The sequence below is a fragment of the Streptomyces sp. ADMS genome, from assembly GCF_033441795.1.
GTDB lineage: Bacteria > Actinomycetota > Actinomycetes > Streptomycetales > Streptomycetaceae > Streptomyces.
Genome location: NZ_JAVFVX010000020.1, coordinates 1 through 55,925 on the forward strand (window position 1 = coordinate 1; position 55,925 = coordinate 55,925).

At 70.1% G+C, this 55,925-nt stretch carries 43 protein-coding genes, 2 tRNA genes, 1 pseudogene and 1 riboswitch; of the genes and pseudogenes, 28 read left to right on the plus strand and 18 right to left on the minus strand.

Annotation, left to right across the window (positions count from 1 at the left end):
• Positions 1 to 117: 117 nt before the first annotated feature.
• Positions 118 to 738 carry a Uma2 family endonuclease gene (locus RB628_RS11680; protein WP_318320282.1) on the plus strand — a complete coding sequence of 207 codons (621 nt, stop codon included), beginning with the start codon at positions 118 to 120 and terminating at the stop codon, positions 736 to 738.
• A 39-nt stretch (positions 739 to 777) separates the two neighbouring features.
• Here the strand turns inward: RB628_RS11680 and RB628_RS11685 are convergent, their stop codons facing one another.
• Together RB628_RS11685 and RB628_RS11690 are read right to left on the minus strand one after the other, a co-directional pair.
• Positions 778 to 1,455, minus strand: coding sequence for a TetR/AcrR family transcriptional regulator (locus RB628_RS11685; RefSeq protein ID WP_318320283.1), 678 nt, complete (start codon positions 1,453 to 1,455; stop codon positions 778 to 780).
• A complete protein-coding gene (locus RB628_RS11690) occupies positions 1,452 to 2,465 on the minus strand; it encodes an acyl-CoA desaturase (protein ID WP_318320284.1) in 1,014 nt (337 codons plus the stop codon). The genes RB628_RS11685 and RB628_RS11690 overlap by 4 nt, the downstream gene beginning before the upstream one ends.
• Positions 2,466 to 2,786: 321 nt before the next feature.
• Here RB628_RS11690 and ppc point away from each other — a divergent pair, with 321 nt between their 5' ends.
• Positions 2,787 to 5,528 carry a phosphoenolpyruvate carboxylase gene (gene ppc / locus RB628_RS11695; RefSeq protein WP_318320285.1) on the plus strand — a complete coding sequence of 914 codons (2,742 nt, stop codon included), beginning with the start codon at positions 2,787 to 2,789 and terminating at the stop codon, positions 5,526 to 5,528.
• 85 nt (positions 5,529 to 5,613) lie between these two features.
• Here the strand turns inward: ppc and RB628_RS11700 are convergent, their stop codons facing one another.
• The 8 genes from RB628_RS11700 to RB628_RS11735 form a co-directional block, all read right to left on the minus strand.
• Positions 5,614 to 6,321: an LPXTG cell wall anchor domain-containing protein gene (locus tag RB628_RS11700; RefSeq protein WP_318320286.1), complete on the minus strand. Its 708-nt coding sequence runs from the start codon at positions 6,319 to 6,321 to the stop codon at positions 5,614 to 5,616.
• A 124-nt stretch (positions 6,322 to 6,445) separates the two neighbouring features.
• Positions 6,446 to 6,952 (minus strand): hypothetical protein, encoded by a 507-nt coding sequence (locus RB628_RS11705; protein ID WP_318320287.1) that lies wholly within the window; start codon positions 6,950 to 6,952, stop codon positions 6,446 to 6,448.
• Between the two features lie 125 nt (positions 6,953 to 7,077).
• Complete coding sequence (pth, locus tag RB628_RS11710) at positions 7,078 to 7,680, minus strand: aminoacyl-tRNA hydrolase (protein WP_318320288.1); 603 nt, start codon at positions 7,678 to 7,680, stop codon at positions 7,078 to 7,080.
• Between the two features lie 70 nt (positions 7,681 to 7,750).
• Positions 7,751 to 8,335 (minus strand): 50S ribosomal protein L25/general stress protein Ctc, encoded by a 585-nt coding sequence (locus tag RB628_RS11715; protein ID WP_318320289.1) that lies wholly within the window; start codon positions 8,333 to 8,335, stop codon positions 7,751 to 7,753.
• A gap of 241 nt (positions 8,336 to 8,576) precedes the next feature.
• Positions 8,577 to 9,560: a ribose-phosphate diphosphokinase gene (locus RB628_RS11720; RefSeq protein ID WP_318320290.1), complete on the minus strand. Its 984-nt coding sequence runs from the start codon at positions 9,558 to 9,560 to the stop codon at positions 8,577 to 8,579.
• A 116-nt stretch (positions 9,561 to 9,676) separates the two neighbouring features.
• Complete coding sequence (gene glmU, locus RB628_RS11725) at positions 9,677 to 11,125, minus strand: bifunctional UDP-N-acetylglucosamine diphosphorylase/glucosamine-1-phosphate N-acetyltransferase GlmU (RefSeq protein ID WP_318320291.1); 1,449 nt, start codon at positions 11,123 to 11,125, stop codon at positions 9,677 to 9,679.
• Positions 11,126 to 11,241: 116 nt separating this feature from the next.
• Positions 11,242 to 11,316, minus strand: a tRNA-Gln gene (locus tag RB628_RS11730).
• A 14-nt stretch (positions 11,317 to 11,330) separates the two neighbouring features.
• The gene (locus RB628_RS11735; protein ID WP_318320292.1) at positions 11,331 to 12,191 is read right to left on the minus strand and encodes a hypothetical protein; all 861 of its coding nucleotides are present in this window, start codon (positions 12,189 to 12,191) and stop codon (positions 11,331 to 11,333) included.
• Positions 12,192 to 12,369: 178 nt separating this feature from the next.
• Between RB628_RS11735 and RB628_RS11740 the strand changes: the two genes are divergently transcribed.
• Positions 12,370 to 13,683: a sensor histidine kinase gene (locus RB628_RS11740; RefSeq protein ID WP_318320293.1), complete on the plus strand. Its 1,314-nt coding sequence runs from the start codon at positions 12,370 to 12,372 to the stop codon at positions 13,681 to 13,683.
• 218 nt (positions 13,684 to 13,901) lie between these two features.
• Here the strand turns inward: RB628_RS11740 and RB628_RS11745 are convergent, their stop codons facing one another.
• Together RB628_RS11745 and RB628_RS11750 are read right to left on the minus strand one after the other, a co-directional pair.
• Positions 13,902 to 14,435, minus strand: a complete 534-nt coding sequence (locus RB628_RS11745) for an SUKH-3 domain-containing protein (protein WP_412180642.1) — start codon at positions 14,433 to 14,435, stop codon at positions 13,902 to 13,904.
• Positions 14,436 to 14,530: 95 nt separating this feature from the next.
• On the minus strand, positions 14,531 to 15,118 hold the full coding sequence (locus tag RB628_RS11750) for a YwqJ-related putative deaminase (RefSeq protein WP_412180637.1): 588 nt from the start codon (positions 15,116 to 15,118) through the stop codon (positions 14,531 to 14,533).
• 353 nt (positions 15,119 to 15,471) lie between these two features.
• On the opposite strand from RB628_RS11750, the gene RB628_RS11755 reads away from it, so the two are divergent.
• The 3 genes from RB628_RS11755 to RB628_RS11770 all read left to right on the plus strand — a co-directional run bounded on the left by RB628_RS11755 (position 15,472) and on the right by RB628_RS11770 (position 21,074).
• Positions 15,472 to 16,479 carry an SMI1/KNR4 family protein gene (locus RB628_RS11755; protein WP_318320296.1) on the plus strand — a complete coding sequence of 336 codons (1,008 nt, stop codon included), beginning with the start codon at positions 15,472 to 15,474 and terminating at the stop codon, positions 16,477 to 16,479.
• 7 nt (positions 16,480 to 16,486) lie between these two features.
• Entirely contained in the window at positions 16,487 to 20,017 is a 3,531-nt protein-coding gene (locus RB628_RS11765) for an SUKH-4 family immunity protein (protein ID WP_412180638.1), read from the plus strand.
• A gap of 160 nt (positions 20,018 to 20,177) precedes the next feature.
• Positions 20,178 to 21,074 carry a cellulose-binding protein gene (locus tag RB628_RS11770; protein WP_318320297.1) on the plus strand — a complete coding sequence of 299 codons (897 nt, stop codon included), beginning with the start codon at positions 20,178 to 20,180 and terminating at the stop codon, positions 21,072 to 21,074.
• A gap of 19 nt (positions 21,075 to 21,093) precedes the next feature.
• Here RB628_RS11770 and RB628_RS11775 read toward each other — a convergent pair whose 3' ends face one another.
• Entirely contained in the window at positions 21,094 to 22,629 is a 1,536-nt protein-coding gene (locus tag RB628_RS11775; protein ID WP_412180639.1) for an MFS transporter, read from the minus strand.
• Between the two features lie 426 nt (positions 22,630 to 23,055).
• Here RB628_RS11775 and RB628_RS11780 point away from each other — a divergent pair, with 426 nt between their 5' ends.
• The 3 genes from RB628_RS11780 (at position 23,056) to mfd (ending at position 30,365) form a co-directional block, all read left to right on the plus strand.
• On the plus strand, positions 23,056 to 23,844 hold the full coding sequence (locus RB628_RS11780) for an ABC transporter ATP-binding protein (RefSeq protein ID WP_318320299.1): 789 nt from the start codon (positions 23,056 to 23,058) through the stop codon (positions 23,842 to 23,844).
• Positions 23,841 to 26,411 carry an ABC transporter permease gene (locus RB628_RS11785; RefSeq protein WP_318320300.1) on the plus strand — a complete coding sequence of 857 codons (2,571 nt, stop codon included), beginning with the start codon at positions 23,841 to 23,843 and terminating at the stop codon, positions 26,409 to 26,411. Before RB628_RS11780 ends, RB628_RS11785 begins: the two co-directional genes overlap by 4 nt.
• 399 nt (positions 26,412 to 26,810) lie before the next feature.
• Positions 26,811 to 30,365: a transcription-repair coupling factor gene (mfd, locus tag RB628_RS11790; RefSeq protein ID WP_318320301.1), complete on the plus strand. Its 3,555-nt coding sequence runs from the start codon at positions 26,811 to 26,813 to the stop codon at positions 30,363 to 30,365.
• 100 nt (positions 30,366 to 30,465) lie between these two features.
• Here the strand turns inward: mfd and RB628_RS11795 are convergent, their stop codons facing one another.
• Positions 30,466 to 30,654: an antitoxin gene (locus RB628_RS11795; RefSeq protein WP_318320302.1), complete on the minus strand. Its 189-nt coding sequence runs from the start codon at positions 30,652 to 30,654 to the stop codon at positions 30,466 to 30,468.
• 178 nt (positions 30,655 to 30,832) lie between these two features.
• Between RB628_RS11795 and RB628_RS11800 the strand changes: the two genes are divergently transcribed.
• The 14 genes and pseudogenes from RB628_RS11800 to RB628_RS11860 all read left to right on the plus strand — a co-directional run bounded on the left by RB628_RS11800 (position 30,833) and on the right by RB628_RS11860 (position 46,025).
• On the plus strand, positions 30,833 to 31,573 hold the full coding sequence (locus RB628_RS11800; protein WP_318320303.1) for an HNH endonuclease family protein: 741 nt from the start codon (positions 30,833 to 30,835) through the stop codon (positions 31,571 to 31,573).
• 370 nt (positions 31,574 to 31,943) lie between these two features.
• Complete coding sequence (locus tag RB628_RS11805) at positions 31,944 to 32,573, plus strand: hypothetical protein (RefSeq protein WP_318320304.1); 630 nt, start codon at positions 31,944 to 31,946, stop codon at positions 32,571 to 32,573.
• Between the two features lie 38 nt (positions 32,574 to 32,611).
• Entirely contained in the window at positions 32,612 to 34,093 is a 1,482-nt protein-coding gene (locus tag RB628_RS11810) for a serine/threonine-protein kinase (RefSeq protein WP_318320362.1), read from the plus strand.
• Positions 34,094 to 34,165: 72 nt separating this feature from the next.
• Positions 34,166 to 34,278, plus strand: a pseudogene (locus tag RB628_RS42575) (peptidoglycan-binding protein); the annotation flags it as partial.
• Between the two features lie 192 nt (positions 34,279 to 34,470).
• Positions 34,471 to 35,133: a SurA N-terminal domain-containing protein gene (locus RB628_RS11815; protein ID WP_318320305.1), complete on the plus strand. Its 663-nt coding sequence runs from the start codon at positions 34,471 to 34,473 to the stop codon at positions 35,131 to 35,133.
• A gap of 111 nt (positions 35,134 to 35,244) precedes the next feature.
• A complete protein-coding gene (locus RB628_RS11820) occupies positions 35,245 to 36,261 on the plus strand; it encodes a nucleoside triphosphate pyrophosphohydrolase (RefSeq protein WP_318320306.1) in 1,017 nt (338 codons plus the stop codon).
• A gap of 652 nt (positions 36,262 to 36,913) precedes the next feature.
• Positions 36,914 to 38,194: a cytochrome P450 family protein gene (locus RB628_RS11825; protein ID WP_412180643.1), complete on the plus strand. Its 1,281-nt coding sequence runs from the start codon at positions 36,914 to 36,916 to the stop codon at positions 38,192 to 38,194.
• Between the two features lie 163 nt (positions 38,195 to 38,357).
• Positions 38,358 to 39,281, plus strand: coding sequence for a transglycosylase family protein (locus tag RB628_RS11830; RefSeq protein WP_412180640.1), 924 nt, complete (start codon positions 38,358 to 38,360; stop codon positions 39,279 to 39,281).
• 183 nt (positions 39,282 to 39,464) lie between these two features.
• Positions 39,465 to 39,637: riboswitch (cyclic di-AMP (ydaO/yuaA leader) on the plus strand.
• Positions 39,638 to 39,640: 3 nt separating this feature from the next.
• Positions 39,641 to 40,342, plus strand: coding sequence for a transglycosylase family protein (locus RB628_RS11835; RefSeq protein WP_318320309.1), 702 nt, complete (start codon positions 39,641 to 39,643; stop codon positions 40,340 to 40,342).
• A gap of 348 nt (positions 40,343 to 40,690) precedes the next feature.
• Positions 40,691 to 41,977 (plus strand): phosphopyruvate hydratase, encoded by a 1,287-nt coding sequence (gene eno, locus RB628_RS11840; protein ID WP_318320310.1) that lies wholly within the window; start codon positions 40,691 to 40,693, stop codon positions 41,975 to 41,977.
• A 177-nt stretch (positions 41,978 to 42,154) separates the two neighbouring features.
• On the plus strand, positions 42,155 to 42,628 hold the full coding sequence (locus RB628_RS11845; protein WP_318320311.1) for a septum formation initiator family protein: 474 nt from the start codon (positions 42,155 to 42,157) through the stop codon (positions 42,626 to 42,628).
• Between the two features lie 28 nt (positions 42,629 to 42,656).
• Positions 42,657 to 43,289, plus strand: a complete 633-nt coding sequence (locus RB628_RS11850; RefSeq protein WP_318320312.1) for a DUF501 domain-containing protein — start codon at positions 42,657 to 42,659, stop codon at positions 43,287 to 43,289.
• Complete coding sequence (locus tag RB628_RS11855) at positions 43,286 to 44,251, plus strand: Ppx/GppA phosphatase family protein (RefSeq protein WP_318320313.1); 966 nt, start codon at positions 43,286 to 43,288, stop codon at positions 44,249 to 44,251. The genes RB628_RS11850 and RB628_RS11855 overlap by 4 nt, the downstream gene beginning before the upstream one ends.
• A 385-nt stretch (positions 44,252 to 44,636) precedes the next feature.
• Positions 44,637 to 46,025, plus strand: coding sequence for an NAD(P)/FAD-dependent oxidoreductase (locus RB628_RS11860; protein WP_318320314.1), 1,389 nt, complete (start codon positions 44,637 to 44,639; stop codon positions 46,023 to 46,025).
• 365 nt (positions 46,026 to 46,390) lie between these two features.
• On the opposite strand, the gene RB628_RS11865 is transcribed toward RB628_RS11860, so the two are convergent.
• Entirely contained in the window at positions 46,391 to 46,657 is a 267-nt protein-coding gene (locus tag RB628_RS11865; RefSeq protein ID WP_318320315.1) for a hypothetical protein, read from the minus strand.
• Between the two features lie 591 nt (positions 46,658 to 47,248).
• Here RB628_RS11865 and RB628_RS11870 point away from each other — a divergent pair.
• Positions 47,249 to 48,547 carry a class I SAM-dependent methyltransferase gene (locus RB628_RS11870; RefSeq protein ID WP_318320316.1) on the plus strand — a complete coding sequence of 433 codons (1,299 nt, stop codon included), beginning with the start codon at positions 47,249 to 47,251 and terminating at the stop codon, positions 48,545 to 48,547.
• 58 nt (positions 48,548 to 48,605) lie between these two features.
• Here RB628_RS11870 and RB628_RS11875 read toward each other — a convergent pair whose 3' ends face one another.
• Together RB628_RS11875 and RB628_RS11880 are read right to left on the minus strand one after the other, a co-directional pair.
• Complete coding sequence (locus tag RB628_RS11875) at positions 48,606 to 51,143, minus strand: ABC transporter permease (RefSeq protein ID WP_318320317.1); 2,538 nt, start codon at positions 51,141 to 51,143, stop codon at positions 48,606 to 48,608.
• 113 nt (positions 51,144 to 51,256) lie between these two features.
• The gene (locus RB628_RS11880; protein WP_318320318.1) at positions 51,257 to 52,033 is read right to left on the minus strand and encodes an ABC transporter ATP-binding protein; all 777 of its coding nucleotides are present in this window, start codon (positions 52,031 to 52,033) and stop codon (positions 51,257 to 51,259) included.
• A 457-nt stretch (positions 52,034 to 52,490) separates the two neighbouring features.
• On the opposite strand from RB628_RS11880, the gene RB628_RS11885 reads away from it, so the two are divergent.
• From RB628_RS11885 to RB628_RS11895, 3 genes are all read left to right on the plus strand, one after another.
• Positions 52,491 to 52,574: transfer RNA gene (locus tag RB628_RS11885), tRNA-Leu, on the plus strand.
• 200 nt (positions 52,575 to 52,774) lie between these two features.
• A complete protein-coding gene (locus tag RB628_RS11890; RefSeq protein WP_318320319.1) occupies positions 52,775 to 53,950 on the plus strand; it encodes a 4-hydroxybenzoate 3-monooxygenase in 1,176 nt (391 codons plus the stop codon).
• A 237-nt stretch (positions 53,951 to 54,187) separates the two neighbouring features.
• On the plus strand, positions 54,188 to 55,096 hold the full coding sequence (locus tag RB628_RS11895) for a Bax inhibitor-1/YccA family protein (protein ID WP_318320320.1): 909 nt from the start codon (positions 54,188 to 54,190) through the stop codon (positions 55,094 to 55,096).
• A 111-nt stretch (positions 55,097 to 55,207) separates the two neighbouring features.
• On the opposite strand, the gene RB628_RS11900 is transcribed toward RB628_RS11895, so the two are convergent.
• Positions 55,208 to 55,438: a DUF4287 domain-containing protein gene (locus RB628_RS11900; protein ID WP_318320321.1), complete on the minus strand. Its 231-nt coding sequence runs from the start codon at positions 55,436 to 55,438 to the stop codon at positions 55,208 to 55,210.
• 104 nt (positions 55,439 to 55,542) lie between these two features.
• Here RB628_RS11900 and RB628_RS11905 point away from each other — a divergent pair, with 104 nt between their 5' ends.
• Positions 55,543 to 55,854, plus strand: a complete 312-nt coding sequence (locus RB628_RS11905) for a hypothetical protein (RefSeq protein WP_318320322.1) — start codon at positions 55,543 to 55,545, stop codon at positions 55,852 to 55,854.
• Positions 55,855 to 55,925: the final 71 nt, after the last annotated feature.

Below are 55,925 nucleotides of genomic sequence, written 5' to 3' on the forward strand. Positions count from 1 at the left end.
CAGCACCGCCTCCGACGTCAACCCCCGAAGGACTTACGGCGCGAACCACTTAGCGTTCGGGTGTCGCTTGTGCCGAAGTGGCGCCCGCGCCCACACTGAACGAGGAGGTGCTTCTTGATGACTGCTCTCGCGCATGAGGTGATCCCGGTGGTGACGAACGAGTCGGTCTCAGTCGACGAGATCCTCTGGGAGACCTGGAAGGCCATGGAGCTCCCCGAGGGCTACCGCGCCGAGATCATCGAGGGTGCCATCGAGGTGTCGCCAACAGGCCGCCGTCGCCATGCCGTAGTCATCAGCCGCACGCGGCGTGCTCTGGAAGCTCACCTGTCCGGCGGAGAGTACGTCGCGCACCAGGACGCCAATGTGATCCATCGGCGCAAGTCCTGGATCCCCGACCTCTTCCTCGGCCCCGAGGATCTTGACGAGATCCCTGACGAGGAGGGTCTCGGCGTCGACGCGGCAGGTGTTCCCATGGTCATCGACGTTGTCTCACCCGGCGCCCGGAGCGTCGAGCGCGACCGCGTGCGCAAGCGCCGTGAGTACGCGCGCGCCGGGATCGCCACCTACGTGATCATCGACGACTTCGACGGCGAGGGCGCCGTACTCGTCCTCACAGCGCCGAACCGGAAGAAGGCCACGTACGAGGACGAGCACCGAGTCCCCTACGGCACCGAAGCCGTCATCCCCAGCGGCCCCGCCAAGGGCTTCGTCATCGGCGAGGCGATCACCCGGGCCTGAAGCCCGAAGGGCGCCCGCCCCCTTGAACCCGTAGGGGACTCAAGCCTTCCGCCGCCCTATCAGGTGAGGCTTCGCCTCCAGCCCGTCCAGCCCGTGCCATGCCAGGTTCACCAGGTGTGCCGCCACCTCCGCCTTCTTCGGGCGGCGTACGTCCAGCCACCACTGGCCGGTCAGGGCGACCATGCCGACCAGGGCCTGGGCGTACAGCGGGGCCAGTTTCGGGTCGAAGCCGCGGCTCTTGAACTCGCGCCCCAGGATGTCCTCCACCTGGGTGGCGATGTCCGAGATCAGCGACGCGAAGGAACCCGTCGACTGGGGGATGGGGGAGTCCCGGACCAGGATGCGGAAACCGTCCGTGTGCTCCTCGATGTAGTCGAGAAGGGCGAAGGCGGCCTGTTCGCACAACTCACGCGGATGCCCTGCCGTCAGGGAGCTCGTCACCATGTCCAGCAGACGCCGCATCTCGCGGTCCACCACCACCGCGTAGAGGCCCTCCTTGCCGCCGAAGTGCTCGTACACCACCGGCTTGGAGACCCCGGCCTTGGCCGCGATCTCCTCCACCGACGTGGCCTCGAATCCCTTCGTGGCGAACAGCGTGCGGCCGACCTCCAGCAACTGGGCCCGGCGCTCGGCACCCGTCATCCGGGTGCGGCGGGGGCGCCGCGGTTTCTCATTGCTCGGAGTGCTGCTGGGGTCGGTCGCCACGCCGTCAATCATGCCGCCTCCACGGGCTCCTTCCGGCGTCGAGAGCCGTCCTGATCCGTGTTTCGACGGGAATCGATACGCGAGCGTGACGGCCAGCGCACGTCATAGGCCCATCCGAGCTTCTCGAACCAACGGATCAGCCGCGCCGAGGAGTCGAGCTGCCCGCGCATCACACCGTGCCGCGCCGACGTCGGGTCGGCGTGGTGCAGGTTGTGCCAGGACTCGCCGCACGACAGCACGGCCAGCCACCACACGTTCCCCGAACGGTCCCGCGACTTGAACGGGCGCTTGCCCACCGCGTGGCAGATGGAGTTGATCGACCAGGTGACGTGATGGAGCAGGCAGACGCGGACCAGGGAGCCCCAGAAGAAGCCCGTGAACGCGCCCCACCAGGACATCGTCACCAGCCCGCCGATCAGCGCGGGCAGCGTCAGCGACAGCATCGCCCACCAGATGAACTGACGGGAGACCGCCCGGATGTCCGGATCCTTGATCAGGTCGGGCGCGTACTTGTCCTGCGGAGTCTGCTCCTCATCGAACATCCACTCGATGTGCGCCCACCACAGGCCCCGCAGCAGCGCCGGAACCGTCTCCCCGAAACGCCACGGCGAATGCGGGTCGCCCTCCGCGTCCGAGAACTTGTGGTGCTTGCGATGGTCGGCCACCCAGCGCACCAGCGGCCCCTCCACCGCCATCGAACCGGCGATCGCCAGCGCGATCCGCAGCGGCCGCTTCGCCTTGAAGGCACCGTGGGTGAAGTAGCGGTGGAAGCCGATCGTGATGCCGTGGCAGCCCAGGTAGTAGAAGAAGACGAGCAGGCCGAGGTCCAGCCAGCTCACCCCCCAGCCCCAAGCCAGCGGCACCGCCGCCAGCACCGCCAGGAACGGGACGGTGATGAAGAGGAGAAGCGTGATCTGCTCGATCGAACGCTTCTGTTCGCCACCCAGTGTGGCCAAGGGCAGGGAGGAGTCGTCGGGCTTCTTCCCGGCGTCTTCGGTCGCATCGGAAGGTGAGGTGGTCATACGCATCCCCTGGGGGGTGATGGGTCTAGGTAGATGCCGGGACACGGAAACCAGGGGCGCCATCGGATCAGGCTCCCTACGGTTGCGTAACCTACGGCGTCGTAAGTATGTCAGCGCGTTGCCCGGCGGCAAGAGCCCGAAATCCTGCGCGTTCCTCTCGACACCTATCCTTGAGTCGGTCGGACAGCGCGGTCCGCTCTCTTTTCTTCCCGGATGCCCGGCCCCCATGCCGCCCGGCACCCGGTTCCGGGGCGGTTCGGCCGCCCGGACACCGGCCGGGTACCCTCCCGCCGAGCCTCCACACTGCAAGGAGCCGCACCTGTGAGCAGTGCCGACGACCATGGCCAGGTCACCACAACGACCAGCAGCGAGCTGCGCGCCGACATCCGGCGCCTGGGTGACCTGCTCGGAGAGACCCTCGTCCGCCAGGAGGGCCCCGAACTGCTGGAACTCGTGGAGAAGGTCCGCCATCTGACCCGCGAGGACGGCGAGGCAGCCGCCGAGCTGCTGCGCGGCACCGAGCTGGAGACCGCCGCCAAGCTCGTCCGCGCCTTCTCCACCTACTTCCACCTCGCCAACGTCACCGAGCAGGTGCACCGCGGCCGTGAACTGCGCGCCAGGCGCGCCGCCGAGGGCGGCCTCCTCGCCCGCACCGCCGACCGCCTCAAGGACGCCGATCCCGACCACCTGCGCGCCACGGTCAGGAACCTCAACGTCCGCCCGGTCTTCACGGCCCACCCCACCGAAGCGGCCAGACGCTCCGTCCTCAACAAGCTGCGCCGCATCGCCGCCCTGCTGGAGACCCCCGTCATCGAGGCGGACCGACGCCGCTACGACACCCGTCTGGCCGAGAACATCGACCTCGTCTGGCAGACGGACGAACTGCGCGTCGTACGCCCCGAGCCCGCGGACGAGGCACGCAACGCCATCTACTACCTCGACGAACTGCACGCCGGCGCCGTCGGCGACGTACTCGAGGACCTCACCGCCGAACTGGAGCGCGTCGGCGTCAGGCTCCCCGACGACACCCGCCCCCTCACCTTCGGCACCTGGATCGGCGGCGACCGCGACGGCAACCCCAACGTGACCCCGCAGGTCACCTGGGACGTCCTGATCCTCCAGCACGAGCACGGCATCAACGACGCCCTGGAACTGATCGACGAGCTGCGCGGCTTCCTCTCCAACTCGATCCGCTACACGGGCGCCACCGAGGAACTCCTGGAGTCCCTCCGGGCCGACATCGAACTGCTGCCCGAGATCAGCCCCCGCTACAAGCGCCTCAACGCCGAGGAGCCCTACCGGCTCAAGGCCACCTGCATCCGCCAGAAGCTCGAGAACACCAAGCAGCGCCTGGCCAAGGGCACCCCGCACCAGCCCGGCCGCGACTACCTCGGCACCGGCCAGCTCCTCGCGGACCTCACCCTCATCCAGACCTCCCTGCGCGAACACCGCGGCAGCCTCTTCGCCGACGGCCGCCTGGACCGCACGATCCGCACCCTCGCCGCCTTCGGCCTCCAGCTCGCCACCATGGACGTACGCGAACACGCCGACGCCCACCACCACACCCTCGGCCAGCTCTTCGACCGCCTCGGCGAGGAGTCCTGGCGGTACGAGGACATGCCCCGCGAGTACCGCAACAAGCTCCTCGCCAAGGAACTGCGCTCCCGCAGGCCGCTCGCCCCCACCCCGGCGCCCCTTGACGCGGCCGGCACCAGGACGCTCGGCGTGTTCGAGACCGTCAAGAAGGCCCTCGCCGTCTTCGGACCCGAGGTCATCGAGTCGTACATCATCTCGATGTGCCAGGGCTCAGACGACGTCTTCGCCGCCGCCGTGCTGGCCCGCGAGGCCGGGCTCATCGACCTGCACGCCGGCTGGGCCAAGATCGGCATCGTGCCCCTCCTGGAGACCACCGACGAGCTCAAGGCCGCCGACACGATCCTGGAGGACATGCTCTCCGACCCGTCCTACCGGCGCCTCGTGGCACTCAGGGGCGACGTCCAGGAGGTCATGCTCGGCTACTCGGACTCCTCCAAGTTCGGCGGCATCACCACCTCGCAGTGGGAGATCCACCGCGCCCAGCGCCGCCTGCGCGACGTGGCCCACCGCTACGGCGTCCGGCTCCGGCTCTTCCACGGCCGCGGCGGCACCGTCGGCCGCGGCGGCGGCCCCTCGCACGACGCGATCCTCGCCCAGCCCTGGGGCACCCTGGAAGGCGAGATCAAGGTGACCGAACAGGGCGAGGTGATCTCCGACAAGTACCTGGTCCCCTCGCTCGCCCGCGAGAACCTCGAACTGACGGTCGCCGCGACCCTCCAGGCCTCCGCGCTGCACACCTCCCCCCGCCAGTCCGACGAGTCCCTCGCCCGCTGGGACGCGGCCATGGACCTCGTCTCCGACGCGGCCCACTCGGCCTACCGCCGCCTCGTCGAGGACCCCGACCTCCCGTCGTACTTCTTCGCCGCCACACCCGTCGACCAGCTCGCCGACCTGCACCTCGGCTCGCGCCCGTCCCGCCGCCCCGACTCCGGCGCCGGCCTCGACGGCCTCCGCGCCATCCCGTGGGTCTTCGGCTGGACCCAGTCACGGCAGATCGTGCCCGGCTGGTTCGGCGTCGGCTCCGGCCTCAAGGCCCTGCGCGAAGCCGGCCTCGACACCGTGCTCGACGAGATGCACGAACAGTGGCACTTCTTCCGCAACTTCGTCTCCAACGTCGAGATGACCCTCGCGAAGACCGACCTGCGCATCGCCCAGCACTACGTCGACACCCTCGTCCCCGACGACCTCAAGCACGTCTTCGACACCATCCGCGCCGAACACGAACTGACGGTCCGTGAAGTCCTCCGCATCACCGGCGAGGACAAGCTCCTGGAAGCCAACCCCGTCCTCCAGCAGACCTTCACCATCCGCGACGCCTACCTGGACCCCATCTCCTACCTCCAGGTGACCCTCCTCAAGCGCCAGCGCGACGCCGCGGCAGCGGGCGCCGACCCTGACCCGCTCCTCGCCCGCGCCCTGCTCCTCACGGTCAACGGGGTCGCCGCGGGCCTGCGCAACACCGGCTGACCGTTCCGTTCCCTTCGGTCCGGAACGTGACGATGCCCCCCGTGCGCCTGAGCGGCACGGGGGGCATCGTCATGCCGTACGCGGGTCAGTTGCCGGCTGCGCTCCGGCGGCGCAGCACCAGGTAGCCACCGGTGCCGACGAGCGCGAGCGCGGCGGCGGCCAGCAGACCCGTCGGGGCGCTGCTGCCGGTCTCCGCGAGATCACCCGCGCCGCCCTGAGCGGAAGGGGACGCGGACGGGTCCGCCGTCGTGCCGGAACCGGCCTCGGACGCGCTCGGGGAGGCCGCCGCCCCGTCCGGATCCGCCGACGAGGGCGACGAAGAAGGGGACGACGTAGGCGACGACGAGGAGGACGGTGTCGCGCCGCCCCCCTCAGTACCCCCGGGGGCCGCGCAGTCCGTCCAGAACATCTTGTGCTTGGCGGCGCCGTTCTCGCCCTCGAAGTTCCAGAACAGCTTGTAGTGCCCGTCGGGCAGCGACAGGTCCTCCGTACGGCCGTGGCCCTCGGCGTCCAGGGTGATCTCGCCGGACTTCACCGTCTCGCCCTTGGTCGCGGCGGTCGGGGCCCACGCCTCGATGTGCCAGTCGACCTCCTGGACGGCGTCGAAGCCGAAAGCGTCGAGGTAGAAGGTGCAGACGTGGGGCTCGTTGTGGTGGAGCGCCTCGTCGGTGGTGGCGTCGTGGATCTTGACGGTGCCGTTGTCACCGGAAGCGGTGGCGTGGGCGGCCGGGGCCAGGAACAGGGTGGCCGAGACGCCGGCGGTCAGCGCGCCGGCGCGGATGAGGGTGCGCATGGGGCAGTCCATCTTCGAGAATCGAGCGGGGAAGATGTGGAGGGGGCGGCTCAGCATGGTGCCCTGCCTGACCTGCGGTCAATCACGAACAGAGAACGAACGGATTCTCCACAGCCGAATCCGCTCAGAGCGCCACAAAAGCCGCCGTCAGCAGTGCGATCCCCGAACCGGCCATCACCCATCCCGCCCGCGTCAGCCCCAGCCCGCCCGCCACCACGACCGACGCGAGCAGCAGCCCGCCGCCCAGCGGGGACCACGCGTACAACATGCCCGCCGGCCCGGAACGTACGACATCACTGCTGCCCGGCTTCACCACGACCGAGTACGTCCGGCCCTCCCGCACCCCGACCGACGCATCCAGGACGACCCGCTCCCGGGCCCTCGACCCCACCGAGACGGGCTGGTAAGAACCCGTGCACGCCTCGTCGCCGCACGCCGACACCGTTATGGTCCCCTGCTCGCGCCCCTTGCTGAGCATCACGTGCTGAGCCGTCCCCCAGGACGCCCACACACCCGCGATCAGGATCAGCGCAGCGACCGTACCCATCGCCGCGAACCGCCCGAGCCGCCCAAGACGCCCGAGCCGCAGGGTGGCGGAGGCGGGCTTGGCGCGGTGGGCGGAGGCTGGCATGGCCGGGATCATTGGCCATGGTCGGGCGATCGGTCAACTCCTGCCCGGCAAAGTCACGAGTTGTACCCACGTATCTCCCGCGCCGGCCCGGGTCCGCTCCAGGCCTCTTCCGCGCTTCTTCCGCCTCAGGAGTTGTACGTGCTCTGCGTCCGCTCCAGCCCCTCCGTCACCAGACACTCCACCGAGTCCGTCGCCCGGTCCACCAGGTAGTCCAGCTCCTTGCGCTCCGCCGACGAGAAGTCCTTCAGCACGAAGTCGGCCACCTGCATACGGCCCGGAGGACGCCCGATCCCGAACCGCACCCGGTGGTAGTCCGCACCCATCGCCTTCGTCATCGACTTCAGACCGTTGTGCCCGTTGTCCCCGCCGCCCAGCTTCAGCCGCAGGATCCCGTAGTCGATGTCCAGCTCGTCATGGACAGCCACGACCTGGCCGAGCGGCACCTTGTAGAACTCGCGCAGCGCGTTCACAGGCCCCCCCGACAGGTTCATGTACGACATCGGCTTCGCCAGGATCACCCGACGGCTCGCCGGACCGGGCGGCCCGATGCGCCCCTCGACGACCTGTGCCTGCGCCTTCCCGGCCCGCTTGAACTTCCCGCCGATCCGCTCCGCCAGCAGGTCGGCCACCATGAACCCCACGTTGTGCCGGTTCATCGCGTACTCCGGCCCGGGATTGCCGAGCCCCGCGATCAGCCAGGGGGCGCCCACGTCGGTCGTCACGTCCATCTCTCCTTGATACGCGTCGGCCGCCGCCCCTGGTGGGAGCGGCGGCCGACGGACGAAGACTCCGGGGGAATCAGGCCTCGGTGGTCTCGGCCTCGCCGTCGGCGGAGGCTTCCTCCGCCTGTGCGGCCAGGACCTGGAGGACGACCGCGTCCTCGTCGATCGCCAGCGTGGTGCCCTCGGGCAGCGGGATGTCCTTGGCGAGGAGGGAGGCGCCGGCCGCCAGGCCCGCGATGGACACGGTGACGGACTCGGGGATGTGCGTGGCCTCGGCCTCGACGGTCAGCGTGCTCAGCACGTGCTCGAGCAGGTAGGCGCCGGGGGCCAGGTCGCCCTCGGTGTGGACGTAGACCTCGACGGTGACCTTCTCGCCGCTCTTCACGGTGAGCAGGTCGACGTGCTCGAGGAAGCCCTTCAGCGGGTCGCGCTGCACGGCCTTCGGGATCGCCAGCGCGGTGCGGCCCTCGATGTCCAGGGTGAGCAGGACGTTCGGGGTACGCAGGGCGAGCTGGAGCTCGTGGCCCGGCAGTGCGATGTGGACGGGGTCCGCGCCGTGGCCGTAGACGACCGCGGGAACCTTGGCCTCGCGGCGGATGCGGCGGGCGGCGCCCTTGCCGAACTCGGTGCGGGGCTCGGCGGTGAGCTTTACCTCGGACATGCTTTTCACTCCTCGTACGGGTGAGAGACGGACAGGTCACCCGGCCACGAACGGCCTGCTACGAAGAGCGCGTCGATAACGGATCACCGGCCCGTGGGCAACACGGGCACGGCCTCCCTCGCCGAGCAACCTCAACAGAGTACTCGGCGGGGGAGGCCGCAGAAAAGTTGATCATGCAGAACCGATTTGGCAGTTCCTGCGGGAACGAAAACCGCAGGTACGAGACCCGAACCCGCCGGTCCTACTGCTCGTCGAACAGGCTCGTCACCGAACCGTCCTCGAACACCTCACGCACCGCACTCGCGATCGTCGGCGCGATCGACAACACCGTGATCTTGTCCAGATCACCGCTCAGCTCACCCGGCGTCGGCAGCGTGTTCGTGAACACGAACTCACTCACCCGCGAGTTCTTCAGACGATCGGCGGCAGGCCCGGACAGCACACCGTGCGTGGCGGTGACGATGACATCCTCCGCACCGTGCGCGAACAGCGCGTCCGCCGCCGCACAGATCGTCCCACCGGTGTCGATCATGTCGTCGACCAGCACGCACACACGCCCCTTGACCTCGCCCACGACCTCGTGGACGGTCACCTGGTTCGCCACGTCCTTGTCACGACGCTTGTGCACGATCGCCAGCGGCGCACCGAGACGGTCGCACCAGCGGTCGGCCACCCGCACCCGGCCCGCGTCCGGCGAGACGACCGTCAGCTTGCCCTTGTCCACCTTGTCGCCCACATAGTCCGCGAGCAGCGGAAGCGCGAAGAGATGATCGACCGGACCGTCGAAGAAGCCCTGGATCTGATCCGTGTGCAGATCCACGGTCAGGATGCGGTCCGCACCCGCCGTCGCCATCAGGTCCGCGACCAGACGCGCCGAGATCGGTTCACGCCCACGGTGCTTCTTGTCCTGTCGCGCGTAACCGTAGAACGGCACGATCACGGTGATGGAACGAGCCGACGCACGCTTCAGTGCGTCGATCATGATCAACTGCTCCATGATCCACTGATTGATCGGAGCCGTGTGGCTCTGGATCACAAAGCAGTCCGCGCCACGCGCCGACTCCTCGTAACGGACGTAGATCTCACCGTTCGCGAAGTCGAAGGCCTTCGTCGGGACAACCCCGACCCCCAACTGCTGGGCGACCTCCTGGGCAAGCTCGGGGTGGGCGCGGCCGGAGAAGAACATCATCTTCTTCTTCCCGCCGGTCGTCTTGGTCCCGGTCACAGCACTGTCTCCTCAGAGGTGTCTCAGCCGTGATCAGCCCTGGGAGGCCTGTTCAGCTGGGGGTGTGCGGGTGTGCACCTATCACGGTAGCCCGAGTCGGACCCACGCGTTTCCGGTCACCTTTCGACGCCCCGCTCCCGGGAAGCGGCCTCGGCCGCCCTCGCCGACGCGCTCCCCGGACGCTTGCGAGCCACCCAGCCCTCGATATTCCGCTGCTGGCCACGGGCCACGGCCAGCGAACCGGGCGGCACATCCTTCGTGATCACCGACCCGGCCGCGGTGTACGCACCATCTCCGACCGTGACAGGCGCCACAAACATGTTGTCCGAACCCGTCCTGCAGTGCGACCCGACGACGGTGTGATGCTTGTCCTGGCCGTCGTAGTTCACGAACACACTCGCGGCGCCGATGTTCGTGAACTCACCGATCGTCGCGTCCCCGACATACGACAGATGCGGCACCTTCGTCCCGTCACCGATCGACGTGTTCTTCGTCTCGACGTACGTACCGATCTTGGACTTCACACCGAGGCGGGTTCCGGGACGGAGATAGGCATACGGCCCCACGGTGGCCTGCGCCCCCACCACGGCACCATCGGCAACGGTGTTGTCCACCCGCGCCCCCGCCCCCACCCGGGTGTCCCTCAACCGAGAGTTGGGCCCGACCTCCGCACCCTCCGCGAGGTGGGTCGACCCCTGGAGCAGCGTGTTCGGATGGACGATCGAGTCCTGCTCGAAGGTCACCGTCACATCGACCCACGTACTGGCCGGATCGATCACACTCACCCCGGCGAGCATCGCCTCCGTCAACAGCCGGTCGTTCAGAATCCGGCGCGCCTCCGCCAGCTGCACCCGGTTGTTGATCCCGGCGATCTCACGATGATCGGCGGCCACACAGGCCCCGACCCGATGCCCGGCCTCACGCAGAATCCCCAGCACATCGGTGAGGTACTCCTCACCCTGACTGTTGTCCGTCCGCACCTTCCCCAGCGCCTCCGCGAGCAACCGCCCGTCAAAGGCGAAGACACCGGAGTTGATCTCACTGATCGCCCGCTGCGAGTCGGTCGCGTCCTTGTGCTCCACGATCGCCGTCACGGCCCCCGACGCCCCGTCCCGCACGATCCGCCCGTACCCGGTCGCGTCCGGCACCTCGGCCGTCAGCACGGTCACGGCGTTGCCGTCACCGGAATGGGTCGCGGCGAGCGCGCGCAGGGTGGCCCCGGTGAGCAACGGGGTGTCGCCACAGACGACGACAACAGTCCCGTCGACGGTCCCGCCAAGCTCTTCGAGCCCCATGCGTACGGCGTGACCGGTGCCGTTCTGCTGCGCTTGGTGGGCGGTGCGGATGCCGGTGTCGGCCTCGGCCAGACGGGCGGTGACCTGCTCACGGGCGTGCCCCACGACGACGACCAGGTTCTCGGGGTCCAACTCGCGGGCGGCGGCGAGCACATGGCCCACCAGGGAACGGCCACAGAGCTCGTGCAGGACCTTGGGTGTGGCCGACTTCATACGGGTGCCCTCACCCGCTGCGAGTACGACTACGGCGGCGGGGCGATTGGCGCTCACGGGGTGTGCCCTTCGGCTGCGGAGGGGGGCGGGGCGGACATCCGCAGGATACCGGGGGGTTTCGTGGAGGACATGAGTAAGGGCCCTGACTGAGCAGTCAGGACCCGAACTGAGTATGGCTCCCCCGCCAGGACTCGAACCTGAAATACACCGTCCAAAGCGGAGTGTGTTGCCGATTACACCACGGGGGATTACCGGGGGAAGCCTACGCGGTTCGCCGCTCGGCCTCCACCACCATGCCAGACCACCATCCCTCGATACGGCGGTACAAGTCGGCCCCCTTTAGGACCCTGACGGCCAAGCACCCCCGGTAGGAGTCGCCGACGTTCTTCCGGATCGTCTTGGGGTTGTGCTTCTTGAGGGTCGTCTTGTAGAACGCGGATCGGTCGGCACCCACGAGATCGGCCCAGTACTGCTCGGCTGCGGCTACGTCCGCGGTCTCGTGGATCATGACGCTGTAGCGCAGGCGCTCGCGCTCAACCCCGAGAAGGTCCAGCCAGGCCCCGAAAACCTTGATCATGCCGGGATCACTGTTGACGAAGATGACGTTCTCTCGACGGGCGTAGGGCTTGTCCTTGCCGCCTTCGGCCCAGTAGAGCGCGATGCCTGTCATGAACAAGTCGCGATCGGACATCTCGCCGATTTCCTGAGATGCCGCCGCCTTGGTCCGCTGCCGTTCCTCGCCCCGTACCGCCAGTTCGTGCTCCCACCGTTTCCGGCCCGCCAGCTTCGCCTGCTCCGTGGGATCCCGCCGCTCCGGCTTCGGCAGGTCCCGTACCCACAACGAGATCGAGCTCTTCGAACACCCCAGCTCCACCTGGATCCGGTCGTACGTCCAGCCCTGGAGCCGGAGTTCCCTCGCCCGGTGCCTCAGGTCGTCCTTCGCGTTCGGGCGCTTCGTCCAGTCCGGGGGCGGCTCGCCCTCCAGGAGGCGGTTGAGGATGTCGTTGTTGTGGACGCGAAGCTGGTCGCGGATCTGGCGGCGGCTGAGGCCCTCCCGCCGCAACTCCACCGCCCGCTCCCGCAACCCCTCGAAATCCGCGTACTTGCCACATGCATGTTCCATGGGCAAACCCTCGGGGCGGAATCATCGCTTCCGGGGTCGAACGGTGCGCGATTCAGCAGTTCGAGGGATTCTGGTGGGTTTCGCTTCTGTTCGATTGTGGTCGTGAGGGGTGGTGTGGTGTAGGCCAGTCGTCGAAACTCGCCGGAAAAGCGGGGGGTGGCGAACGTAGGCTGGTCGCATGACCACGACGGGGGAAGACCACACCGCGGCCTTGACCGGGCCTTGGTGGTGGACCAGGTGGCGCAGTGCGGTGCTTGACGCGGGCCTCGCGTTGCTGTCCGCCGGGGAGTGCGCGGCGGAGGGGATCCCCTTCGCCAGGGACGCGGGGATTCCGGTGTCCGCCGGGATGGTGTTCGGGCTTGTTGCCGGGTCGGTGTTGTTGCTGCGGCGGCGGTGGCCGATCGCGGTCGTGCTGGTGGCCATCGCCATTACGCCGGCCCAGATGGGCTTTCTGATGGGCGTCGTCGGGCTGTACACGCTCGCCGCTTCCGAGCTGCCCCGGCGGATCATCGGGGCGTTGGCGGGGATGGCGATGGTGGGGACGCTCATCGTGACGTTCGTGCGGTCGCATCAGGGCATGGCGGACGGGAGTCTGAAGATCGGGGACTGGTTCGTTCCCGTGGTCGCCATCACGACGTCCCTGGGTGTCACCGCGCCGCCGTTGCTTCTGGGGCTGTATGTGGGGGCTCGTCGGCGGCTGATGGAGAGTCTCCGGGAGCGGGCGGACAGTCTGGAGCGGGAGCTTCAGTTGTTGGCGGAGCGGGCCGAGGAGCGGGCGGAGTGGGCGCGTAACGAGGAGCGGACGCGTATCGCCCGTGAGATGCATGACGTGGTCGCGCACCGGGTGAGTCTGATGGTGGTGCATGCCGCGGCTCTGCAGGCTGTTGCCCGGAAGGACCCTGAGAAGGCTGTGCGGAACGCGGCTCTGGTGGGGGACATGGGGCGGCAGGCGTTGACCGAGTTGCGGGAGATGCTCGGGGTGTTGCGTTCGGGGGAGGGGCTGGAGCGGCGGGTGCAGGGTGTGCCGTTGGCGGCGGTGGGGGTGGCCGCTGCTGTGGCTGCGTCTCGTGTCGCGGAGGGTGATGACGGTGCGGGGGACGGGCCTTGTCTGTCGGAGTTGGAGGAGTTGGTCGGGCAGTCGGCGGCTGCGGGGATGGTTGTGGATCTGTCGGTGGAGGGGGATGCGCGGTTGTACGGCGCGGAGGTGGAGCAGACGGCGTATCGGGTGGTGCAGGAGGCGTTGACGAACGTCCACAAGCATGCGGCGGGTGCGAAGACGTACGTACGGCTGGCTCATCGGGGTGGTGAGGTGGCGATGCAGGTGGAGAACGAGCCGCCGCCGGAGCCGGTGTCGGGGGCGTCGGTGCGGTTTCCGTCGGGTGGCAACGGGCTGCTCGGGATGAGGGAGCGGGTTGCCGCTCTGGGCGGTGTTTTCGTGTCGGGGCCGACGGAGGCCGGGGGGTTTCGGGTGTCGGCGGTCATTCCGGTCTAGGCCCGGTCCAGGGCCGGTCCAGGCCCGGGGCCTGTTCGGCGGATCGGGTCGGAGGACGGCTGCAGCGCCGAATGGGCACAGGTGCGGGGCGGGTGAGGGCCCCGCGCGCAGTTCTTCGAGTGTGGGGGAGTCGGCAACCGGCGACAACGCCGCTGGGGTTTCCGCTCTCGGGGGGCGTGCTGAGTCCCGCGTCTTCGGCGTGGTCCGTCGGACGGGCCTCAGGGGGCTGTCAGGCGTACCGGTTGCAGGCCGGCGACCAGGGTGACCAGGGCCTGGTCGAGGTCGGGGCCGAGGTACCAGTCGCCGGTGTGGTCGAGGGAGTAGACGCGGCCTTCTGTGTCGATGGCGAGGAGGGACTGGGTCTCGGGTTCCTCGCCGAGGGGACAGACCTCGGTGTCGAGGGCGCGGCCGAGGTCGGCGAGGGTGCGGGCCAGGTGGAGGCCGTGCAGGGGGTCGAGGTGCAGGGCGGTGGGAGCGATCTGGCGGCCGGGGCCGGGGGGTGTGATGTGGAGGCCGCCGAACTCCGCCCAGGCTTCCACGGCGGCGGGGAAGACCGCGTGGCGGTGTCCGGCGGGGGAGGTGTGGCCGCGCAGGGCGTCGGCCCAGATCTCGGCCTGCTTTATGTCCCAGCGGCCGGGCTGCCATCCGGCGGCGCGCAGTGCGGCGTCGACGGCTACGGGGAAGCGGGATGGGGGTCCCCCGGGCCCGAGCGGAGTCGGGGGATTGGGGAAGGAGGTGCGGTCGGTGTGCATCTGCCCTTCGATCGTTGAGGTCATGGGCCGGCGTGTGTGGTGCGGCGCCGTCGTGCGGTGGTGCGCGGGGGTGGGGGCCCCGGGTGGGGTGGGTGTCAGCGGGTGGGTGCCGACGGGTCGACTATGCGGACGCCGAAGTGGGCGCTGAGTGCTGTGCAGGAGCGGCAGGGCGCGGCGAAGCTGCCGTGGAGGGGGTCGCCGTCCTCGCGGATGCGGCGGGCGGTGAGTTTGGCTTGTTTGAGTGCTCTGCGGGCTTCGCCGTTGGTCATGGGTTTGCGGGCGGCGCGTCGGCTGCGGGCCTCGTCGGCGACGGTGATGTGCCGGGATATGAGGAGTGCCTCGGCGCAGCGGCCGGTGGAGCGGTCGCGCTGGGTGCTGGCGAGGGTGTCCAGGAAGTCCTGGACGAGGGGGTGCAGGGCGGGTGGCTGGTCGCCGCGGGCGGCGGTGCCGGTGAGGGTGGCGCCGCGTACGGAGAGGGCGGCGGCGACAGTGGGGAGTATGCCGTCGCGGCGGTGGCGGAGGGTGGGGACGCGGGGCGTCTCGTTGGTGCTCCAGCCGACGCGTGGGTCGCCGCCGAATCTGCCGGTCGTACCGGGCATTCCGGGCGTGGGTGTTCCTGTGGTGCCTGTGGTCGGCTGTGCCGCCGGCCTTCCCGCCGGCCTTCCTGTCTGTGTCGCGTTCATGATCTTCATCCCCTCGGTGCCTTCCCCCGTGCATCCCCTCGGCGGACACAGAGTGCCAAATGGCGTGGCTGGTGCGGTAGCTGGGGCGGTGTGACACGCCCGGGCTTCGTCGCACCGTCACGACAGGGTGACGGCAGGTCACGGAACCGGGGGGCCGGTGACTGGTGCCGGTGACCGGTGTCGGCGTACCGCATAGGCTGTCGGGCAGCCGCGATTCGCAGCGCCGTCCGGGCCGCTGTCCGTACTGATGTGCTGACAGGTGGTACGGGGGTGATGCGACGTGACGTGATGTGACACACGTACTGGTCGTACTGATGTACAGGCCTGACAGAACGCCGCAGGGGGCAACCGCCATGACGACAGGTCGGCTCGGGCATCGAGCCGTGCCGCCGAACGCGGCCTATGCCGGGCAGGTCGTGCACTTCCCGGATCCGGTACGGGCCACCCGGCACCCGAGAGGGGTGCGGGTCGACGAGGGCGGTTATCCCGACTTCTCGCTCTACGCGCGTGCGGTGGCGGAGATCGCCGAGCCGCCCGAGGGCTTCGGTGTCGACGAACTGCGGCTGACGGACTACGTGTCGGCGAACGCGGCGCTGGCCGCGTCCGGGCACGAGCTGTGGGACACGGTTCCGGCGGTGGCGACCCCGCACGGCTGGACCTGGCACCACGTACCGGGCGGGCGGCGGCTGGAACTCGTGCCGGTCGAGGTGAAGGCGCTGCTGCGGCATCACGGCGGGATCGCGACGTCGGCCGTCGACCAGCACAAGCGGGGTACGCGGCCCCTGCAGGAGACGCGGCCCGCGCATTTCGCGCTGCCGAAGTCGGCGGTGGCGGTGACCGAGCACCAGGTGCAGGGTGTCGAGGAGGACCTCGGCTACCGCCTGCCGGGTGCGTACCGGTCGTTCCTGAAGGCGGCGGGCGGGTGTGCGCCGGTGGGCGCGGCGCTCGACGCCGAGCTGGGGCTGCTGCTGGACCAGCCGTTCTTCACGGTGCGGGACGAGGCGGCGGTGAACGACCTCGTGTACGTCAACAAGTGCCTGCGTGATCATTTGACGAAGGACTATCTGTGCGTCGGCTTCGTGCAGGGCGGTCTGCTGGCCGTGAAGGTGAGGGGTGAGCGGCTCGGTTCGGTGTGGTTCTGCGCGTACGACGACGCGCGGGACGTCGATCCGACGTGGCCGCCGGCCGACCGGGTGCAGCGGCTGCTGCTGCCGTGCGGCGACGACTTCGACCAGTTCCTGTCGCGGCTCGCGGGCAACCCGCCGGAGCTGGAGACGGTGGCGAACCTGATGGTGGACGGCGGCTTCGCGCGTGCGGTGCCAGTGCCTACGGCGTCTTCGGTGTCTTCGGTGGGGGAGTGACTGACCGATGGTGACCTTCGCGCAGGCGCAGGAGCGCGCCGAGGAATGGGTCAACGGGGACGTGCCGTCGTATCAGCACCGGGAGGTGCGGGTACGGGAGTTCGAGCTCGGGTTCGTGGTCTGGGCGGAGGACCGCGTGGAGGGTCCGCGTTCGGACGGGGGCGCGCAGCGGCTGGTCCTCGCCCGGGACAGCGGCGAGGCCACGCTGTGGCCGGCCCTGCCGGTGGGTGAGGTGATCCGCCGGTACGAGGAGGAGTACGGCCGCGCGGCCTCCGTCGAGGACGCGGTACCCGCGCCTCCGGCGCGGGTCGACCTGAACCAGACGTCGTTCCTGCTGACTCCGCCGGAGTGGTTGCAGGAGGCGGCGGACAGGCTGGGGATTCCGGATCGGCGGGCGGACGCGGGTGCGGGTGCGGGTGCCTCCGGCGGTGGTGCGGAGGGGGCTGCCTCGGCTGCGTCCCCGTCTCCCCCGGTTTCCGTGGCCTCGTCGGCCCGAGAGCCGATGGACGCGGTGCCGCCGGCGGGGGCCACGCCCTGGACCGGGACCGACACCACCAGCGTGGACGCGGGCGAGGACCGCTCCGTACCGCTGCCGGCGACCGTGTTCTCGCCGCCACTGGGCGACGAGGAGCGCGATGACGTTCCGCGTCCGCGGGATTCCTTCAACGGGGCCCCGGGGGCAGGTAGTTCGGCGCAGGGTCAGCAGAGTCAGCCGGGTGGGCCTGGTGTGTCGGGTGGGTTGAGTGGGCCGGGTTGGTCAGGTGGGCTGGATGGGCCGGGTTCGCAGGGCGGGCTGGGCGTGTCGGGTGCGCCGGGTCGACCGGCGGCGCCGGGACCGCAGGGTCAGCCGGGTGGGCCTGGTGTGTCGGGTGGGTTGAGTGGGCCGGGTTCGCAGGGCGGGCCTGGTGTGTCGGGTGCGCCGGGTCAGCCGGGTGAGCCGGGTTCGTCGGGTTCGCTGGGACCGCAGGGGCAGCCCGGTGCGGTGGGTGCTTCGGGGTACGGGTATCCGCTGGGGGCGAGTGGGCCCTCGTACGGATATCCGCCCGGTGCGCCGAATCCGCCTGGGCGGCCGCTTGCGCCCAACGCCGGTGACATCGCCGACGCGGCGACCAGCAAGGCGCCGCCGCCGCGTGGTGCCCGGGGCGGCGGTGCGAGCGCCCCGCCTCCGCCGGGTGCGCCGGGAACTCCGGGCGGGCGTCCGGGGATTGTGCCTCCGCCGCCGGGGGCTGCCGGTTCTGCGGGTGGGTACGTGCCTACGCAGCTTGTGTCGGCGCTCGGGGCTGAGGCGGGCGCGGGGGCCGCGGGGGCTGGTGGATCGGGCTCTGGCGCTGCTGGCGGCGCGTCTGGTGATCCGCATCAGTCCGGTGGTCCGCAGTCGCCTGGCGGTCAGAATGCTCCGGGTGCTCCGAATCCGTCCGGTGCTCCCGACTCGGTCGGCGGTGCGCCTCCTGGGGGCGTTCACCAGGCCGCGACGATGTTCTCCGGACCCGGGCGGGCCGGTGGGCCCGGTGCGCCTCAGCCTCCGGGTGCGCCTGGTGCGTCGGGTGCGTCTGGTCGGCTTGGTGTGTCCGGTGTGCCGCAGTCCTCGGGTCCGCCGAACCCGCCCGGCGCTCCGTTGCCTCCGGGTGCACCTGGCGTCCCGAACCGGCCCGGCGTTCCCAACTCGCCCGGGGGTACCCCTCCGGAGGGTGTCCACCACGCCGCGACGATGTTCGCCGACCCGAGTCAGGGCGGCGCCCCCAACGCGCCCCGCCCGCCGGGCGCCCCTGGCGCTCCCCAGCCTCCGGGTGCCCCTGGCGCTCCCCAGCCTCCGGGCGCCCCTGGCGCTCCCCAGCCTCCGGGTGCCCCCGGTGCGTCAGGCGTACCGTCTCCTCCCGGTGCCCCCGGTGCCCCCGGTGCCCCCGGTGCCCCCGGTGCCCCCGGTGCCGTGCACCGCGCCGAGACCATGCTGGCCGGTCCTCCGGTCGGCGCCCCCGGTGCACCTCCGCCGCCCAGGGCCCCTGGTGCCCCCGGCATCCCCAACGCGCCGCGCTTCCCCGCAGGTCCGGGCACTGCCGGCGCCCCCGGTGCGCAAGGTGCCCCCGGCGCTCCGGGTACGCCCGGTTTCCCCGGCGTTTCCGGTGCTCAGGGCGGCGGCGCCAACACGCCCCGCCCGCCGGGCGCCCCAGGTGCTCCCCAGTCTCCCGGTGCGCCTGGCGTTCCCGGCGTTCCTGGTGGCCCGGGCACCCAGGGCGTCCCCGGTACCCCCGGCACGCCCCCGAACGCCCTCCAGCCCCCCATGCCCCCCGGCGGGACGCCCCCGCCCCCCGGCGGTCGGCCGGCGCCCGGTATGCCCGCCCCCGGCGGTCAGCCTGCCCCGGGTATGCCCACCCCCGGCGGTCAGCCCACTCCAGGGATGGCCGGCCCGGGTATGCCCGCCCCCGGCCCGGTTGCCCCCGGTTTCGCGCCTCCTTCTCCGTCGGTGCCCACCCCGGGCTTTCCGTCGCCGGGCGCCCCCGGCCTCTCCGCGTCTCCGCCCGCTCCTGGCCCCCAGGCCCCCTCCTACGGCTACCCTCCGCCCGGGCAGCCCACGGTCGGGCCCGGCTACCAGGCCGTTCTTCGCTACCGGGCCCCCGACGGGGCCGAGCAGCAGGTGATCCGGCGTTCCGCGCCGGGGACGCCGCATCCGGAGTGGCAGATCTTCCACGAGCTGCGGGCGATGAACATTCCGCCGGACCAAGTCCTCGAACTGCACACCGAGTTGGAGAGCTGCGAGCTGCCGGGTGCCTACTGCGCGCGCATGATCCGCGAGCAGTGGCCGAACGCCCGGATCACGAGCATCGCCCCCTACGGCACCGATCACGCGAGCCGTCAGCAGGGCATGGCCCAACTCCTCGCGCACCAGGGCGAGTTGCACCAGGTGGCGGACGGTCCGGCGCGCCCGGGGCCGGTACGTACGCCGCTTCCGCCCGTGCAGCCCGCGCCGCCGGTCCCGCCGGAGGCGGTCGCGCAGGAGCTGGCCGGGGCGTTCGGGCCCGGGGTGTTCCGGTTCGACCAGGCGGCGGTATCGCGGCAAGGGGTGCCGCCGATCGTGGCGCACACGCTGGTCGTCGCCGGGCTGCCCGCCGACATGGGGCCGTTCTTCTGGGCGCAGGCCCAGCCGGGGCGGCCGGTGCCGACGCTTGCCGAGCTGGCGCAGGAGCGCGGGGTGCGGCCGGCGTCGGACGCGGGGTCGTACCTCGTCATGGGCAGCGACTTCGGCAAGGCGATCTGCGTGCAGTACGGGACGGCGAACATCGTCGCGGTGCCCGTGGAGGCGGGGCCCGGCGGGGCGCCCGTACCGCCGCAGTTCGTGAACACGGGGCTGCCCGAGTTCGCGCGGTGTCTCGCGCTGCTCGGCCGTATGTGGCGGCTGCGGTACGGCCTGAACCAGGAGCAGGCGGGCCGCTGGACCGTCGACTTCCAGGCCCAGCTCGCCTCCCTGGACCCGGCGGCGCTCGGCTCCCCGGAGAGCTGGTGGTCGGTGCTGCTGGAGGAGATGTGGGACGGGTTGCTGTAACCCGCTGAGTGCGGAGGGAGGGGGTGGCGGCCGGACGGCCGCCACCCCCTCCGTCATGTCGGCCGTGACCCGACCCGGAGTGTCGCGTTAGGCACATTTCACCCCAATCCATCAAGATGTGCGCGAAATCATTACTTCGTACGCGGAGAGGGGTTGCAGGATGAGCATCGCAGCGATGTCGAACGGTTTCGTGGCCGGCTTCGGGGCCGGACGGGGGCGCGGTTACCGGCCCGAACAGGTCGACGCGTACGCCGCCGCGCTCTCCGCGGAGCGGGACGTGGCCTGGGAGCGGGCCGCTCGGCTGACCGTGCTCGCCAGGGAGATGGCGGCGGAGTCGGGGCGGCTGCGGGAGGCCGTCGCGCGGCTCGCCCCGCAGACGTACGACAGTCTTGGTGAACGCGCCCGGCGGCTTTGGGAGTTGGGCGCAGAAGAGGCCGACGCCGTGCGGGAGCGGGGGCGGAGCGAGGCGCGGCAACTGGTCGCGGCGGCAGAGGCCCGCGCCGACGCCCTGCGGGAGGCCGCGGACGCCGCCGCCGGGACCGTACGGACCGAGGCCGAGGAACGTGCCCGGCACCGGCTGCTCGCCGCCCGCGCCGAGGCGGACGAGATCCGGATCGGCGCCCGGCGGGACGTCAAGGAGGGGCGGGGCGAGGCGCTGGCCGCGCTGCGCGAGATGCGGCTGCGGACCTCCGGGCTGCTCGCCGAGCAGGAGAAGGAGTACGCCGAGCGGTGGGCCGCGGAGGAACGGCTCGCCGCCGAGCGCGAAGTCGCCCTGGACACACGGCACATGGGGCGGGTGGCAGCCGCCGAGGCCGCGCTGTCCGAGGCGAGGCGGGCCTTCGCGGAGGCTGAGGAATCGGTCGGGCGCACCGAGGAGGACGCACGCGTCCGCGCCGCGGAGATCCTTGCCGAGGCCCGCGCCCAGGAGGACCGCCTCGCCCGCGAGACGGAGCGGGTGCTGCGGGAGCACGGGGAGGAGTGGGACGACGTGCAGGCCCACATGGACCACGTGCGCAGCAGCCTGACCGCGCTCACGGGGCGGGCGGCGGCTGAATGAGCACTGCGAAGGCCGGCCGTCAGGGGCTGTCCTCCAGTACCGGGAACCGGCGTGGCGCCAGTACCAGCAGGGCCACGAAGGCCAGCGCCGCCGCCCCGGCCGCCCCGAAGTACACCGCGTGCACCGCGTCGGCGATCGCCCGCCGGGTCGCCTCAGGTGCGGTACCCGCCCCCAGCGCCCGCGTCACGGAGTCCAGATCGCCCGACCCGCCCAGCCGGGACGCCAGTACGCCGTTGGCCACCGCGCCGAACAGGGCCGCGCCGATCGTCTGGCCGGTCTGGCGGCAGAAGAGCACCGACGCCGTCGCCGTGCCGCGTTCCGACCAGCCGACCGTCGACTGGACGCCGACTATCAGCGGGAGTTGGAAGAGACCCAGGGCGCCACCGAGCAGCAGCATCAGGAGTGTGGGCTGCCAGGCGGAGCCGGGGTAGGGGAGGAAGGGGAACGCCAGCAGGATCAGGGCCGCCGCGCCGATGCCCAGCATCGCCGTGTCGCGGAAGCCGATCCTGCGGTACACGTGCTGGCTCAGCGCCGCCGACACTGGCCAGCTCAACGTCCATACGGTCAGCACGAATCCGGCGGCTGCCGGGGCGAGGCCCAGTACCGACTGGGCGTACGTCGGCAGGAACACCGTCGGGGCCACCATCAGCAGGCCCAGCGCGCCCAGCGCGAGGTTGACCGCCGCGATCGTGGGGCGCCGCCACACCCACCCGGGGATGATCGGCTCCGCCGCCCGGCGTTCGATCACGACCACGAGCAACGCCAGCGCAAGTCCCGTACCGAAGAGGGCGGTCGACGGCGCCGACAGCCAGGGCCAGCCGATCCCGCCCTGGACGAGGGCCGTCAGCAGCACGCCGCCGCATACGAACACCGCCAGGGCGCCCGCCCAGTCGATGCGCGGGCGGGGGCCGGAGGTGTCGCGCTGCGGTTCGTGGAGGTGGCGGGCCAGGAGCCACATCGCCACCGCGCCGACGGGCAGGTTGACGAGGAAGATCCAGCGCCAGCCGGCGTAGGCCGCCAGAATCCCGCCCACCGCGGGGCCCGCCACCGCCGAGGTCGCCCATACGGTCGACAACTTGGCCTGGATCTTCGGGCGTTGCTCCAGTGGGTAGAGGTCTGCGGCGAGGGTCTGGACGGTGCCCTGGAGGGCGCCGCCGCCCAGGCCCTGGATGATCCGGAACGCGATCAGCGCGCCCATGTTCCAGGCCAGCGCGCACAGCAGCGAGCCGAGGAGGAACAGGGCGCTGCCCGCTATCAGGACCGGTTTGCGGCCGAAGGTGTCGGAGAGTTTGCCGTACACCGGGAGGGTGACCGTGACGGCCAGCAGATAGCCCGAGAACAGCCAGGAGAAGACGGAGAAGCCGCCGAGGTCGCCGACGATCTGCGGTACGGCGGTCGACACGATGGTGGAGTCGAGTGCGGCCAGTGCCATCGAGAGCATGAGCGCGGCGACGACGGCTCCCCGTTTCTCGGTTCCGGTTCGCCGCCGTGCGGTGTCGCCTGTCGCGGGTCCTGTACGGCGGCTGCTGCCCACCGGATTCCTTTCCCCCTGCATCTATCTGCCGCCGACCACTCTGCCACTTGCCCCTCCCGCGGCGGGAGGGTGGAGTCTGGCTGGGCCGAGGGGTGGAGGCGACCCCGAGATCCGCTCCACCTAGGGGCGGACTGCCCCTAGGGGTACCTCCGTACTTCGGCTCGGGGAGGGTTCGTACCGGCGGAGGACGAGACGGGGCCACTCCCGTCCTTAACCTGGCTTTATGCCGTCGGGGCGGCGTTCCTGACCTTCGGGGGTGGGGTTTACCCCCGAAGGAGACTGGGCCGGGCACCAGAGACCCGGACCCCCTCCCACCAGCAGACTCATTCGTACAGCGCAGGGAAGTCCGCAGAGCGATCCGCAGGGCAGCCCGCAGGGTGATCCGCAGAGCGACGTATCACCCGGCATCAGTGCGTGCTTACCACTGACCGACTTAGGGGACACACCATGACATCGGCTGCAGCAATCACCAGGCACGGGGGCACTGGAGGGCGTACGGCCGTTGCCGCACGGGCGCGACAGGTCGTGAAGGCGTACGGGTCCGGTGAGACCCGCGTCGTCGCCCTGGATGCCGTGGATGTGGACATCGCGCGGGGGCAGTTCACCGCGATCATGGGACCCTCGGGGTCCGGCAAGTCCACCCTCATGCACTGCCTCGCCGGGCTCGACACCGTGACGTCCGGGCAGATCCACCTCGACGACACCGAGATCACCGGGCTCAAGGACAAGAAGCTGACGCAACTGCGCCGGGACCGGATCGGGTTCATCTTCCAGGCGTTCAACCTGTTGCCGACGCTCAGCGCGCTGGAGAACATCACGCTCCCCATGGACATCGCGGGCCGCAAGCCGGACAAGGGCTGGCTGGCGCAGGTCGTCGAGACCGTCGGGCTGGCGGACCGGCTCAAGCACCGGCCCAACCAGCTCTCCGGCGGTCAGCAGCAACGCGTCGCCGTGGCAAGGGCGTTGGCCGCGCGGCCCGAGATCATCTTCGGCGATGAGCCGACCGGAAACCTCGACTCCCGTGCGGGTGCCGAGGTGTTGGGCTTCCTGCGCCGCTCGGTGGACGAGCTCGGCCAGACCATCGTGATGGTCACGCACGACCCGGTCGCCGCCTCGTACGCCGACCGCGTGCTGTACCTGGCCGACGGGCGGATCGTCGACGAGATGTTCCGGCCGACCGCCGACAGCGTCCTCGACCGTATGAAGGACTTCGACGCGCGGGGGCGTACGTCATGACTGTGCTGAAGACCTCGATGCGCAACTTTTTCGCGCACAAGGGCCGGATGGTCCTCTCGGCGGTGGCCGTGCTGCTGTCGGTGGCGTTCGTGTGCGGGACCCTCGTCTTCACCGACACCATGAACACGACGTTCGACAAGCTCTTCTCGGTCACCTCCCCCGACGTCACGGTGTCGCCGAAGGCGGCCAAGAACGACGAAACCCCGCAGAACGGGGTGCCCGAGTCGCTGCCGGCCTCCGTGCTGGCGAAGGCTCAGCAGGCCCAGGGCGTCAAGTCGGCCGAGGGCGCGGTCGTTTCGATGAACGTGACTGTCGTCAACAGCGAGAACGAGAACATGGGGTCCAGTACCGGGGCGCCGACCTTCGCGGGCAACTGGACGCGCAACGACCTGCGTTCGATGGAGATCACCAGCGGTCACGCTCCCCGCGGGCCCACCGAGGTGATGGTCGACGCGGACACAGCCGACAAGCACCACCTGAAGATGGGCGACGAGCTTCGTACCATCGCGCAGTCCGGTGACGTCACCGCGCGGATCGTCGGCATCGCCACCTTCAAGGTGACCAACCCCGGTGCCGCCGTCGTCTACTTCGACACCGCCACCGCACAGCGTGAACTCCTCGGCGCCACCGGCCGGTTCAGCCAGCTCAACGTCACGGCGGCCGACGGGGTCACCGACACGCAGCTCAAGCAGAACGTCACCCAAACCCTCGCGGCCAGTGGCGCGTTCAAGGTGCAGACGCAGAAGGAGTTCTCCGACGAGAGCCGTGAGGGCGTCGGCGAGTTCATGAACGTCATCAAGTACGCCATGCTCGGCTTCGCCGGGATCGCGTTCCTGGTCGGTATCTTCCTGATCATCAACACCTTCTCGATGCTGGTCGCCCAGCGGACCCGTGAGATCGGCCTGATGCGGGCGATCGGTTCCTCCCGCAAGCAGGTCAACCGGTCCGTGCTCGTGGAGGCGCTGCTGCTCGGCTTCGTCGGATCGGTCCTCGGTGTCGGCGCGGGGGTCGGCATCGCGATCGGCCTGATGAAGCTGATGTCGATGGCCGGGATGAACCTGTCCACCGACGACCTCACCGTCAAGGCGGCCACCCCGGTGATCGGCCTCGTCCTCGGTGTCGTCGTCACCGTCCTCGCCGCCTACCTCCCCGCCCGCCGCGCGGGCAAGGTCTCCCCGATGGCCGCGCTCCGCGACGCCGGCACCCCGGCCGACGGCAAGGCGGGCGTCGTACGGGGTCTCATCGGCCTCGTCCTGACGGGAGCGGGTGCCTACGCCCTCTACCTGGCCGCCACCGCCGACAAGGCGAGCGACGGCTCGATGGTCCTCGGCGCGGGCGTCGTGCTCACGCTCCTCGGGTTCGTGATCATCGGCCCGCTCCTCGCGGGCGGTGTCGTACGGGCGCTCAGCGCCGTGCTGCTGCGGGGCTTCGGCCCCGTGGGCCGGCTCGCCGAACGCAACGCACTGCGCAACCCGCGCCGCACGGGCGCCACGGGGGCGGCCCTGATGATCGGCCTCGCGCTGGTCGCCTGCCTGTCGGTGGTCGGCTCGTCGATGGTCGCCTCGGCGACGAGCGAGCTGGACGCGTCGGTCGGCGCGGACTTCATCGTCCAGGGCAACCAGCGGATCGTGCCGCAGGCGGAACAGGCGATGCAGAGCTCGCCCGGCCTGACCCACGTCACCCGCTACAAGGAGGTCGAGGTCACCCTGACCCCGCCCGACGGCAGGGCCGAGAAGACCCAGCTGACGGCCGCCGACCCGACGTACGCCTCCGACCTGCGCCGGACCACGATCTCGGGCACGCTGAGCGCCGCGTACGGCAAGGACGCCATGTCGGTGGGCTCCGGGTACGCCAAGGACCACGGTGTGAAGGTCGGCGACACGATGACCGTCGCCTTCAAGGGCGGCTCGACGGCGAAGCTCAGGGTCGCCGCGGTCACGGACGACGACGTGGCGATCGACAAGGGCTCGCAGTACCTGTCCATCGCGACGATGGAGAAGTACCTGCCGGCCGACAAGATCCCGCCGAACAGCCTGATGTTCGCCTCGGCGAAGAAGGGTGAGGAGAAGGCGGCCTACGCGGCGCTGAAGAAGGCCCTCGACCCCTACCCGCAGTACCAGGTCCGCGACCAGACCGACTACAAGCAGGAACTGAAGGAGCAGATCGGCCAGCTCCTGAACATGGTGTACGGGCTGCTCGCCCTGGCGATCGTGGTAGCGGTGCTCGGTGTCGTGAACACCCTCGCCCTGTCGGTGGTGGAGCGGACGCGGGAGATCGGTCTGATGCGGGCGATCGGTCTGTCGCGGCGCCAGCTGCGCCGGATGATCCGGATGGAGTCGGTGGTGATCGCACTCTTCGGCGCGCTGCTGGGGCTCGGCCTGGGGATGGGCTGGGGGGCGACGGCTCAGCGGCTGCTGGCACTGGAGGGGCTGAAGGTCCTGGAGATTCCCTGGCTGACGATCATCGGTGTGTTCGTCGGGTCGGCCTTCGTAGGGCTGTTCGCGGCGCTGGTGCCGGCGTTCAGGGCGGGGCGGATGAACGTGCTGAACGCTATCGCTACGGACTGACTGACCAGGGGGAACGGGGAACGGGGGAGGGCCCGGTGCCGGGGAGTCTGTGTACTCCCCGGCACCGGGCTTCGTACGTGTCCTCGCCCCCGCCGCCCCTGCCCGTCCCATCACTGGGGGCTGCCGCCCCCAGACCCCCCGCCACGGCCCTGGAGGGGCCTCGTCCGCAAACGCCGGACGGGCTGGTCTCTCAGCCCGTCCGGCGTTTGCGGAGCGGGGTCTGGGGCGGAGCCCCAGAAGGATGGGACGGGCAGGGGCCCCGGGGGCGAAGAAACCCCCCGGGGTGCACGTTGTCCACAGGCGCCGCGCTCGCCGACGCGGCGTCGTACGCTGGACACCCCCCGGCCCGTCACACGTGTCGGGCCCTTCGCGTTGCCCACCCCTGACGAAAGCCCCCTCATGAGCCTGTACGGTCTGCTCGACGTCGTCGTCAAGGACGCTGCCCTCGCCGAAGCGATCAAGGCCGCCGGCGACGGCAACCGTATGCACGTCGACCTGGTCGGACCCCCCGCCGCACGCCCCTTCGCCGTGGCCGCGCTGGCCCGCGAGGCCGGGCGCCCGGTGCTGGCCGTGACCGCGACCGGGCGTGAGGCCGAGGATCTCGCCGCCGCCCTGAGATCGCTGCTGCCGCCGGACACGGTCGCCGAGTACCCGGCCTGGGAGACCCTCCCGCACGAACGCCTCTCGCCCCGCAGCGACACCGTCGGCCGCCGCCTCGCCGTACTGCGCCGCCTGACCCACCCCAGCACCGACGATCCGGAGACCGGCCCGGTCTCGGTCGTCGTGGCCCCCGTACGTTCCGTACTGCAGCCGCAGGTCAAGGGGCTCGGCGAGCTGGAGCCGGTCGCGCTGCGCACCGGTCGGACCGCCGATCTCAACTCGGTCGTCGAGGCGCTGGCCGCCGCCGCGTACTCCCGCGTCGAGCTGGTCGAGAAGCGCGGCGAGTTCGCCGTACGCGGCGGCATCCTCGACGTGTTCCCGCCCACCGAGGAGCACCCCCTGCGGGTGGAGTTCTGGGGCGACGACATCGAGGAGATCCGCTACTTCAAGGTCGCCGACCAGCGCTCCCTGGAAGTCGCCGAGCACGGGCTGTGGGCGCCGCCCTGCCGCGAGCTGCTGCTCACGGACCAGGTGCGGGAGCGGGCCGCGGCTCTCGCCGAGGCACATCCTGAGCTGGGGGAGCTGCTCGGCAAGATCGCGGAGGGGATCGCGGTGGAGGGCATGGAGTCCCTCGCCCCCGTTCTCGTCGACGACATGGAGCTGCTGCTCGACGTCCTGCCCAAGGGCTCCATGGCCGTCGTGTGCGACCCGGAGCGGGTGCGGACGCGGGCCGCCGACCTGGTGGCGACCAGCCAGGAGTTCCTGCAGGCGTCCTGGGCGGCCACCGCGGGCGGCGGCGAGGCGCCCATCGATGTCGGCGCGGCCTCCCTGTGGTCCATCGCCGATGTCCGGGAGCGGGCGCGTGAGCTGGACATGATGTGGTGGTCGGTGTCGCCGTTCGCCGCCGACGAGGAGCTGACGGACTCATTCGCCGCCGACGCGGCGGGGGACACGCTCAAGCTGGGCATGCACGCGCCCGAGACCTACCGCGGGGACACCGCGAAGGCGCTCGCCGACACCAAGGGCTGGCTCGCGGACGGCTGGCGCACGGTGTTCGTCACCGAGGCGCACGGCCCGGCGGCCCGTACGGTCGAGGTGCTCGGCGGGGAGGGCATCGCGGCCCGCCTCGACGCCGACCTGACCGCGCTGAGCCCCTCCGTCGTGCATGTGGCGTGCGGCTCGATCGACTTCGGGTTCGTCGACACGAAGCTGAAGCTCGCCGTGCTGACCGAGACCGACCTCACCGGGCAGAAGGCCGCCGGCAAGGACGGCGCCCGTATGCCCGCCCGGCGCCGCAAGACCATCGACCCGCTGACCCTCGAAACCGGCGACTACATCGTGCACGAGCAGCACGGTGTCGGCCGGTACGTCGAGATGGTCCAGCGGACCGTTCAGGGCGCCACCCGCGAGTACCTGGTCGTGGAGTACGCGCCCGCCAAGCGCGGCCAGCCCGGTGACCGCCTCTACATCCCCACCGACCAGCTGGAACAGATCACCAAGTACGTCGGCGGCGAGGCTCCCACCCTGCACCGCCTCGGCGGCGCCGACTGGACGAAGACGAAGGCGCGCGCCAAGAAGGCCGTCAAGGAGATCGCCGCCGACCTCATCAAGCTGTACAGCGCCCGCATGGCGGCCCCCGGCCACGCCTTCGGGCCCGACACGCCCTGGCAGCGCGAGCTGGAGGACGCCTTCCCGTACACGGAGACGCCCGACCAGCTGACCACGATCGCCGAAGTCAAGGACGACATGGAGAAGACGGTCCCGATGGACCGCCTGATCTGCGGCGACGTCGGCTACGGCAAGACGGAGATCGCCGTCCGCGCCGCTTTCAAGGCCGTCCAGGACGGCAAGCAGGTCGCCGTCCTCGTCCCCACAACTCTCCTCGTGCAGCAGCACTTTGGCACCTTCGGTGAGCGCTACTCCCAATTCCCGGTCAACGTACGGGCGTTGAGCCGCTTCCAGACGGAAACCGAGGCGAAGGCCACCCTGGAGGGCCTGCGCGAGGGCTCGGTGGACGTCGTCATCGGCACCCACCGCCTTTTCTCCGCCGAGACGAAGTTCAAGGACCTCGGGCTCGTCATCGTCGACGAGGAACAGCGGTTCGGCGTCGAGCACAAGGAGCAGCTGAAGAAGCTGCGCGCCAACGTCGACGTGCTGACCATGTCCGCGACGCCCATCCCCCGTACGCTCGAGATGGCGGTCACCGGCATCCGCGAGATGTCGACGATCACCACCCCGCCGGAGGAACGCCACCCGGTGCTGACCTTCGTCGGCCCGTACGAGGAGAAGCAGATCGGCGCCGCGATCCGCCGTGAACTCCTGCGCGAGGGGCAGGTGTTCTACATTCACAACCGCGTCGAGTCCATCGACCGGGCGACGGCACGGCTCCGGGAGATCGTCCCCGAGGCTCGGATCGCGACCGCCCACGGCCAGATGTCCGAGCAGGCGCTGGAGCAGGTCGTCGTCGACTTCTGGGAGAAGCGCTACGACGTCCTCGTATCGACGACGATCGTCGAGTCCGGCATCGACATCTCCAACGCCAACACGCTCATCGTGGAACGCGGCGACAACTTCGGCCTGTCCCAACTCCACCAGCTGCGCGGGCGGGTGGGGCGAGGCAGGGAGCGCGGGTACGCGTACTTCCTGTACCCCCCGGAGAAGCCCCTGACCGAGACCGCCCACGAACGGCTCGCGACCATCGCCCAGCACACCGAGATGGGCGCGGGCATGTACGTCGCCATGAAGGACCTGGAGATCCGCGGCGCCGGAAACCTCCTCGGTGGCGAACAGTCCGGTCACATCGCGGGCGTCGGCTTCGACCTGTACGTACGGATGGTCGGCGAGGCGGTCGCCGACTACCGGGCCTCACTGGAGGGCGGGGTGGAGGAGGAGCAGCCGCTGGAGGTCAAGGTCGAGCTCCCCGTCGACGCCCACGTCCCGCACGACTACGCCCCCGGCGAGCGCCTGCGCCTCGCGGCCTACCGTGCCATCGCCTCCGCGAACACGGAGGCCGACATCAAGGCCGTACGGGAGGAACTCGTCGACCGCTACGGCAAGTTGCCCGAGCCGGTCGAGAACCTGCTGCTCGTGGCGGGGCTGCGGATGCTCGCGCGGGCCTGCGGGGTCGGCGACATCGTCCTTCAGGGCACCAACATCCGTTTCGCCCCGGTGGAGTTGCGGGAGTCGCAGGAGCTGCGGCTCAAGCGCCTGTACCCGGGGACGGTCATCAAGCCGGCCGCGCACCAGATCCTCGTACCGCGCCCCAAGACGGCGAAGGTGGGCGGAAAGCCTGTGGTCGGGCGGGAGTTGCTGGGCTGGACCGGGGAGTTCCTGGCCTCGATCCTGGGGTCGTGAGCGGCCCCGGAGGTAGCACGTAGTCAAGAGGAAGCCGTCCACGGCAGGTTGGCATCCGTGGACGGCTTCCGTTCTCGCTGGGTCTTCGGGGCCTCCGGGGCTATGGCTGTTCGGGCCGGTCGCGATCACGATCCATGCCCATCGCGCCCTCGGCTCTCCGCTGCGCGTCGTCGACCTGGCTCGTGTACTTGTCGCCCGTCTTCTGGTTGGTCTTCTTTTCCGCGCTGTCGGAGGCGTTCCGTCCCGCCTTGCCGCGCATCTGCTCCCTGATCCTGTCGAAGATGCTCACCCCGGGCTCCTTCCGGAGGTGAGTCAGCACCGGCCATACGCCCGGTATGCGAAATACACCCCTTGAGTGCCGGTGGGCGCCCCTGTGGCCGGGAAGGCCCGGCCGCTAGCCTGGCGACCAGGGAGAACAGGTCGAACAGCGGAATTCCGTCCGCAGGGAAGCAGGGGAGGGGCGCAACGTGGTGCGTGTGAGGGGTGGGGGCGTTGGCGCCGCCGTACTCGTGGTGGTGTTCGGTGTCGGCGGGTGCAGTGGCGAGACCCTGGGGTCCGCCGGGCCCGAGGAGTCCGCGAGCGGTACGGCCGGCGGGGGAGGCGGGGGCGCGGCGCTCGCCGCTGTCGACTCGCTGACCGTGAAGGGGCGGGCACCCAAGACGGGGTACGACCGGGACCGGTTCGGCAGTGCGTGGGCGGACACCGACTCGAACAAGTGTGGGACGCGCGACGACATCCTCAAACGCGACCTGGTCGACGTGAAGTTCAGCAGCGGGAAGTGCAAGGTGACCTCGGGGGAACTCGATCCGGACCCCTACAGCGGCAAGGACGTGACGTTCACACGGGGCCGCAGCGAGGTGGACATAGACCACATCGTCGCGCTCTCGGACGCCTGGCAGAAGGGTGCCAAGTACTGGGACGCCAGCAAGCGCATAGCGTTCGCCAACGACCCGCTCAACCTCCGCGCCGTGGACGCGAGCACCAACCGCAGCAAGGGCGACGGCGACACGGCTACCTGGCTGCCGCCGAACAAGGGTTACCGCTGCGCGTATGTCGCCAACCAGGTCGCCGTGAAGAAGAAGTACGAACTGTGGGTCACGGAGGCGGAGAAGGCCGCGATGAAGAAGGTGCTGTCGGGGTGCGGCGGGCAGGAACTGCCGACGGGTGGCAGTCCGACGGAGGCGCCCGCGCGGTTCCACGCGAGCTGATTTCGGGGGCCAGGGGGTGGTGAACCGGCGTTGCCGCGGGCGTCTGCCGGGGGCTGCCGCCCCCGGCCTTCGGCTCCCCCCGGCCCCGGCTGGTACCGGTGCGGTGCGACCTGGAGCACGGGTACGGGGTCTACGTGGAGCCCAACGTGCGGATGCGGCACGCCCTTTGACGTGTGGGGGCCGCTGTCCGCCCAGCGCGTCCAGGTCGAGGACCTCGCCGGTGGGCCTCCGGGCCGCGACAATCAGCACGACAACGGTTCGGTACAACCCGGGACCCGTTGTCCGTGTCGGCCTATACGCTCGAACCCCGACATCGAACCTGTCACTCGTACGTCCGTCCCCGTCGGCATCATCCGGTCCAGGAGCAGTCATGTACGGCCCCGGCGCGCCGCCGCCCACCCGCAGCGCGGGCACCGTCATCACCCTGCGCGTGCTGATCGCCGCCGCCGGGTTCCTCTCGTGCGGCCTCTTCGCGTGCCTGCCGCTGTTCCGCGTCGCCTTCCTGCGCGGCCGGTGGTTCAACTGGACGGCGGCCTGGGTGAGCATGCCGCTGTCCATCGCGTGTTTCGCGGTGGTCGGCACGGTGGCGGAGAACAACGTCAAAGGCGACATCGCCCTCGCCGTCGTGATGCTGCTGGGCGCCCTGGCCAGCACGTACTTCCTGGTCGTGGACATACGGCCAACCAACCGACAGGGCCAGTACGCCGGTTACGCGCCGGCCCAGGCCACGACCGTTCCCCTCGGGTACGGCTACCCGCCTCCGTCCCCGTACGCGAACACGCAGGCCGGGCCGCGGCCCCCCATGCCCCACACGCCGACACCCCAGCCACCCGTCTCCCACAGCCCCGTACCGCCTCCGCCGCAGCGCCCCGCGCCCGCCCGTATCGACCAGGTGCGCGCCGAACTCGACGAGCTCAGCGACTACCTGCGCAAGCACGACAGCAACGGCAACGGCAACGGCGACGGCAACCACAACGGCAACAACGGGGGCGGACGGTGAGCGTGGGCACGGGACGCGTCATCGCCGAACGGTACGAACTGTCCACGCTCATCGGGCAGGGCGGCATGGGCCAGGTGTGGACGGCGTACGACCAGCGGCTCGACCGGCGCGTCGCGGTCAAACTGCTGCGCCCGGACAAGGTCGCCGGTCAGGAGGCCGACGAGCTGCGCCGCCGCTTCGTACGCGAGTGCCGGGTGACCGCGCAGGTCGACCACCCCGGCCTGGTCACGGTCCACGACGCGGGCAGCGATGACGAGGAACTGTTCCTCGTCATGCAGTACGTCGACGGCGCCGACCTCTCCGACCACCTCGCCGAACACGACCCCTACCCCTGGCAGTGGGCGGTCGCGGTGGCCGCGCAACTGTGCGCCGTGCTGAGCGCCGTGCACGCCGTGCCGATCGTCCATCGCGACCTCAAGCCGCGCAACGTGATGGTGAAGCAGGACGGCACGGTCACCGTCCTCGACCTGGGCGTCGCCTCGGTCATGGACACGGACACGACCCGCCTCACCCACACCGGTTCGCCCATCGGCTCGCCCGCCTACATGGCCCCCGAGCAGGCGATGGGCGGCGCGGTCGGCCCGTACACGGACCTGTACGCACTCGGCGTACTGCTCCACGAACTCCTCAGCGGCGACGTGCCGTTCTCCGGCTCGACGGCCCTCGGGGTGCTGCACCGGCACCTGTACGAGCCGCCGCTGCCCGTGCGCCGGCTGAGACCCGAGGTGCCCGAGTCGCTGGAAGCGCTCGTCCTTCGGCTGCTCGCCAAGGACCCGCAGCACCGGCCCGCCTCCGCGCAGGAGGTGTACGAGCACCTGGCACTCCTCCTCCCGGAGCGCGGTATGCCCACCGGAGCGCCCCTCGACCCAACCCGCCCCTTCCTGCGCCCGCACGCCCCCTGGCCGGACCGCGCCCGCACCCCCGCGCCCCAGCCGACAGCCGCCCCGGCGGCCGAGCGACCCGACGTCGCCGGAGCCGTCGACGAGGTCAAACGCCTCCTCGGTGAAGGCCGGATCACCCAGGCAGTCGACATCCTCGGCGCGATTGTGCCTGTCGCCGCCGAACAGCACGGCGAGCACTCCCCGGTCGTCCGCACCCTGCGCAAGCAGTACGCGGCCACCCTCATGGACGACGGCCAGTACCGCCGCGCCCTGCCCGAACTGCGCCGCCTCGCCGACGAACGCGCCGCCGAGGCAGGCCAGACCGACCCTCAGTCGCTGCGCTTCCGCTACGAGGCCGCCCAGTGCCTCGAACAGCTCGGCGAAGCGGCGGCGGCCCTCGCCGAGTACCGTGCCCTGTTGCCGTACTACGAGAACCAGTACGTCGCCGGTGACCCCGAACTCTCCCTCGACGTCCGCCGCCGCATCGGCCACCTCCTCCTCGCCCTCGGCGACCGCACCGCCGCCGGCGACACCCTCGTCCGCCTCCTCCACGACGTGGACCGCCTGCGCGGCCCCGGGCATCCCCTGGCGGCGGAGGTCCGGCGGACACTGGAGTGGCTGGGACAGGTGCGCGGCTAGGTTTCACGGTGACGTGAAACGTACGCGCCTTCGACAGGGCGGCGCCGCACGCCAAGGCGTACCGCACCGGCCTCTGCGGCCCACCAGTACACGGCCAACAGCAAGGAGAAGCGCAGAAGCGCGGCGGTTGCACGATCACCGTGGACCGTGACGCGTGGGACGCGCCGGTGGTGATCACGGGCTGAGGCGGCCAGGACGGGCGGCGGTGCCCGAAGTCCAGGTGAATCGTTGGTCGAATGGCTTGGCCAGAGCCCGGCCACTGCCTAACATCGATCACCGCAAGACCTTGTGCGCCCACCCGTCGCCCGACCACCACCCCTCAACGAGGCGCTGCGCGCCGCACCTGCTGGTCTGCACAAACTCCTCAGGAGGACTCCTTGCACCGCCGTCGTCGTACCGCGCTCTTCCTCTCCGCCGCGATCGTCGCCGCGGCCCCCCTCCTCACCGCCTGCGGAAACGACGCGCATCCCGGCGCGGCGGCCGTCGTCGGCGGGCAGCGGATCACGGTCTCGCAGCTGGAGAGCAGGGTGAACGAGGTACGCGCGGCGCAGCGGGCGGCCACCCCGGACCAGGCCCAGTACGCGCAGGTCGTCGCCAGAACCGGCAGCCTCACCCGGGACACTCTGCACACCATGGTCCTCGACCGTGTCCTGAACCAGGCCGCGGAGAACGCGGGTGTGACCGTGACCCGCAAGGACGTCCAGGATCTGCGCACCGCCCTGGAAGAGCAGGCGGGCAGCGCGAAGGCGCTGGAGGACGCCTGGCTCCAGCAGTACGGCGTCGCTCCGGCCCGCCTCGGCGACAGCCTGCACACCGAGATCGTGGCCCAGAAACTGGCCGCCGCCCTGGGCGCCGACATGAACACGCCGGACGGCCAGACCACCTTCTGGAAAGCGATGTCCGAGGCCTCCAAGACCCTCGACGTCGACCTCAACCCGCGCTACGGCAGCTGGGACGTCCAGAAGAGCAGCCGCGTCGACGCGAAGACGCCCTGGGTACGGGAGATCACGCAGGCGGAGACCCCTCAGGAGCCGGCGTAACGGTTGTCCGTACGGGTGTACGGGTGCGGGTGTACGGGCGCCGTGCGTCTGCGTGCGCCTGACCTGTGGACAACCGAGGGGGTCGTCGGTGGCGTGGGTTACGTTCGGAGGGTGAACGCAACCAGCGGCTTCGAGACCGCCCCGGAGACGGATGAGACCGACCCCGGTCGTGTCGTCCTGCTCACCACCAGCCACCGTGTCGCGCCCGGCCTGCTGTCCTGGCCCGCCTGGCAGGTGCTGCACGCGGCCGACCGGGTGCTGTGCGCGGACGGTGCGCATCCGCAGCTGCCGTATATGCGCGAGGCCGGCATATCGGTCGAGGAGACCGCGCCGACCGCCGGGGAACTGGTCGACGCCTGTGCCGGCGGCCGGACGGTCGTCGTCGCGACGACGGGCGAGGGCGACCCGGCCCTGACGGACGGCCTGGCACGCCTCGCGGGCTCGGGCCGTGTACGGATGCCGGAACTGGAACTGCTCCCCGCCTCCTACGACCTCCCCGGCGCCCGCCTCCTGGACCTCGTCCAGGTCATGGACCGCATCCGCCTGGAGTGCCCCTGGTCGTCCAGACAGACCCACAAGGGCCTGGCGAAGTACGGCATCGAGGAGGCGTACGAACTCGTCGAGGCGATCGAGGAGGGCGACCGGGACGAACTTCGCGAGGAACTGGGGGACGTCCTGCTCCAGGTCGTCTTCCACGCGCGCATCGCCGAGGAGGGCAGCGAGGAGGAGGGTACGGCGCCGTTCTCGATCGACGACGTGGCGGCGGGCATCGTCACCAAGCTGATCCACCGCCACCCGCACGTCTTCGGCGACGAGACGGCGTCCACACCGGAGGACGTCAAGGAGCACTGGCTGCGCACCAAGGCCCAGGAGAAGCGCAGGACCTCGGTGACGGAGGGCATCCCCCTCGGTCAGCCCGCCCTGGCCCTCGCGGCGAAACTGGCGTCCCGGGTACACACGGCGGGGTTTGACGTTCCGCTGCCGCAGGGTGAGGGGGTCGGATACGAGCTGCTGGAGATGGCGGTACGGGCGGAGGCGGAGGGCGTGGACCCGGAGGCGGCGCTGCGGGTTGCCGCGCGGGCTTATCGGGATGCGGTGCGGGTGAGGGAAGGGGCGACGGAGGGGTGACGGTGCGCTGACCGCTCCAGGGCTCAGTACCGTTGTCGCAGTGCGGTGTTGAGGCGTGGGGGCGGGCGTGGAACAGAAGCTGGACCACCCCGCGGCCGAGGGCGCCAGGGTGCTGGGAGGCGGCCCATCCGCTGGGGGGGGACATGTCTCTCGGGAGAGGTGACTGCAGCCGCGCGGAAGGCTGCTGTTTCGCTGCGGAACGGCGGGGATACGCGGACTCGCCAGGGGCATGGGTGCGTTGCTGCTCCCGCAGAGCGAGGGCGAGCCGGCCAGAGTCCGGCTGGACCGAGCGGCAGCCTCGGGTGACGAGGGAGCCGCCCTGTTGGCCTCCGCCGAAGGCGCTCCGGAGCGCGCCGAGCAGTACTTCCCGGACTCCAGCAATTGCCCGTTGGGCAGCACGCACAATGGCGTCGTGCAGGAGACATCGGGATGCGCGGACGAGGCCCGCGCAGTACCAGAAGGGCTACAAGTCCGGCGATTCCCATGGCGCCCACCGTCTTGCCGCCCTCCTCGAAACCAGAGGCAAGCCCGAAGAAGCCAAGGCCTGGTTCCCCAAAGCCTCCGACATGGGTCACCCCGGTGCCAGGAAGGCCCTCGGTGAGAGGTCCGAGGCGCCCGATACCTTCACCGGGTGACCAACCAGCCCCCGTCCATGCCCCCGGCCCCCGAACTCTTCACCTGGGAGTTCGCGACGGACCCGTACCCCGCCTACGCCTGGCTCCGTGAGCACGCTCCCGTGCGCCGGACGAAACTCCCCAGCGGGGTCGAAGCCTGGTTGGTCACCCGGTACGGCGATGCCAAGCAGGCCCTCGCCGACCCTCGGCTCTCCAAGAATCCCGCCCATCACGACGAGCCCGCGCACGCCAAGGGCAAGACCGGTATCCCCGGTGAGCGCAAGGCCGAGCTGATGACGCATCTGCTCAACATCGATCCGCCGGACCACACCAGGCTCCGTCGACTCGTCGCCAAGGCGTTCACTCCGCGCCGGGTCGCCGAGTTCGCGCCCCGGGTCCAGGAACTCACCGACGACCTCATCGACAGGTTCGCGGCGCGCGGCTCCGCCGACCTCATCCACGAGTTCGCGTTCCCGCTGCCCATCTACGCGATCTGCGACCTGCTGGGCGTACCCCGCGAGGACCAGGACGACTTCCGGGACTGGGCCGGGATGATGATCCGTCACGGGGGAGGGCCCCGGGGTGGGGTTGCCCGGTCCGTGAAGAAGATGCGGGGCTATCTCGCCGAGCTGATCCACCGCAAGCGCGAGGCGCTTTCCGACGTACCCGAACCCGGTGAGGACCTCATCTCCGGGCTCATCCGCGCCTCGGACGAGGGTGAGCACCTCACCGAGAACGAGGCCGCCGCCATGGCTTTCATCCTACTATTCGCTGGTTTTGAGACAACCGTGAACTTGATCGGCAATGGCGTCCATGCCCTCCTGGCCCACCCCGAGCAGCGCGCCCGCCTCCAAGCCTCCCTCGCCGCCGGCGACTCCTCCCTCCTCGAAACCGGCGTCGAGGAACTCCTCCGCTATGACGGCCCCGTCGAGCTGGCCACCTGGCGCTTCGCCACCCGGCCGCTCAGCATCGGCGGGCAGGACATCGCGGCCGGCGATCCCGTCCTCGTCGTACTCGCCGCCGCCGACCGGGACCCGGCGCGGTTCCCCGACCCCGACATCCTCGACCTCGGCCGCCGGGACAATCAGCACCTCGGGTACGGCCACGGCATCCACTACTGCCTCGGGGCCCCGCTCGCCCGACTGGAGGGGCGGAGTGCGCTGGCCACCCTCCTCACCCGTCTCCCCGACCTGCAACTCGGCGCGGACCCCGCCGAGTTGAGATGGCGCGGCGGGCTCATCATGCGTGGACTGCGCACCCTGCCCGTCGAGTTCACGCCGGTTCGCGAATCCGGGCATACCTCGGCATTGGCGCCGTAGAAGATCACGAGAAGGTGACACACCCTCAACAGCGTGATCTTCACGTGATCTGCGCGGCATTAACTTGTGACAACTGATCGTCTGCCGATACGTTCGAGCACTAGTGCGACGCCCTCGCAGCATCCGTCGCACCAGCCCCCGCTGTCTCGCGAAAGGCAACCGCATGCTCTCCGGGAACGGTCGTCACCGTCGCCCCCGTCAGGCCCCGGCTCTGCTTGTCGCAGCCGGCGTGACCGGCTCCGCCATTGCCATCCCGCTGCTCGGCGCGACCGGCGCGAGCGCGGCCAGCGGTACCACGTGGGACAGGGTCGCGGAGTGTGAGAGCGCCACCTCCTGGAGTGCCAACACCGGCAACGGGTTCTACGGCGGGCTCCAGCTCACCCAGGCCGACTGGGAGAGGTACGGCGGTCTCACCTACGCCCCGAGCGCCGACCAGGCCAGCCGTTCGCAGCAGATCGCCGTCGCCGAGAACATCCTCGCCGACCAGGGTGCCGGGGCCTGGGAGGCCTGCGCGCTGCTGTCCGGGCTCGGCAAGGACACCAGTTCGGCCGACGTCGACACCGGTGTGGCCGAGGGAGACGCCTCGGGCGCGGCCTCGGAGTCGGACGCGGACTCTTCTTCCTCGTCCTCTTCCTCGTCGACTTCGACGGCGGCCTCTCCCACGCCCTCGGCGTCTCCCTCCACGGACTCCTCGGTCTCGACCAAGGCCTCGGAGTCCTCGCCCTCCCCCTCGCAGTCCGTCGCGGCGACGACCGACTCCGCCGAGTCGGCCGCCTCGCCGTCCCCCGCTTCCTCGTCACTCGATGTGGACAACTCGCAGGAAAGTGACAGTTCGCCCACGGAGTCGGTAAGTGGTGCAGAAGTGGGTAGCTCTGGGCAGAGTGCGGGAATTGGGGTGGGTGGTGAGGCTGAGGGCTCGTACACCGTCCGTGCCGGCGACACCCTCTGGAGCATCGCCGACTCCCTTGGTCTCGCGGGCGGATGGTCCGAGCTCTACACCGAGAACGAGCGCTCCCTCGGTGCGGACCCGAACCTCATCCTCCCCGGTCAGACCCTTGCTGTCGGTGATGAACCCGGGCAAAGGTAACCGGAGTTCACGTCACGCTTCGTGCTGAATGTCCGTTATAAATGCAGTGAGAGATAGGTCTCAGAAGCCCTGATCGTCTTTGTATTTCAGGGGATCACCTGTTTACGGTCGAGATCGCTCGCCATCGCGGGCCCCGCCGGTCGTAACGCCGAATCCTGCCAACGGCCGTACGGGAACAGTCGTCGCTATCAAGCGCCGTAGGCAGGAGCGGGGGACCCAAGGTAAGTGCCGCACCGGGGCAGTTGACCGGAGTGGCTTGGGGTGAAGCCGTACGCAGCCCGAGAGGGACGTACGGCCGGGCAACTCAACCGGCCCGAATCCGACAGCTCACCTCGCAGGCGTCGGTGAGGGGATCACGCATGCTGTTTTCCGGCAAGGGCAAGCACCGCCGTCCGTCCAAGGCCAGTCGCGCCGTCGCCATCGCCGGTGTCACCGGCGCCGCGGTCGCCGCTCCGCTGCTGGCGGTCGGCTCCGCCTCCGCCGCCACCTCCGCCGAGTGGGACACGGTCGCCCAGTGCGAGTCCGGCGGCAACTGGTCCATCAACACCGGCAACGGCTACTACGGCGGTCTGCAGTTCTCCGCCTCGACCTGGGCCGCGTACGGCGGCACGGCGTACGCCTCCACCGCCGACCAGGCCTCCAAGTCCGCGCAGATAGCCGTCGCCGAGAAGGTCCTCGCGGGCCAGGGCAAGGGTGCCTGGCCGACCTGCGGCGTGGGCCTGTCCGGCGCCGCCTACGACGGCGGCAGCAGCTCGGACACCGGCTCCGGTACGAGCGACAGCGGCTCCAGCGGCTCCGGCGAGGCCACTACCCGCTCCTCCGACCAGCAGGCCTCCCGTTCGCAGGAGCGGCCGGCCGCGAAGAAGACCGTCACCACCCCGACCGGCAAGAAGGTCGAGAAGGGCGACGGTGAGTACAAGGTCGTCACCGGCGACACCCTCAGTGAGATCGCCGAGGCGCACGACGTCAAGGGCGGCTGGGAGAAGCTCTTCCAGCTGAACAAGGACATCATCGACGACGCCGACTTCATCTACCCGGGCCAGCAGCTGCACCTCGGCTGACCCCGGTCACCGGCGGGCCGGAGCATCCCCCAGTTCTCGGCCGGCCCGAAGGTGAACCACAGGGCCCTCACATCCGTGCCCTCCATAGTGAAGGCCTCGTGAGGGTCACCCCCGTCCCCCACGGGCTCCCCGCTCCGGTGCGTGTTCCCCCGTACGCACCGGAGCGGGGCTTTTTGTTCCCTGGGGGAACAATGTTTACCCTCGCTTCCGTCCATGTTCCGTCCATGGGGTGGTCGGACGGCTGGCCGATGTCCCGGAGCCGGTTAGGCTCATCATCGCGGAGCCGCCGCGGCCCCGTACTCGCGAGGCCACGCAGCCCCGCGTACCCGCGTCACATCCCAGAAGGAGATGCTCGTGCCGTCCATCGACGTCGTCGTAGCCCGGGAAATCCTCGACTCGCGAGGCAACCCCACCGTCGAGGTCGAGGTCGGCCTCGACGACGGCAGCACCGGTCGTGCCGCCGTTCCGTCCGGCGCCTCCACCGGAGCCTTCGAGGCCATCGAACTGCGGGACGGTGACCCCAACCGCTACCTCGGCAAGGGTGTCGAGAAGGCCGTCCTCGCCGTCATCGAGCAGATCGGCCCGGAGCTCGTCGGCTACGACGCCACCGAGCAGCGCCTGATCGACCAGGCCATGTTCGACCTGGACGCCACCGACAACAAGGCCTCGCTCGGCGCCAACGCCATCCTCGGCGTCTCCCTCGCCGTCGCGCACGCCGCCTCCGAGGCCAGCGACCTCCCCCTCTTCCGCTACCTGGGCGGCCCGAACGCGCACCTGCTGCCCGTTCCGATGATGAACATCCTGAACGGCGGCTCGCACGCCGACTCCAACGTGGACATCCAGGAGTTCATGATCGCCCCCATCGGCGCGGAGTCCTTCTCCGAGGCCCTGCGCTGGGGCGCCGAGATCTACCACACCCTCAAGAAGGTGCTGAAGACCAAGGGCCTGTCCACCGGTCTCGGCGACGAGGGCGGCTTCGCCCCGAACCTGGAGTCCAACCGCGCCGCGCTCGACCTCATCATCGAGGCCATCAAGCAGGCCGGTTACGTCCCCGGCGAGCAGATCGGGCTCGCGCTCGACGTCGCCGCGTCCGAGTTCTACAAGGACGGCAAGTACGAGTTCGAGGGCAAGTCCCGCACGGCCGCCGAGATGACCGAGTACTACGAGGAGCTCGTCTCCGCGTACCCGCTCGTCTCCATCGAGGACCCGCTGTACGAGGACGACTGGGCCGGCTGGAAGACCATCACCGACAGGCTGGGCGACAAGGTCCAGATCGTCGGCGACGACCTCTTCGTCACCAACCCGGAGCGTCTGGCCCGCGGCATCGAGGAGGGTTCGGCCAACGCCCTGCTCGTCAAGGTCAACCAGATCGGCTCGCTGACCGAGACCCTGGACGCCGTCGAGCTGGCCCAGCGCAACGGCTTCAAGTGCATGATGTCCCACCGCTCCGGCGAGACCGAGGACGTCACCATCGCCGACCTCGCCGTCGCCGTGAACTGCGGCCAGATCAAGACCGGCGCCCCGGCCCGCTCGGACCGCGTCGCCAAGTACAACCAGCTCCTGCGCATCGAGGAGATCCTCGACGACGCGGCGGTGTACGCCGGTCGCTCGGCCTTCCCGCGCTTCAAGGGCTGAGCCTTTCCCGACGTCCGCTCTGCGGGCCACGGACACAGCAAGGGCTGAGCCTGACCCCAACCAGGGGTATGGCATAGCCAGTCGTACGTACGTCCCCGTACCCGGTCCCGTACCGTGTGCGGGGACGTACGCACGTGCGCAGGGGTACAGCAGGCGCAGACGCTCGGGAGGCGGGACATGTCCGTGAAGGACCGGGACCGGTTCTCCACCGCGACCAGGATCAAGCTGCTCGGCGAGCAGACGGCGGCCCGCGTCTATCGTTCCCAGACCAGGCGTCAGGCCCGCCGCTCTCGCCTGACCGGCCGGGCGGCCCTGCTCGCTCTGGTCCTCTGCTCGCTGATCGTGGCTCTTGCCTACCCGATAAGGCAGTACGTCTCCCAGCGCGCCGACATCGCCGACATGGAACGCGAACGCGACCAGGCCACCCGGCGGGTCGAGCAACTCCGCGACCTGAAGGCACGCTGGCAGGACGACGCGTACGCGGAGCAGCAGATCCGGCAGCGGCTGCACTATGTGATGCCGGGCGAGACCGGGTACATCGTCATCGACCCGGACGCGGCGAAGCAGTCGCGCGCCGACCTGGGCGCGGCCGACCGCCCCTGGTACGCGAACGTCTGGGACGGCGTGGACAAGGCCGACGCCGCCGAATAGTGAAGTGAACGGAACAGAGAAGACAGGTATGGACACGCCCCCGCCTCCCACCCCGCGCACCGAGCCGACCGACGCGGACGTCGAGGCCTTCCAGCAGCAACTGGGCCGCCCGCCGCGCGGGCTGCGCGCCATCGCGCACCGCTGTCCCTGCGGGCAGCCGGACGTCGTGGAGACGGCTCCGCGGCTGCCGGACGGCACGCCCTTCCCCACGACGTACTACCTGACGTGCCCGCGCGCCGCCTCGGCGATCGGCACGCTGGAGGCGAACGGCGTGATGAAGGAGATGACGGAACGCCTGTCGACGGACCCGGAACTGGCCGCCGCCTACCGGGCCGCGCACGACGACTACATCGCGCGCCGTGACGCGATCGAGGTCCTGGAGGGTTTCCCGAGCGCGGGGGGCATGCCGGACCGCGTGAAGTGCCTGCACGTCCTCGTGGGCCACTCGCTGGCCGCCGGCCCCGGGGTGAACCCGCTGGGCGACGAGGCGATCGCGATGCTGCCCGAGTGGTGGGCGAAGGGGCCCTGCGTGATGCGCTCGACGCCTCCGGAGGGGGAGGGCTGGGAGGTGGACGCGGGCGAGTCCGGCTACTTCGCGTTCAAGCGAGTGGAGCCCGAGGAGCCGGCGGACTCGGCGGAGTCCGGGGAGGGCGCCAGGTGACCCGCGTCGCCGCTGTCGACTGCGGTACGAACTCGATCCGCCTCCTCGTCGCCGACGCCGACCCGGAGACGGGCGAACTCGTCGACCTGGACCGGCGGATGACCATCGTCCGCCTCGGTCAGGGCGTCGACCGTACGGGGCGGCTGGCCCCCGAGGCGCTGGAGCGGACCTTCGCGGCCTGCCGTGAGTACGCCGCCGTCATCAAGGAGCACGGCGCCGAGCGGCTGCGCTTCGTGGCGACCTCCGCCTCCCGGGACGCGGAGAACCGGGACGAGTTCGTGCGCGGGGTGCTGGACATCCTGGGTGTCGAGCCCGAGGTGATCTCGGGTGAGCAGGAGGCCGAGTTCTCCTTCACCGGCGCCACCAGGGAGCTGGCGGGGCGCGACGACCTCGCCAAGCCCTACCTCGTCGTGGACATCGGCGGCGGCTCGACCGAGTTCGTGGTCGGGGACGACCATGTGCGCGGGGCACGGTCCGTGGACATCGGGTGCGTGCGGATGACCGAGCGGCACCTGGTGCGGGACGGGGCGGTCGTGGACCCGCCGGGGGACGAGCAGATCGCCGCCGTCCGGGCCGACATCGAGGCCGCGCTCGACCTGGCCGGCGAGACGGTTCCGCTGGGTGAGGCGCGCACGCTGGTGGGGCTCGCCGGGTCCGTCACGACGGTGTCGGCGATCGCCCAGAACCTGCCCGCGTACGACACCGAGGCCATCCACCACTCCCGGGTCTCCTACGACCGCGTCCGCGAGATCACCGAAACCCTTCTCCGGTCCACGCACGCCGAGCGTGCGGCGATTCCGTCCATGCACCCGGGGCGCGTCGACGTGATCGGTGCGGGGGCCCTCGTACTGCTCTCGATCATGGAGCGGATCGGGGCGACGGAGGTCGTGGTGAGTGAGCACGACATCCTTGACGGCATTGCCTGGTCGGTCGCTCAACCCTCGGCTGAGCAGGCCGGATAACGTATGAGCGCACTTGAGGGGCTGTTTACGGCTCCCCGATGACGCCCTCCCGGGAAACTTCGTGAAGTTCTTCACAAGGAATTCGGTCCTGTTGGGCGACGAACATGGTCCGGAGGGCCCTTTCGGTGGCTCACCTGGGGTGGGAGTGTGCTCGGGGGAGCGTTTCGGCGGTGTTTCCCGGGGGTGTGGCCGAGGGCTGGTCCAGTCACTCCGGCGGCCTGGAAGGGCAGTTCACGCGGCATTGACATCGGGGCGTACTGCCCGCTGGTTCCTCTCGCGGGGCATGGCCTCCGGCAAGCGGGCCGCGCAGTGTAGCAGAGGTGCCGCATAAGCTTGTGAAGGGGCGCACGAGCGACCCCCCTGGAGCGGGTGGATACTCGATGGCATGAGCACCACGGAGCGTCCCAGGATCCTCGTAGTAGGCGGTGGGTACGTAGGCCTGTACGCAGCTCGGCGCATTCTCAAGAAGATGCGCTACGGCGAGGCGACCGTCACGGTCGTCGACCCCCGGTCGTACATGACCTACCAGCCCTTCCTCCCCGAAACCGCCGCCGGCAGCATCTCGCCGCGCCACGTCGTCGTCCCGCTGCGACGTGTGCTGCCCAAGGCGGAAGTTCTCACCGGTCGGGTCACCAGCATCGACCAGGACCGCAAGGTCGCCTCGATCGCCCCCCTCGTGGGTGAGGCGTACGAGCTGCCTTTCGACTATCTCGTCATCGCCATGGGCGCGGTCTCCCGCACCTTCCCGATCCCCGGCCTCGCCGAACAGGGCATCGGTATGAAGGGCATCGAGGAGGCCATCGGCCTGCGGAACCACGTCCTGGAGCAGCTGGACAAGGCTGACTCCACGACCGACGAGGAGATCCGCCGCAAGGCGCTCACCTTCGTGTTCGTCGGCGGTGGCTTCGCGGGTGCGGAGACCATCGGCGAGGTCGAGGACATGGCGCGGGACGCGGCGAAGTACTACGCCAGCGTGTCCCGCGAGGACATGCGGTTCATTCTCGTCGACGCCGCCGACAAGATCCTTCCCGAGGTCGGCCCGAAGCTGGGCCAGTACGGCAAGGAGCACCTGGAGAGCCGCGGGGTCGAGATCTATCTTTCGACGTCGATGGACTCGTGCGTGGACGGCCACGTCGTTCTGAAGAACGGGCTGGAGGTCGACTCCAGCACGATCGTGTGGACCGCGGGCGTCAAGCCCAACCCGGTCCTCTCGCGGTTCGGGCTGCCGCTGGGTCCGCGCGGTCACGTGGACGCGCAGCCGACGCTCCAGGTCACGGGTACGGACTACATCTGGGCCGCGGGCGACAACGCCCAGGTGCCGGACGTGGCCGCCCGCAAGGCCGGCGTGGAGAACGCCTGGTGCCCGCCGAACGCGCAGCACGCGCTGCGGCAGGCGAAGGTGCTCGGCGACAACGTGGTCTCCGGTATGCGGGGCTTCCCGCAGAAGGAGTACGCGCACTCCAACAAGGGCGCTGTCGCGGGCCTCGGCCTGCACAAGGGCGTCGCGATGATCGTCATGGGCAAGATCAGGATCAAGCTCAAGGGCCGGCTGGCGTGGTACATGCACCGCGGCTACCACGGTCTGGCGATGCCGACGTGGAACCGGAAGATCCGGGTGTTCGCGGACTGGACGCTGGCGATGTTCCTGAAGCGTGAGGTTGTGGCGCTGGGGGCGCTGGAGACTCCTCGTGAGGAGTTCTACGAGGCTGCGAAGCCGGCGCCGGTCGCTGCCGCGAAGAAGGCGGAGGAGAAGACAGAGGCCAAGGCCTCCTGACCTCCTTGGCTTCCTTGGCCGCCGGTCACTGATCCACCCCCTGAAGGGGCTGCTCGCCATCCGTGGTGCGGGCGGCCCTTTGGGTTTCCGCCCCGGCCGCCTTCCTGCCCGTCCCGTCCCTGGGGGCTGCGCCCTCGGTGTGCCGGTCACGGCTCCGCCGTGGCGCCCTCACCCACGACGCCCAAGGCGGCACCTCGACCTTGGCCCGTTCCCGCCACGCCTCTGTCCGCGCCCTGGAGCGATACACCCGCCCCGACTCGCCGCGGTCGCCCGACACGTCGCAGAGCGCGACCCAGCCGCACGTCTCTGGACGTGACACCGCCTCGCTTGCGGCTGGTGACAGCGTTGACCCCGGCTGGGGAGGGCTATCGCTCAAGGATTTGATGCAACTGCTGCATCGTCCTCACGAAGGTCTTTACGGCGACGGCCGACCCTACGGCGATGCCCAGCACCACGGCGTTCTGGGGTTCCACAAGAAACTCCATCCCGATGCCAACGGTCACCCCGGCCGCCGCTCCGCCGAGTCCCGCGGAAGCAGCCGAGCCGATCATGATCACCAGCCACCGCAGAGGCAGACGGTTCTCGGCGGGGGTGTTTCCGTTCCCGCCAGGGTCGTCTGTGCTTACGCTCATGTTGTCGATCCTCTTCCTCGTGTCAGAACTGGAAGTCGGCGATATGAACGTCCCCCGACGTGGACGCCATCCTGACCATGACCGATGAGGAGATTCTCGGGTGTGCTGGCATCGGTGCAGTGAACTCGACGACGCCATGAGCGCTCACCGAGTCGGACGCGATGAGCGTGCACACTCACCAGACCCTGTCCGAGGATTCGTGGCTGCCCTGCTTCGGGTGCCGAACCGACGGCAGGTGGTGACTCAGTGATGTCTCACCGCGCTCGCTGAGGTCTGGTCCGGCCCCTTCCGCGATGCGTCGCGGAAGGGGCCGTTGCCGACCGCACGCAGGACGTTTACCTCAGGCTGGATAGTGCCGGACGGCGCTTGAGGGGTAGTCGTAACGGGTGCGTGGGTGGAAGAGGCGGCCTGGGCGGCGCAGGCCTCTGCAGTGGGTGCCGGGCGCGCTGGACGGGCCCCGGCCTGGGCTGAAGCCGCGTTGAAATTGAGCTTTGCTCAGTTGTGATCGGTATGGGGGACTGCGAGTCCGGCGCGTTGGTGTTTTCGTGGGTGTTGGACATTCCCGGTGATGTCGTAACGGAGGTGTGCGCCATGCCCGAAGCCGCGTCGCGGCTGCAGAGCTTCGCCGAACAGTTGCTGGGGGAACCGCTCCCGATGCGCATCCGCGCCTGGGACGGTTCGCAGGCCGGGCCGCCCGGCGCCCCCGCACTGGTCGTCCGTAATCGCCGCGCCCTGCGCCGGCTGCTGTGGAAACCCGGCGAACTGGGGCTCGCCCGGGCCTTCGTCGCCGGTGACCTGGACATCGAGGGGGACTTCTACGCCGCCCTCGATCTGCTGTCCGGGCCGCTCTGGGAGCGCGGGGAGGACGCCCGGACCCTCTCCGATGCGCTGCGCGAACCCGGGGTGCGGGCGGCGGTGCGCGGGCTGGTGATGATGGCCGGGCCCCCCGTCCCTCCCACTCCGCCCCGCGAAGAGGTCCCCCGCAGGCGCCGCCGCCTCCACACCAGGCGCACCGACAGACGCGCCGTCAGCCACCACTACGACGTCGGCAACGACTTCTACGAGCTCGTCCTCGGCCCGTCCATGGTGTACTCCTGCGCCTACTGGGAAAACCCTGACGGCACCACCACCCTTGAGGACGCCCAGCGCGACAAGCTCGAACTCGTCTGCCGCAAGCTCGCCCTGACGCCGGGCCGACGTCTCCTCGACGTCGGCTGCGGCTGGGGCTCACTCGCCATCCATGCCGCCCGCGAGCACGGCGTACACGTCGTCGGGGTCACCCTCTCGCAGGAGCAGGCCGTGTACGCCCGTAAGCGCGTCGCCGACCAGGGGCTCACGGACCGGGTCGAGATCCGCGTACAGGACTACCGGGATGTCACCGACGGGCCCTTCGACGCCGTCTCCTCCGTGGGGATGGCCGAGCATGTGGGGAGCGAGCAGTATCTGACGTACGCGCGTTATCTGTACGCCCTGCTCAAGCCGGGCGGCCGGCTCCTCAACCACCAGATCGCCCGCCGGCCGCACACGGACGAGTCCGCGTACAGCCTCGACGGGTTCATCGACGCGTACGTCTTTCCGGACGGCGAACTCGCGCCCGTCGGCACCACGGTCACCCAGCTCGAACGGGCCGGGTTCGAGGTGCGTGACGTCGAGTCGATCCGGGAGCACTACGCGCTGACCCTGCGTCAGTGGGTGGCTGGTCTGGAGGCCGGCTGGGCGCGGGCCCAGCAGCTCACCAGCCCGGGGCGCGCCCGTGTCTGGCGGCTGTACATGGCCGCCTCCGCCCTCGCCTTCGAGCACAACCGGATCGGCGTCAACCAGGTTCTCGCCGTGCGGACCGCCGGGTCGGGGAACTCCGGGCTGCCGTTGCGGTCCCGTACCTGGAACTGAGCACACGCACCGGGGCCCGCTCCACACACACCGGAAGCGGGCCCCAACTCTCCCTTCGCTACTCCGACTTGATCGCCGCCAGCATGTTCAGCCGGGCCGCGCGGCGGGCCGGCCACAGGGCCGCCAGGACGCCCACCGTGGCGGCGAGGAGCAGGAAGAGCGCCATCCTGGCCCAGGGCAGGACGAGTTCGTACGTCGACATGCTCGTGCCGATCAGCTCGCCGGCCGCCCAGCCGAAGAACACGCCAAGGCCGATGCCCAGGACGCCGCCGAAGAGGGAGATGACCAGGGACTCCAGGCGGACCATCCGCTTGATGCCCTTGCGGTCGAGGCCGATCGCGCGGAGCATGCCGATCTCCTGGGAGCGTTCGAACACCGACATGGCCAGGGTGTTGACGACCCCGAGGACCGCGACCAGGACCGCCATGGCGAGCAGGCCGTAGAGCATGTTCAGCATCAGCGTGAACATCTGCGCGATCTCGTTGGAGAGGTCCTTCTTGTCCTGGATCTTGATGGCCGGGTTGGCGCCCAGGGCCTTCTCCAGCCGGTCCTTCGTCGCGCTCGTCGCGCCGTCCGAGGTCTTCAGCATGACCTGCATGTCACCCGAGTCGACCGTGTCCGTCCGGTGCGGGGGCAGCTGGGTGTTGTCGACCAGGATGCCGCTCATCACCTCGTTTCCCTCGTACACGCCCGCCACCGTCAGCCGCTGCTTCCTGCCGTCCTCGTAGGCGACCGTGAAGGCCGAACCCGCCGTCCAGCCATGGAACCCGGCCGTCCTCTCGTCCACGACCACCTGGGTGCCGCCGACCTTGAACGTGCCGTCGTCGACCGGCAGTTCGGTCAGCCTGCCGATCGCCGCGCCGGTGACGCCGGTCAGGTACTCCGTGGTGCCGTCGACGAGCGCGGGGGCGTTGCGCAGAGCGCTGAGGGCGGTCACACCGGGCGTCCTGGCCAGTTTCTCGGCGACATCGGGGGAGAGATCGAGGCCGTTGGCCATCGAGACGATGTAGTCCGCCCTGATCGAGGACGCGGCCATCCTGTCGATCGACTTCTGCAGGCTGCCCGCCATCACCGTCATGCCGGTGATGAGAGTGAGCCCGATCATCAGCGCGGAGGCCGTGGCGGCCGTACGGCGGGGGTTGCGGACCGAGTTCTGGCGGGCCAGCTTCCCGGAGACGCCGAACACGCGCATGAACGGGCCGGCGGCGGCGATCAGCGGGCGGGAGAGCAGCGGGGTGAGGATGAAGACGCCGATGATGAGGAGTACCGCGCCGATGCCCATGGGGGCCTGACCGTCCGAGCCGCTCATCGTCGTGGCCGCCAGGACCACGGCGACGCCCGCGGCCGAGAAGAGCGCGCCCAGCGTGTTGCGCAGCACCAGCGACTTGGTGGTCGCCGTCGCGTGGACGCTGCTCATGGCGGCCACCGGCGGGATCTTCGCGGCCCGGCGGCCGGGCAGCCAGGCCGCCAGCATGGTGATGAGGACGCCGACCGTGAGGGCCGCGCCGACCGTGCCCGGAGTGACGACCAGCGGCCCGTCGGGCACGGTCGCGCCGAGCGTGCCGAGGAGCGCCTTCAGCCCCGCTCCGATTCCGATGCCGGCGACCAGCCCGGTCACCGCCGCCACCGCGCCGACCACGAACGCCTCGACCAGCACGGACCGTGTGATCTGCCGACGCGAGGCCCCGACCGCCCGCATCAGCGCCAGTTCCTTGGTGCGCTGGGCGACCAGCATGGTGAAGGTGTTGGCGATGATGAACGTACCGACGAACAGTGAGATGCCCGCGAAGACCAGCAGGCCCCGCTTCAGGCCGCTCATCGAGGAGGAGATGATCCTCGCCTGTTCGTCGGCGAGTCGGTCGCCTGTCGTGGTCTCGACGGCGTTCTGCGGCAGGGCCTTGTCCAGCGCCGCCTTGAGGGCGGCCTGGCTCGTCCCGGCCGCTGCCCTGACATCGATCTCGCCGTACGTGCCCGTCTTGCCGAACAGCTGCTGCGCGGTGGCCGTGTCGAAGAGGGCGAGGCTGCCGCCGGCCGTCACATTGCCGTCGTCCGTGGTGAAGATGCCGGAGACGGTGGGGGAGAGCACCGGGCCGTCCACCGACAGGCGCACGGTGTCGCCGACCTTGTAGCCGGTCCGCTCGGCGGTCTTCGCGTCGAGGGCGACCTGGCCCGCGCCCCGCGGCGCGGTGCCGTCCGTCAGCGGGTACCGGGCGTCCCTGTCGCCCCAGTAGTTCCCGCCCCGTGACTGGAACCCGCCGCCGACGAGCTTGCCGTCCTTGTCGGCGATGGCGGTGAAGCCGTCCACGACACCGATGGCGGAGGCGGCGCCCGGAACCCCCGCGCTCTCGTCGAGCAGGGCCTGCGTCAGCTCGTGCATCTCGCCGATCCTGCCGCCCGCATCGTCCCGGCTGCGCGGCTGGACGGCGACGTCGACATGGTCGAAGCCCTTGGCGGAGCTGTTCTGGAGGGCGTTGGAGAGGGTGTTGGTGAAGACCAGCGTCCCGGACACGAACGCCACGCCGAGCATCACGGCGAGCACGGTCATCAGAAGCCTGGCCTTGTGCGCGAGTACGTTGCGCAGGGCGGTACGGAGCATGGGGTGTCGTCTCAGTCGGTCGTCGTCGTGGTGAAGTGTGTTCTGGAGTAAGGGAGGTGAGCGGGCGTCAGCCCGTCTCCCGTACCCTGTGGCGGCGCACGGGTGGCGGTGCGTCAGCTGGTGCGGACCGTCTTGGTGTCGAGCCGCTTCATGCGGTCCAGGACGCCGTCCGCCGTCGGCCCGTACAGCTCGTCCACGATCCTGCCGTCCGCGAGGAAGACCACCCGGTCCGCGTATGCCGCCGCGACCGGGTCGTGGGTGACCATCACGACCGTCTGCCCCAGTTCCCGTACGGAGTTGCGCAGGAAGCCCAGTACCTCGGCGCCCGCGCGGGAGTCGAGGTTTCCGGTCGGCTCGTCGCCGAAGATGATGTCGGGGCGGGAGGCCAGCGCGCGGGCCACGGCGACGCGCTGCTGCTGGCCGCCGGAGAGCTGGGACGGGCGGTGGCCGAGACGGTCGGCGAGGCCGATCATCGAGATCACCGAGTCCAGCCACTGCTTGTCCGGTTTGCGGCCGGCGATGTCCATCGGGAGGGTGATGTTCTCCAGGGCGGTCAGCGTCGGCAGCAGGTTGAACGCCTGGAAGATGAAGCCGATCTTGTCCCGGCGGAGCTTGGTGAGCTGCTTGTCCTTGAGGGAGCCCAGCTCGGTGTCGCCGATGCGCACGGAGCCGGACGAGAAGGAGTCCAGGCCCGCCACGCAGTGCATCAGCGTGGACTTGCCGGAGCCGGACGGGCCCATGATCGCGGTGAACTCGGCCTGCTGGAAGTCGACGGAGACCCGGTCGAGGGCGACGACCTGCGTCTCGCCCTGTCCGTAGACCTTGGACAGTTCCGTGGCGCGGGCGGCCACCGCGGTGGTGGTCCGGTCGGCGAGGGGAGTGGTGGTCACGGGAGGGGCTCCTGTCGGGACGGCGGCACGGCGATTGGGTCGGGCGATGGGCCAGCCGGTGGGCCCGGGGTGTGACGGGTTCGAGTTGTGAAGCTCGTGAACCATCGTCATGGCCGAACGGCGCCGTGTAGTCAGCCGCTGTTCCGGTTCCGAAGGCAGACTCCGGACGGACCCGCGGGGCCTGTGTCATACCTGGGGATGACGGCCGTCCCCCAGGACCTGCCGCACGGGCTACGGCAAGAACAGGTGGAGCCCCCTTGTTCGGACGGTGAAATTCCGTCATTCCGCATGCGCGCCGGGCAGCCTCGCGAAAGGCTACTGGCAAGTGCGGATGGCTGGTTCCAGGTGCTGATGCACCCTCAGACGTCAATAAAATAAGACAACATCGGTGCCCTCGGCCGCAGTTCGGGCGGAGCGCCCCGATAGGCTCGGAACCTCGATGCGGAGCCCAGGGCCTGCCCGGATGGTGGAATGCAGACACGGCGAGCTTAAACCTCGCTGCCCCTTCGCGGGCGTGCCGGTTCAAGTCCGGCTCCGGGCACTTCCGACTGCCGTATGCCGGATTTGTCGGTGCTTCTTCCATTGAAGACTTCACCGATGGCTTCTGAGGTTTCGGCGGCTTCGGTGACTTCCGCGTGGAACCGTTGACAGCGGTCGTGTGTGGTCGGACACTCGTTCCGTATCGTGAAGAAAGTTTCACCATGCGAACACCGTGAACGCCCCGCGCGAAGGGAACGACCGATGCGTACCACCGTCGGCATCATCGGAGCAGGCCCCGCCGGGCTCCTGCTCGCCCGGCTGCTCCACAACGCCGGTATCGACTCGGTCGTCCTGGAGAGCCGGGACCGGGAGTACGTGGAGCGGCGGCAGCGCGCCGGGATCCTGGAGCAGGGGACCGTCGACGTCCTGCGCGCGGCCGGGGCGGGCGCGCGCATGGACCGGGAGGGCCTGCGTCACGACGGCATCGAGCTGCGCTACGACAGGAAGCGCCACCGCGTTGACTTCCCCGCCCTCACCGGTGGCCGGTCCGTGATGGTGTACGCGCAGACCGAGGTCTGCAAGGACCTCATCGCCCTCCAGCTGACGGAGGGCGGCCCGCTGCTCTTCGAGGCGGAGGCGCTCGCCGTCGAGAGCGCCGACAGCGGCAGCCCGCGGGTGCGGTTCCGGCACGAGGGACGTGAGGACGTACTGGAGTGCGAGTACGTCGTCGGGTGCGACGGTTTCTGGGGGGTGGCCCGTACGGCGATCCCCGCCGAGCTCACCCGGGTCTTCGAACGGTCGTACCCCTTCGGCTGGCTCGGCATCCTCGCCGACGTACCGCCCTCGCACGACGAGCTGGTCTACGCCCGCCACGACCGCGGCTTCGCCCTTCTCTCCATGCGTTCCCCGTCCGTCTCCCGCCTCTACCTCCAGGTGCCGGACGGCACCGACGCCGAGGAGTGGGGCGACGAGGAGATCTGGGACGAGCTGGAGCGGCGCTTCGAGACCGCCGACGGCTGGAAGCTCGACCGGGGGCCCATCACCCAGAAGTCCGTGACACCGATGCGCAGCTACGTCCACGAGCCGATGCGGTACGGGCGGCTGTTCCTGGCCGGTGACGCCGCGCACATCGTGCCGCCCACCGGCGCCAAGGGGCTCAATCTCGCTGTCGGGGACGTCGTGACCTTCGCGCGCGCACTGACGCACGAGAAGGAGACGGGGTCGGCGGAGCTCCTCGACGCCTACTCCGAGACCTGTCTGCGCCGGGTCTGGCAGGCCGAGAGGTTCTCGTACGACATGACGACCCTCCTGCACCGGACCCCGGACGCCGCTCCCTTCGAGGACCGGCTGCAGCTGGCCCGGCTGGAGCGGATCGCCGGCGCCCGTTCGGCGGAGACCGACCTCGCCGAGGGGTACACGGGTTTCCCCCTGGACTGACGGGACACCCGGCGCGGTGGCCGACCGGCGGGGCCGTTGGTCCTCTTGATCAGGGGAGGGTCTCGGGTCTGTACCGGGTTGGTCATGGTCCTGGGCCTCCGTGGCCGGGAGTCAGGCGGGCGCGTAGCGTGTTCGCGACAGGGCAGGGGAAAGATCCTCCCCAAGCACTAGGGTCAATCCTTTGCCCACCTATTACTCTTGAGCCAAGGCCACGCAGGGTGGCCATGGAGGAGTGAAATGAGGAGCAGCAACCCGGTCTTCTCGCGACGGGGGTTCAGCCGCGACAACGGCTACGCGGGCTTCAACACCGCGCCGCAGGCCGGGGGCGCCGCTGTCGGCACGCAGTCGGGCAACCCCTATGCGGACCAGCAGGCCCAGCAGGGCGGCAACCCGTACGCGACCAACCCCTACGCCCAGCAGGACCTTCAGCACGGCGCACCGCCGCAGGCCCCGGTAACCACCGGCCGGATGACGATCGACGACGTCGTCATGCGGACCGCCACCACACTTGGTGTGCTGGTCGTCACGGCGGCGCTCGCCTGGGCGCTGCTGCCGGTCGACGACGCGAACATCGGCCGGTCCTACGGCATCGCCATCGGCGCCGGTCTGGTCGCGATGGTGCTGGCCCTCGTTCAGGCCTTCAAGCGCAAGGCCTCGCCCGCGCTGATCCTGACGTACGCCGCGCTCGAGGGTGTCTTCCTCGGCGTCATCTCCAGCGTCGTCGACAACCGCATCGCGAGCGGTGCGGCCATGCAGGCCGTGATCGGCACGCTGGCGGTCTTCACCGCCGTACTCGTGGCGTACAAGGCGGGCTGGATCCGCGTCAACCGCCGCTTCTACGGCTTCGTGATGGCGGCGGCGCTCGGTTTCATCCTGCTGATGGCCGTGAACCTGCTGTTCGCGGTGTTCGGCGGCGGTGACGGCCTCGGCTTCCGCAGCGGCCCCCTCGGCATCATCTTCGGTGTCATCGGCATCCTGCTCGGTGCGTGCTTCCTCGCCCTCGACTTCAAGCAGGTCGAGGACGGCATCGCCTACGGGGCGCCGCGCGAGGAGGCCTGGCTCGCGGCCTTCGGCCTCACGATGACGCTGGTCTGGATCTACCTGGAGTTCCTGCGGCTGATCGCCATCCTTCAGGGTGACGACTAGTACGACGGCCAGGCACAGGCAGGCAGTAAGTAAGGCAGCAAGGCAGTAGAAGGGCCCCGGGGTCGCTCCCGGGGTCCTTCGCCGTTCGTGCTGTGCGCGCCTCGGTCTCTCTCAGAGGAACTTGCGCGCGGCCCTCCTCAGGTCGTACTCGTGAATGATCGCCTTGGCGTGGCCGTACGCGAGATTGTGCTCGTGCCGGAGCCAACTGACCTTCTCCTCGAAACGGAAGAGGGAGGGGCCATCGTCGACGGTGCGCAACCAGTCGGCGACTTCACGACCGGTGCAGTGGGGGATGCGGGCGAGCAAGTTGCGGTGGGTCTCCTCGGAGAGGACGTGGGACATCGGCGCCTCCGGACGCAAAAGGGATGTAAGCCGGTCCTTCACGCCACCGTGCCTGAGGGTTGGGTTGTTGGCAACAGTCCAGGTACGACGGTTACTCTCACGGCGTGCTGGATACCTCGCCTTTGACACTCGCAGTGGATCACTTTGCCGACCGCTTGCGGGCGGCGCCGCAGAGCCGGCTGCAGAGGGGGGCGGCGGCGGAGGCGTTGGGGCTGGCCAGGGAACTGGCACGGCGTGCCCAGCTTCTGGAAGCGCCGGGGGGTGAGCCCCGGGTGATGCCGGATGCGGGGATGTTCGCCGCGGCGGATCAGGTGACTGTGGCCGCGCACGATCTCGCGTTGGTGCTGCGTGGTGAGGGGGAGTTGGCCTCGGTGCTGGCGTTGGTTGCGGAGGCTCAGCAGCGGGCGGGTGTGTAGCGGGGTTCGTTGTTGCGTGCGGGTGCGGGTGCGGGTGCGGGTGCGGGTGCGGGTGCGGGTGCGGGTGCGGG

Excerpts from the sequence above, each read along its gene's own strand:
- RB628_RS11755 (WP_318320296.1), top strand. The coding sequence starts at position 15,472 with ATGACGACAGGTCGGCTCGGGCATCGAGCCGTGCCGCCGAACGCGGCC.
- RB628_RS11890 (WP_318320319.1), top strand. The coding sequence starts at position 52,775 with ATGCGTACCACCGTCGGCATCATCGGAGCAGGCCCCGCCGGGCTCCTG.
- RB628_RS11845 (WP_318320311.1), top strand. The coding sequence starts at position 42,155 with ATGTCCGTGAAGGACCGGGACCGGTTCTCCACCGCGACCAGGATCAAG.
- RB628_RS11680 (WP_318320282.1), top strand. The coding sequence starts at position 118 with ATGACTGCTCTCGCGCATGAGGTGATCCCGGTGGTGACGAACGAGTCG.
- RB628_RS11775 (WP_412180639.1), bottom strand. The coding sequence starts at position 22,629 with ATGCAGGGGGAAAGGAATCCGGTGGGCAGCAGCCGCCGTACAGGACCC.
- eno (WP_318320310.1), top strand. The coding sequence starts at position 40,691 with ATGCTCGTGCCGTCCATCGACGTCGTCGTAGCCCGGGAAATCCTCGAC.
- RB628_RS11685 (WP_318320283.1), bottom strand. The coding sequence starts at position 1,455 with ATGATTGACGGCGTGGCGACCGACCCCAGCAGCACTCCGAGCAATGAG.
- RB628_RS11745 (WP_412180642.1), bottom strand. The coding sequence starts at position 14,435 with ATGCACACCGACCGCACCTCCTTCCCCAATCCCCCGACTCCGCTCGGG.
- RB628_RS11900 (WP_318320321.1), bottom strand. The coding sequence starts at position 55,438 with ATGTCCCACGTCCTCTCCGAGGAGACCCACCGCAACTTGCTCGCCCGC.
- RB628_RS11830 (WP_412180640.1), top strand. The coding sequence starts at position 38,358 with ATGCTCTCCGGGAACGGTCGTCACCGTCGCCCCCGTCAGGCCCCGGCT.
- RB628_RS11750 (WP_412180637.1), bottom strand. The coding sequence starts at position 15,118 with ATGAACGCGACACAGACAGGAAGGCCGGCGGGAAGGCCGGCGGCACAG.
- RB628_RS11825 (WP_412180643.1), top strand. The coding sequence starts at position 36,914 with ATGCCCCCGGCCCCCGAACTCTTCACCTGGGAGTTCGCGACGGACCCG.
- RB628_RS11860 (WP_318320314.1), top strand. The coding sequence starts at position 44,637 with ATGAGCACCACGGAGCGTCCCAGGATCCTCGTAGTAGGCGGTGGGTAC.
- pth (WP_318320288.1), bottom strand. The coding sequence starts at position 7,680 with ATGGACGTGACGACCGACGTGGGCGCCCCCTGGCTGATCGCGGGGCTC.
- RB628_RS11715 (WP_318320289.1), bottom strand. The coding sequence starts at position 8,335 with ATGTCCGAGGTAAAGCTCACCGCCGAGCCCCGCACCGAGTTCGGCAAG.
- RB628_RS11735 (WP_318320292.1), bottom strand. The coding sequence starts at position 12,191 with ATGGAACATGCATGTGGCAAGTACGCGGATTTCGAGGGGTTGCGGGAG.
- RB628_RS11705 (WP_318320287.1), bottom strand. The coding sequence starts at position 6,952 with ATGCCAGCCTCCGCCCACCGCGCCAAGCCCGCCTCCGCCACCCTGCGG.
- RB628_RS11850 (WP_318320312.1), top strand. The coding sequence starts at position 42,657 with ATGGACACGCCCCCGCCTCCCACCCCGCGCACCGAGCCGACCGACGCG.
- RB628_RS11805 (WP_318320304.1), top strand. The coding sequence starts at position 31,944 with ATGTACGGCCCCGGCGCGCCGCCGCCCACCCGCAGCGCGGGCACCGTC.
- RB628_RS11780 (WP_318320299.1), top strand. The coding sequence starts at position 23,056 with ATGACATCGGCTGCAGCAATCACCAGGCACGGGGGCACTGGAGGGCGT.
- RB628_RS11875 (WP_318320317.1), bottom strand. The coding sequence starts at position 51,143 with ATGCTCCGTACCGCCCTGCGCAACGTACTCGCGCACAAGGCCAGGCTT.
- RB628_RS11770 (WP_318320297.1), top strand. The coding sequence starts at position 20,178 with ATGAGCATCGCAGCGATGTCGAACGGTTTCGTGGCCGGCTTCGGGGCC.
- RB628_RS11690 (WP_318320284.1), bottom strand. The coding sequence starts at position 2,465 with ATGACCACCTCACCTTCCGATGCGACCGAAGACGCCGGGAAGAAGCCC.
- RB628_RS11700 (WP_318320286.1), bottom strand. The coding sequence starts at position 6,321 with ATGCGCACCCTCATCCGCGCCGGCGCGCTGACCGCCGGCGTCTCGGCC.
- RB628_RS11835 (WP_318320309.1), top strand. The coding sequence starts at position 39,641 with ATGCTGTTTTCCGGCAAGGGCAAGCACCGCCGTCCGTCCAAGGCCAGT.
- RB628_RS11865 (WP_318320315.1), bottom strand. The coding sequence starts at position 46,657 with ATGAGCGTAAGCACAGACGACCCTGGCGGGAACGGAAACACCCCCGCC.
- RB628_RS11895 (WP_318320320.1), top strand. The coding sequence starts at position 54,188 with ATGAGGAGCAGCAACCCGGTCTTCTCGCGACGGGGGTTCAGCCGCGAC.
- RB628_RS11740 (WP_318320293.1), top strand. The coding sequence starts at position 12,370 with ATGACCACGACGGGGGAAGACCACACCGCGGCCTTGACCGGGCCTTGG.
- mfd (WP_318320301.1), top strand. The coding sequence starts at position 26,811 with ATGAGCCTGTACGGTCTGCTCGACGTCGTCGTCAAGGACGCTGCCCTC.
- RB628_RS11870 (WP_318320316.1), top strand. The coding sequence starts at position 47,249 with ATGCCCGAAGCCGCGTCGCGGCTGCAGAGCTTCGCCGAACAGTTGCTG.
- RB628_RS11785 (WP_318320300.1), top strand. The coding sequence starts at position 23,841 with ATGACTGTGCTGAAGACCTCGATGCGCAACTTTTTCGCGCACAAGGGC.
- RB628_RS11765 (WP_412180638.1), top strand. The coding sequence starts at position 16,487 with ATGGTGACCTTCGCGCAGGCGCAGGAGCGCGCCGAGGAATGGGTCAAC.